The sequence below is a fragment of the Caulobacter sp. FG7 genome (assembly GCF_057808875.1).
The window spans coordinates 1-54,842 of sequence record NZ_JBMDIW010000030.1; the positions used below are offsets into that span (position 1 = coordinate 1).

Genomic DNA, 54,842 nt, shown 5'->3' on the forward strand with positions numbered 1-54,842 from the left:
CGGCGCGGGCCTGTTCACGACGCCGCTCCAGCTCTTCCAGGATGTGTTGCAAGGTCTTCGGCTCCAAGCAGGGACTGGACCCAAAGGCGTAAAGAGCCCCGGCGGGGCTGGCAAGGTGAAGCCGTCAGGCGGCCCGCGGGCCAAACAGGATGATCGCCGCGCCCGCCAGGCACACGGCCATGCCGATCAGGTCCCAGCGATCAGGGCGGACCTGCTCGACCGTCCGCATCCAGACGATGGACGACAGGATGTAGATGCCGCCGTAGGCCGCGAAGGCTCGCCCGGCCGCCTCGGCCTCGACGCGGGTGAGCAGCCAGGCGAAGGCGACCAGGGCCAGGACGCCGGGGATGGTCCACAGCGCCGAGCGGCCCTGCCGCAGCCAGGCCCAGAAGGCGAAGCAGCCGCCGATCTCGCAGACCGCCGCCAGGACGTAGACCAGCGCGCTCTTCACTCGCCGGGCCTCAGCGGCGAAGGGCGGCGAACCACCGCTCGAGCACGGCCGCCTCGATGGCCAGGTTGGCGGCGCGGGTGACGGCCTCGTGGTCGTCGCCCCACTGCTCGGCCTGGTAGATCTCGTCCAGGCGCGACAGGTCCAGCGCCTTCTGGCCGGTGACGCGGCCGGCGCGCAGGGCCAGCGCCAGGACCGTGGAGCCGAACAGGCCCGCGGCATAGGCCACGCCCGCCAGGCTGTAGTCGTCCAGCGTCAGGGCCAGGGCCTCGACCGCCGCCAGGGTGGCCGGCGGCTGCGGGGCGTGGATGATGCCGGTGACCGGCTCCAGCGCCACGCCATGCTCGGCCCTGGCCCAGTCCAGGATCGCGCCCCACTCGCGGTCCTGGCGCTCGACCAGGGGCGTGGGGCCATCGGCGCGGTAGCAGAGCAGGTCGGAACCGGCATAGGCGGCGACCTCGCGGGCTACTTCCGCCCTCGTCTCGGCGATGCGGTCGATGGCGGTGAAGGCCAGGCGCGTGGCCGGCATGGCCGTGGAGTCGATGACCTTTTCCTGGGCCTCCCATTCGTCGGCGACGACCTTCGCCAGCGCCAGGGTCGGCAGGGCCAGCGGCCTCTTCTGCGGCGACTTGGGCGTGCGGCCGTCCAGCAGCACCGGATAGAGGCCGTCCTTGGCGTCGCCGGCGGTCGCGGCCTTGTAGAAGCGGCGCGGCTTTTCGATCAGGTCAGGCTTGTCGGACACGGGAACGGCTCATTTTCACGGGAAGCTGGCGACGGACTTGCGCGCCACGTGCGTTGAATGGTCGATCGGACGCCATATCGCAAGGGAGAGCCCGGCTTGAGCCTGCCGTCCAAGGACATGATGGCCGCCATCGCCGCCACCCGCTTCGGCCTGGGCGCGCGGCCCGGCGAAATCGAGGCGGCGCGGAGCGATCCGCGCGGCTTCCTCGCAGACCAGGTCCGCCGCGAGGGCGCGGACATCCCAAAGGACGACGGCGAGAGCGCGCCCGTGCGCTACGCCGCCTTCGCCGATCTTCGGCAGGAGCGCCGCGCCGCCCGCCAGGAGGCCAGGATGGTCGCCGGCGACGACATGAAGCCGATCCCGCTGGTCGACGCCCCCGGCGCGAACGCCAAGTCCGAGGCGCAGAGGGACGTCCAGCGCTACATCCGCCAGAAGACCACCGGCGACTTCCTGGCCCGCGCCCAGCTGGCGGCCGATACCGAGGCGGCCTTCCGCGAGCGCTGGGCGCTGTTCTTCGCTAACCACTTCACGGTCTCGCAGACCAAGCAGGCCGCCTCGATCGTGATCGGCCCGTTCGAGCGCGAGGCCATCCGCCCGCACGCCTTCGGCCGTTTCGAGGACATGCTGCTGGCGGCCAGCACCCACGCGGCCATGCTGACCTATCTGGACCAGGCACAGTCGGTGGGGCCAGGCAGCCCCGCCGCCCGTTACCAGACGCGCAAGGGCCGGCGGACCGGGCTGAACGAGAACCTGGCGCGCGAGATCCTGGAGCTGCACACGGTCGGCGTCGACGCCGGCTACAGCCAGGCCGACGTCACCGAATTCGCCCGCGCCCTGACCGGCTTCAGCATCGGCCGCGCCCAGGATCCCGACATCGGCGCCTTCGTGTTCCGCGCCAACACCCACGAGCCGGGCGCCCGCTCGATCCTCGGCAAGGCCTACGCGCAGGGCGGCGAGGACCAGGGCCTGTCGGTGCTGAGGGCCCTGGCGGCCGATCCGCGCACGGCCCGTCATGTCTGCGGCAAGATCGCCCGCCACTTCGTCGCCGACGATCCGCCGCCGGCCCTGGTCAAGCGGCTGGAGACGCGCTGGATCGAGACCGGCGGCCAGCTCGGCGAGGTGGCCAAGGCGCTGATCGCCGCGCCGGAGGCCTGGGACCCGACCCCGGCCAAGATCAAGACGCCGTACGAGTTCGTGATCTCGACCTGGCGCGCCGTCGGCGGACGGCCCGCGTCCTTCGAGCGGCTGAACCCGATCCTGACCAGCCTCGGCCAGAAGCCGTTCTATCCGCCCTCGCCCAAGGGCTGGCCCGACGAGGCCGGCGCCTGGGCCTCGCCCGACGGCCTGGTCAAGCGCATGCAGTGGACGCAGGGGTTCGCCGCCGCCGTGGCCGACACCCGCGATCCCGACGACCTGGCCCGCTCCGCGCTGGGCGCTCGGCTCAGCGAGCCCACGGCCCGCGCCGTCGCCCGCGCCGAAACCCGCCGTGAAGCCTTCGCCCTCCTGGTGATGAGTCCGGAGTTCCAACGCCGATGACCGACCGCTCCCCCTCGCCTTCCCGCCGCTCGTTCCTGGCCGCCGCCGCCAGCCTGGGCGTGGCCGTCAGCTTCGTCGGCCGCCAGGCCCAAGCCGCCGACGGCGCCAAGAAACTGGTGGTCGTGGTCTGTCGCGGCGGCATGGACGGCCTGTCGGTGGCCCCGCCGATCGGCGACCCCGGCTACGCGGCCCTGCGCGGTGCCATCGCGATCAAGCCGGAAGAGGCGCTGAAGCTGGACGAAACCTTCGCCCTGCATCCGTCGCTGACCAGCGTCCACGCCCTTGCGAAACAGGGCCAGGCCCGGATCGCCCCGGCCATCGCCACCCCCGACCGCGCCCGCTCGCACTTCGAGGCCCAGGACGTGCTGGAGACCGGCGAGGCCAAGGTCTACGGCGCCGACAGCGGCTGGCTGAACCGCACGCTGGAAGTGATGGGACCCGGCAAGACCGAGGCCCTGTCGGTCGGGACCACCGCCCCGCTGATCCTGCGCGGCAAGGTCCAGGCCGCCAGCTGGTCGCCGGGCAAGGGGCTGGACGAGGCCGCGCGCCTGCCCACCCTGCTGCAGGACCTCTACAAGGGCGACCCGCTGCTGGGTCCGGCCTTCGCCCGCGGGCTGGAGACCGAGGCCATGGCTCAGGCGGCGATGACGGCCCTGTCGCCGGGGCCGGCGGCGCAGAGCGGCATGATGATGGCCTCGACGCCCGCCATGAACCAGCCCGGCGGCCGTCCCGCCGACAATCGCCAGGGCCGCGAGGCCGCCCGCAAGCTGGGTTCGACCCTGGCCGGCTTCATGCGCCAGGCCGACGGCCCACAGATCGCCGCCCTGTCGCTGGACGGCTTCGACACCCATGCCGGCCAGGTCGGCCAGATCGCCACGCGCCTGACCTATCTGGACGCCGTGCTGGGCGGCCTGCACGAGGGCCTGGGGCCGGAATGGAAGAATACGGTGGTCGTGGCCGTCACCGAGTTCGGCCGCACCGCCCGCGCCAACGGCACCGGCGGCACCGACCATGGCACCGGCTCGACCGCCCTGGTCCTGGGCGGCGCGCTCAAGCGCGGCGGGATCATCGGCGACTGGCCGACGTTGTCGGAAACGGCCCTGTTCGAGAACCGCGACCTGGCCCCCACGCTGGACATGCGCGGCCTGTTCAAGGGCGTGCTGATCGACCACCTGGGCGTGGATCGGGCGGACGTGGAGAAGAAGGTGTTCGTGGACAGCGCCGGGGCGAAAGCGGTGACGGGGTTGGTTTGACAAAACAACCGTAAAATCCCCGCGGAAGCGGGGACCCAGGAGTTTTATCGTCGAGCGCCGAGGGTTTCAGAAAAAGCCTGGGTCCCCGCTTTCGCGGGGATTTTACGGAAGAAGGAATCCGGGGATCACCCCGGAACCGCGTCGAAGGCCATGGTCAGGCGGCGCGTGTCGCCGGTGAACGGCACGGTGCCGTGCCACATGTAGGACGGGAACAGCACCAGCGTGCCCGGCGCGGGCTTGACGGCATGCTCGGCCGCCAGCTTCGGCGCGGTCGCGCAGCCGGGCTGGCCGAACTTGATCCAGCCTTCGCGCTTGCCTTCGTCGTCCACGCCCGACGGCAGGTCGATGTAGAAGGCCGACGACACCCAGCCCTGCGGATGGACGTGGTCGGTGTGGAAGCCGTTGGGCTTGAGGCTGACCGACCAGCCGCCCTGCACCACCGCCTTGCCGGTGCGGCGGATGCGCAAGGGATCGCTTCCCTCGCCGATCTCGGCGGCGTAGCGCTCGACGGTGGCGCGGGCGCTGGCGAAGAAGGCCTGGAAGATCGGCTCTCGCGAGGTGTGCAGCGACTGCACCTGGGCGCCGCCGCGCAGCGACTGCTGCAACGGGTGGGTCTCCAGGTCGTGCATCTGCCCCAGGCGCTTGCGCAGGTCCACCAGAAAGCTCGCCAGATCGCTCCACCCCTGCGGCGTCGGCAGGGTGTAGGGCCGCACGAAGGCGTCGTAGTCGTAGAGCGCGCCGTAGCGGGGATCGCCGAGGATCCGCCAGGCCAGCGCCTGCAGCGACAGGGCGTGCTGGTCGTACGGAAAAGCCTGCAGCACCGAGCCCGCCACCGACGAGGCCCCGGCCGCGTCGCCAGCGGCCAGCAGGGCCTCGGCCAGGCTCTTGAGCACGGGCGCGGCGCCCGGCGCCAGGCGCGCGGCGGCCTGGGCATGGGCCAGACCCTGCGCCGTATCGTCCAGTTCGGCGGCGGCGTGGGCCGCCGTGACCAGCAGGTGCAGGTCGTTCGGGTGACGACGCAGGCCAAGCCGCAGGGTGTCCAGCGCCTGGGGCAAGCGGCCGGCGAACTCCTCGACCAGGGCCTGCACGTGCAGCAGCCGCGGATCGGACTGCCGCGCCAGGGCCGCCTTCAGCGGCGAGAGCGCGTGATCGAGATCGGCGGTGCGCATCCAGCGCAGCTGGGCGAGATCCCGATGAGCGTCGACGAAGTTGGGACGACGGGCGATCGCATCCTGGAAGATCGCCTCGGCCTCGTCGTAGCGGTGCTGGAATTGCACGGCGCGGGCCAACACCAGCCGGGCTTCGGGCGCCTCGAGGCCCAGCGAGATGGCCTTGCGGACCGCCGCTTCGGCCTCGGCCTGGCGGCCAAGATCGCCGTTGGTGGCGGCCAGATTGTACCAGGCCAGCCGGTCTTGCGGAGCGCCCCGGGCGGCCCGCTCGTTGAACGGCAGGGCCTCGGCGTGACGGCCCACGCCCTTCAGCGCCGCCGCGTGGACGATCAGCAGGCCCGGCATGGCCGTCGGCCGCGCCGCGCCGGCCGCCGTCAGGACGACCGCCTGCTCGGCCTGGCCGCGGCCGAGCAGGTCCCAGGCTTGCTGGACCAGGCCTTGGTTCATCGCCGCTTGGTCTGGCGGCGGGCGAACGGATCCTGGTCGGCCTCGTCCTCGGTGAAGCCGAACTTGGCGAAGCCGGCCTTCATCTCGGTGCTGAGCGGCGCCTCGACGTGCAGCATGCCCGCGCTCGGGTGCGGCAGCAGGATCGAGCGGGCGTGCAGCTGCAGCTTCAGCCCTTCCGAAAGCTGGGCCGACTTCTCGTCGCCGTACTTGGGGTCGCCCAGGATCGGGTGGCCGATAGCCTTCATGTGGGCGCGCAGCTGGTGGGTGCGGCCGGTGTGCGGGCGCAGGGCCATCCAGGTGACGCGCGGGCCGGCGCGGCTGATGGTGACGAACTCGGTCTCGGCCGGCGAGGCGTCCTTGTCCTTGGGATCGGCGGGAACGACGATCTCGCGGTCGTTGAGGCCGCGCTTGGCCAGGTGCAGCTCGATGACGCCTTCCAGCGGGTGCGGGTTGCCCGCGACGATCGCCCAGTAGGTCTTCTGCGCCTTACGCTTGGCGAAGGCGCCCGACAGGCGCGCGGCGGCGCTGGGCGTCTTGCCCAGCAGCAGCACGCCGGAGGTGTCGCGGTCGAGGCGGTGGACCAGGCGCGGGCGGTCGACGCCCTCGCCCCAAGCGCTGAGCAGCTTGTCGATATGGTGGGTGGTCTTGGTGCCGCCCTGCACGGCCAGGCCCGCGGGCTTGTTCAGCGCCAGGACGTCCTCGTCCTCGTACAGCACCAGCGAGCGGGCGTAGGCGATGTCGCGCGCCGACAGCTTGCCCTTCTCGGAGGGATCGGGCGCGTCGGGCAGCGGCGGCACGCGGATCTGGCTGCCGGCCGCCAGCTTGGTGTCGGCCTTGGCGCGCGAGCCGTCGACCCGGACCTGGCCCGAGCGGAACAGCTTGTTGAGCTGGATATGGTTCAGGTGCGGCCAGCGGCGCTTGAACCAACGGTCGAGGCGAACCCCGTCCTCGCCGCCATCGACGTAGAGGGTGCGGACTTCCTTCATGCGGCGAACATCCTGCGGGCAAGCATAAGGCCCGCGAAAAGGGCCGACAGCGCCAGAAGCACGCTGACGGCGGTGTAGGTCAGGGCCGAGCCGTAGGCGCGCTTCTCGATCATCAGCGCGGTCTCCAGCGAAAAGGCCGAAAAGGTGGTGAAGCCCCCGAGCACGCCGGTGGCCAGCAGCACGCGGAAGGTCTCCTGCTGCCCGGCCGAACGGAACGCCAGCCAGCCCGTGACGACTCCCATCAGGAAACCGCCGACGATGTTGACGGTCAGCGTGCCCCAGGGCCAGCCCGGACCGATCCAGCGCAGCGCGGCCATGCCCACCAGATAGCGGGCGACGGAGCCGGCGGCGCCGCCCACGGCGACGAGAAGCACCTTGTTCATGGGCCCCTTATGCGCCGAGCGGCGCCGAACGCCAAGGCCGGGGCGAGCAAGGCGGTCGATGCGTCGCAAGGGTGATGCGCCCGCGCCCGTCCCCCGCGATCCCGCAGCGCACAAAATTAACGCCCCGAAACCAGAAAGAGCCTTTTCCGACAAGGTTTTGCCGAAAGGGTAAAGCTCACCTCAACCCTGTTCCTGCACGGCGGGTTAACGGCGGCGGGCGCAACCTAGGGGCTCCACTCGCGAATCCCACGGTCAGATGCCCGCCTCCCTGCCCCCCAAGGACGACACGACCGAACGCCTGGCCCTGCCGCCGGCGATGCTGAACCGCCTGGCCGGGTCGGACCTGGTCGGCCGCGGCGCGGTGAACGTCATCAGCATCAAGGCCGTCCGCCGCTGGGCCGGCGACTGGTGGGAGCAGAAGCGCACCGACGTCTGGACCTATGTCGAGCGCAAGCTGAACGAGCACCTGGATCGCGCCGACCTGCGCGGCCGGGTCAGCGAGGACGACTTCCTGATCGCTACGCACAACGACCAGGGCCTGTCGGCGCAGGCCGCCAGCGTTCGCATCCTCGAGGACGTGCTGTCCCACCTGCTGGGCGCGGCCGAGCTGCGCGACATCGGCGTGCGCTCGGTGATCGGCATTGAGGCCGGCGGCGTCGTCTGCCGCCCGATCGATCCGGCTGTGGTGCTGGCCGCCCGGGCTCGCCGCGACTCCGAACGCTCGCCGTTCCGCACCGATATCGACGTCAGCGACGAGATGCGCCGCACCCCGGTGGCCTTCACCACCAGCGGCGGCGCGGCCCTGCGCGTGGACTTCGCGCTCGAGCACGTCATCGGCCTGCGCCGCAACGTCACTACCGCCATCCGGGTCGAGCCGATCGTCACCCACCTGGGCACCGGCCGCTCGATCAGCGGCCGCGCGATCACCAAGCTGGCCGACAAGGACATCGCCTTCATCGACGAGGCGACGCTGCGCTACGGCGCGGCCTTCGCCAAGGCGGCCCAAGGCAACGAAAAGCCCGAACTGGTGCTGCCGGCCTCGTTCCGCACCCTGGGCACCCAGCGCGGCCGCGACCTCCTGACCGGCACCTCGGGCCTGTCGCTGGCCCTGCTGCGCGGCGGCGTGATGATCGAGCTGGTGGACGTCACCCGCGGCACGCCCGCCGGGCGCCTGCTGGAAGTGGTCGGCCTGCTGAAGGCCCTGACCCGCGGCGTCATCGCCCGCGTGCCGCCCGACAAGGAAGCCTTCAAGCACCTGCGCGACGCGCGCCTGGCCGGCCTGACGCTGGACGCCTGCGACCTGGGCGGCCCAGCCGAGAAGATCGCCATGGACATCATGGCCTTCGGCCGCGAGGCCCGGGGCCTGGCGCCGATGGTCAGCCTGCAGGGCCTGCCGGCGGAAGGTTACTTCGCCGCCGCCGAGACCGCCGGCCTGACCCACGCCTCGCTGCGGGCCACGCACCCCTACGCGGCGCGCAACGCGGCTTGATCACGGGCTGAGCGTGGTCCTCGTCCTTCGACAAGCTCAGGATGAGGACCAAGGTCAAACGCCTGGACGATAGAGAAACCTCACACTGAGCCTGTCGAAGGGCGAGGTTTCCGCCCCTTAGGTCTCAGACGCGGCCCATGCCCTTGCCGATGGTGTTGACGACGCTCTGGGCGTCGTAGGCCTCGCCCGGCGGGCGCGGTCCCTTGCCGAACACGACTTCCAGCGTGGTGCTGAGCGCGGGCTTGGGGCCGAGGTTGAAGCTCGTGCCCACGCCCAGGCCCACGGCCGAGCGACGGCCATAGCTGCCCGAACCGCCGCCGACCGAGAAGGTGGGGCCGCCCCCTCCCCCGGTCGACTGGGTGACGCGGTCGGCGACGCGGAACCAGGAATAGCCGTCGGCCAGGGCCAACTCGGCCGCCCGCAGCAGGGCGTAATCGGTCACCTGCCCCACCGGCGCGCCAGAGCCGCCGCGGAAGGTCACGCGATAGCGGCCGTCCTCCATCTTGTATTGGGTGAAGCCAACGTCGGTGGCGTTGGCCTGCGGGCGGTAGATGGTGGGCTGGGCGGTGGCGCAGGCCCCGAGGATGAGGGCGCAGGCGACAAGCGCGAGCGGAGTCTTCATGGCGTTTCTCCCTTGCCTCTCAAACGGCCCGGCCAAGTTCAGCGTTCCGGCAGCGCCAAGTCCAGCCTTTCCAGCACGGCCTTGAAGTCGTCGGGCAGCGGGGCCTCGATGCGCAGTTCGTCGCCTTCGGGATGAGGGAACACCAGCCGGGCGGCGTGCAGCATCAGGCGCGGCACGGGCGCGCCGGCCAGCATCAGCGTTCCGCCATAGCGGCTGTCGCCGGCGATCGGCCGGCCGATCGAGGCCATGTGGACGCGCAGCTGGTGCATGCGGCCGGTGTCGGGGCTCAGCTCCACGAGCGCGGCCTGGCCGTTGGCCGCCAGGGTGCGATAGCGGCTGCGGGCGGCCTCGGCGTCGGGATGGTCGGGTTCGCAGACCCGCATATAGGCCTCGCGGCCGATCGACTCGCGACGCAGCGGGCTGTCGATCCGGCCGCCGCGCGGCTCGGGCGCGCCGGGCGCGACGATGGCCAGGTAGGTCTTGCGGAAGCGCTTGCCCATCAGGGCCTTGCCCAGGAAGGTCGCCGCCGGCTTGGTGCGGGCCGTGAGGATCACGCCCGAGGTGTCACGGTCCAGGCGATGGATCAGGCGCGGACGCGGCCGGTCGCGCCGGGCCAGGGCCCACAGCAGGTCGTCCAGGGTGTGGGCCTTGATCCGGCCGCCCTGGCTGGACAGGCCAGCAGGCTTGTTCAGCACGAAGACGCTGTCGTCCTCGTGGATCACCAGCGAGCGCGTGAACGCGACCTCGTCGGGCGTCAGTTCGATCGGGGTGTCGGAAGCCTTGGGCTTGGGAGCGGCGGGCGGACGGCGGGGCGGCTTGGACATCGCCGTCACTTACCGCCCCGACGCAGCTGGCTCCAGTGGTCAAGACGCTCCTTGACCTTGGCTTCGGCGCCGATCGGCTTTGGCTCGTAGAATTTCGGACGGGCCATGCCGTCCGGAAAGTAGTTCTGGCCCGAGACGCCGCCTTCGACGTCGTGATCGTAGGCGTAGCCGTCGCCATAGCCGAGGGTCTTCATCAGCTTGGTCGGCGCGTTGAGGATGTGGGCCGGCGGCGTCAGGCTGCCGGTCTCCTTGGCGGCGCGGCGGGCGGCCTTGTAGGCGGTGTAGACGGCGTTGGACTTCGGCGCGCTGGCCATGTGCACCACGGCTTGGGCCAGGGCCAGCTCGCCTTCCGGGCTGCCCAGGAAGTCGTAGGCGTCCTTGGCGGCCGTGGTCAGCAGCAAGCTCAGCGGATCGGCCGCGCCGATATCTTCCGAGGCCATACGCACCAGGCGGCGGGCGATGAACAGCGGATCCTCGCCGCCCTCGAGCATCCGCGCCAGCCAGTAGAGGGCCGCGTCGGGATCGGAGCCGCGCACCGACTTATGCAGGGCCGAGATGAGGTTGTAGTGCTCCTCCCGGTCCTTGTCGTAGGCGGGGCGGCGCTTCTGGAGCAGCTGGCCCAGCTGGGTGGGATTGAGCGGCGTGTCCGTGCCGATCGACAGCAGGGTCTCGGTCAGGGTCAGCAGGTAGCGGCCGTCGCCGTCGGCCATGGCGATCAGCACCTGGCGAGCCTCTGCGTCGACGGGCAGCTTGCGGTTCTCGGCCGCTTCGGCCTTGGCCAGCAAGGCCTCCAGCGAAGCCTCGTCCAGGCGCTTGAGCACGAACACCTGACAGCGCGACAAGAGCGCGCCGTTGAGCTCGAAGGACGGGTTCTCGGTCGTGGCGCCGACGAGGGTGACGATCCCCTCCTCCACGAACGGCAGGAAGCCGTCCTGCTGGGCGCGGTTGAAGCGGTGGATCTCGTCGACGAACAGCAGCGTCGACTGCCCCGACTGGCGACGCATGCGGGCCTGCTCGAAGGCCTTCTTCAGGTCGGCGACGCCCGAAAAGACGGCCGAGATCTGCATGAACTCATAGCCGCCGGCCTTGGCCAGCAGTCGGGCGATGGTGGTCTTGCCGGTGCCGGGCGGGCCCCAGAGGATCATCGAGGCCAGGCGATGGGCGGCCGCCATGCGGCCGATCGGGCCGTCGGGGCCGAGCAGATGCTCCTGGCCCACGACCTCGTCGAGGCTTTGGGGACGCAGGCGGTCGGCCAGCGGCGCGGGCGCGTGGGGCGCGATGCCGGCGGCTTGGAAGAGATCGGACATGGGTGGAGATTTAGGGGGTTCCGCGCTCAGCGGAAACCCTCTCCCCGAAGGGAGAGGGTCGAAGGCGTCAGGTGCGGAAGCGCGCGGCGATGCGCTGGCCGTTGCGCTCGATGACGACGTTCCAGGTGGCTGCGTCGCCGCGGGTGGCGGCGGCCAGGTCGGCCGTGGTGTTGATGGCCTTGCCATTGACCTCGCGCACGAAGTCGCCGGGACGCAGGCCGGCGTTCAGGGCGAACCCCTGGCCGACCTTGGTGACCAGCACGCCCTTGCCGGCGAAGGCGTCGGCGCCGACGTCCTGGGCGGCTGCGGGCGACAGGTTCATCACCGTCGCCCCGTCGAAGGGGTTGCGGCCGCTGATCGTGCGCTCGTCCTTGGCCGGGACTTCAGGGGCGGCTTCGGCGCGGATGGTCAGGGTCTGCTCTCGGTCGCCGCGGCGGATCACCACCGGCACGCGGTCGCCGATCTTGTGGGTGCCGATGGCGAAGGCGCCGCCGCCCTCGTCGTTCACCGCCTGGCCGTCGATCGACAGGATGACATCGCCTTCCCTGATGCCGCCCTTGTCGGCCGAGGCGCCGGGATAGACGTCGGAGACCAGCACCCCGCGCGGGGTGGTCATGCCCAGGCTCTTGGCCAGGTCGCCGGTGACCGGCTGGCCGCGCACGCCCAGCCACGGCCGCACGACGCTGTGGGCGCCGCCGAGCGCAGTCGACACCACCTGCTTCACCACGGCCGCCGGGATGGCGAAGCCGACGCCGCTGGACGAGCCCGAACGCGAGATAATGAAGGTGTTCACCCCGATCAGATCACCGTCCATGTCGACCAGCGGACCACCCGAGTTGCCCGGATTGATGGCCGCGTCGGTCTGGATGTAGCTGCCGAACTCGGCCGCGCCGACGTCGGTGCGGGCCAGGGCCGAGACGATGCCGTTGGTCACGGTCTGGCCGACGCCGAACGGGTTGCCCATGGCCAGCACCAGATCGCCGACCTCCAGCTGTTCCTGGTCGTCGATGGCGATGGTCGGCAGGCGCTCGCCCTTGGTGTCGATCTTCAGGACCGCGAGGTCCGAGCGCGGGTCGTCGAGCAACACAGTGGCCGGGAACTCGCGCCGGTCGGCGAGCTGCACGGTGATGTCGCTCATGTTCTCGATGTTGTGGTGGTTGGTGATGATCACCCCGTCGGCGCGGACGATGGCGCCCGACCCCAGCGAGCCCTGCACCTGAGCGCGCGGCGTGCCGCCGCCGCCGCCCATGAAGAAGTCCCAGAACGGGTCGCGCGACTGCTGGCGCTGCACCACGCGGCGGCTGGCGACATTGACGATGGCCGGGGCCGTCTTCTTCACCACCGGGGCGAAGGACGACTTCATCGAGCCCGGATCTGTGGGCGCCTTGCGGGTGGGCTGGGCGAGTTCCGGGATGGACTGGGCCTGGCTGCGCGAGGCCGGATCCGAGCAGGCGGCCAGCAGGGCCAGGGTCGGAAGCAGGACGCGAAGGGCGGGCTTGGACAAGTCGATGGCTCCGTCAGATCTTGCGGCGCGCCCGGCCAGCGAGAGCCAGGCACGCGCTCTCGCCCCTTAAACAGCGAAGTTTTCGGGCGCAATCAAGGCGTTCAGCGCGCGGGATCAAGGCCCGGTTCCGCGACGGCCGCCGGACGGGCCCTGCGTGTGTTCAAGATCACCATCAGGCCGCCCAGGGCCAGCAGGCCGGCGATGACCAGCGGCAGGCCCGGCAGGTGCAGGGTCTGCTCGTGGCGCACGGCGAAGGCCAGCGACAGGCCGTAGAGCGCCGGACCGATGATCGCCGTCAGCCCCATGATCGCCGAGTTGGCCCCTTGCAGCTGTCCCTGCTCGCTGGGACCGACCCGCTTGGTCATCATGCCCATCAGGCCGGGCTGGATCAGGGCGGCGAAGGCGCTGACGGCAAGGCCCGAGGCGAAGATCCAGCCGTTGGGCGCGAAGGCGAACACCGCGAACGATACGACGAAGCAGACCAGGCCGACGATCACCGCGCCGCGCTCCTTCAGTCGGTCCACGATCGGCCCGATCAGCAGGGCCTGGACGATCACCCCCAGTATGCCCGACAGCATCATCAGCAGGCCGATCTGGGCGGTGTCCCAGCCGTAGCGATAGCCGGTGTAGAGCACGAAGACGCTGGGATAGGCGTTGTGGGCCAGCTGCATCAGGAAGCTGACCACCCCCAGGCGCGGCAGGTCGGGGTGCGAGCCCAGGAGCTTCAGCGAACCGACGGGGCTGGCCTTGGTCCAGTCGAAGCGGGCGATGCGCTTTTCGGGCGGCAGCGATTCCGGCAGCACCAGCAGGCCGTAGAGCCAGTTCAGCAGGGCCATGGCCGCCGCCACCCAGAACGGCAGGTGCAGGTCGATCTTGCCCAGCAGGCCGCCCAGGGCCGGGCCGGCGATGAAGCCGACGCTCCAGGCCGCCCCGATCAGGCCGAAAGCCTTGGCCCGCCCCTTCTCGGGCGTGACGTCGGCGATGTAGGCCCCCGCCGCCGAGAAGCTGGCCGCCGTGGCTCCGTGGATGATCCGGCCGACGAACAGCCACCAAAGCGTCGGGGCCAGAGCCATGAAGATGTAGTCGACGCCCAGGCCGAAGATCGAGATCAGGATCACCGGCCGTCGCCCGAAGCGATCGGACATCATGCCCAGGATCGGCGAACAGAAGAACTGCATCGTGCCCCAGACCATGCCGAACGCGGCGGTCCACTGCGCCGCCATGTCGGTCTGGCCGCCGGCCATCTGCTTCACCAGGCTGGGCAGGACCGGGATCATCAGCCCCAGCGACAGCACGTCCATCAAGGCGGTGACGAAGATGAAGCCCAGCGCCGCCTTGCGGGCCGGATGGGCGATAGGTTCGGACATGGGACCTCCCGGGGGCGGGATGTTTGACCGCCAGTCGGATAGTCGGCAAGGGGGGCCATCTAGCTCCTCCCCCGGGCAACGGGGGAGGTGGCGCGGCGCGGATACGCGCCGTGACGGAGGGGGCGAGGGAAAGAGCGCCGTGCGCGCGGCCGCCCCCCTCCACCGGCTTCGCCGGTCCCCCTCCCCCGTTTTACGGGGGAGAAGTTAGATGGCCGGCCAATCCCTCCAGAAGCGCCGTCCACCACTGGCCGTGGCGCAGGAGGAAGACCTGATCCGGGAAACCGTGCCGGGCCACGTGCTCGGCAGGAACGGTCTCCCAGCCACGATGCTGGACGGTGACCCGCGTCTCTGCTCCGACGGCCTCGAAGGTGACCTCGACCTCGGTGTCCATGCCCGGTGCGAAGGCGGCCTGACGCCAGCCGAACACCAGCCGTTCGCCGCGCGTCCAGACCCGTACGCGGCCGATCTCGAACGTCTTGCCCGAAGCCAGCCGCTCGACGAGGCGCGCGCCCTCCCCTTGCCCCTCGAAGGCCAGTACGCCCGGCGAGCGCGGGGTGAACGAGAACAAGGGGCTGGGCCGCCACCAGGCGCCGATCTCGCCGACGAAGGCGTCGAACACCCGCTCAGGCGCGGCCTTCATGCGCAGGGCCACGAGGATACGGGCGCTCACGTCTCTTCGACCTCGACATGGGCCTTCAGCGCCAGCAGCTGGTCGCTCCACAGCGCCTCGGCGGCGGCGGCCCAGGCCTTCAGTTCCGCCATAGGCTCGGGCCGCAGGGCGTAGACCCGCACCCGGGCGTCGAACGGCGGGTGGCTCTCCTCGACCAGCCGCGCCTCGCGCAGGGCTCGCAGGTGACGGCTCATGGCTGGCGGCGAGAGGCCGAGCGCCTCTGCAAGGTCGCCCGCCCGGCGCGGACCGTCGGCCAGCAACTCGACCGTCCGTCGGCGATGCGGTTCGGCCAGGGCCGCCAGCGTGCGGTCCAGGCTCATGCGCGGGCGTCCAGTTCCGCCAGGAGACGCTTGCCGGCCTTCAGCCGCCAGGCCTGCTCCAGGGCGCTCTTCAGGGTGGCCTCGTCGACGGCGTCGAGCACGACATTGGTCGCCCCCTTTAGGCCCCAGCCGCCCTTGACCGGAACGAAGGCGGTCGGTTCGGCGGCGACCAGCATCTCCTGCAGGTCGCGGGTCAGTTGGACCATGCCGAAGCGGATGTCGGGATAGCCCAGGGTGGCGAAGATCCGCCCGACCCGAAAGTCCGTCGTGCCCATGTGCGCGCCCTCGACCACGCCCGGCAGGGCCAGCGCCAGGCGGCGAAAGTCGTCGGGGCTCACGCCCAGCCCTGGATCTTCAGGCCGGTGGCGGCCTCGGCCTCCTCGCGGGTGACGGCCTTCACCGTCTGGCCGACCGTCCAGATGTGGCCCTCCAGGTCGCGGCAGCGATAGGTGCGGTCGCCGTAGAACTGGGTGGCCGGCTCCATCAGGATCTCGGCCCCGGCCGCGCGGGCCCGCTGGCAGTGGGCGTCGATGTCGTCCTCGATATGGATGTGCACGGTCTGGGTGTTCTTGCCGCCCAGCGAGGCGGGGCTGGCGTGGTCGGCGCTCCACTCGTTGCCGACCATCACATTGGCCTCGCCCAGCGTCATCTGCGAGTGGGCGAGATTGCCGTCGCCATCCTCGATCAGCAGCACCAGTTCGAAGCCGAACGCCGCCTCCAGCCATTTCAGGGCGGCCTTGGGATCCTTGTAGCAGAGCGCCGAAGTCAGGCGTGCCATGCGAACCTCCAATTTTCAGATACCGATAATATTTCACCCAAAACAAAACTAATTGCAACATTCACCACGAAAGCAACACAAGGTTGTTATGGCCTCAAATTTCGACTTGTGAGTTTGCACGCAAGCGCGGCCTATGTCCGCCGCGCCCCGCGCCTGGAGGGGGCCCGGCCGCGACGTCGGTCGGCGCGAGCGCCCTGTGACCCAGTCTGCTTCAGCGTTTTGCCCTGAAAGACGGAGAGCACGCGCATGCCTACGGTCAAGATCCTCATCGTCACCGACTCCTACAGCGGCGGGTACCGCCGCACCCTGCCCGCCAACGGCGCCGAGCAGTTCCACCTCGGCGAGTTCGTCCATGTGCTGGAGACCACCAGCTGGGACGGCTTCAACATCCAGATCACCAAGGCCCATCGGGACAACGTTCCGGGCACGGGGGCCGACCTGATCGACTTCGACTTCTCGACCCACGATCTCAACCAGTACGACGAGATCTTCATGTTCCCGATCACTCGCGACGGGGCGGCCAGCGCCAGCGCCGCCGAGGTGGCGGCGATCGCCAGGTTCATGGACCGGGGCGGCGGGGTGTTCGCCACCGGCGACCACGAAGACCTCGGCGCCAGCCTGTGCCGGCAGATCCCGCGCGTGCGCTCGATGCGGCGCTGGTACTGGCCCGGGACCGGGCCGCTGGGCGAACCGCCCGCCCCTGTCGGCACAGTCGGCGAAGATCACCTCGAACTGCGGCACGACACACTGCGCGAAGGTCCGGACGACGCCGACACCGAGTACGATTTCGACGACCAGTCCGACAACCGCGGCCAGGAGATCTATCCGCGCTGGTTCAGCTCGATCTCCGGGCGCTACTTCCGCCGCAACTACCCGCACCCGCTGCTGTGCTCGCCCGGCGGCGTGGTTCGCCGCCTTCCCGACCACGCGCACGAAGGACAGTGCGAGGTCCCGGCCAACCTGACCCACACGATCAGCATCCCTGTGCCCGGCCCCACGCCCGACTACAGCGAGGAGGAGTATCCCGTGGGCATCGGCACGACCCAGCGCATCGCGCCGGTGGTGGTGGCCCAGGGCAAGGTGATCGGCGGACACACCACCAACGATCCCGACAAGCCGGCGACCGCCGAGACCAAGCTGTTCGGCGTGATCGGCGCCTATGACGGCCATCTGGTCGAGCGGGCCGGCCGGCGCCTGGGCCGCGTGGCGGTGGACTCCACCTGGCACCACTTCTTCAACGTCAACCTGATCGGCGACAGCACCTCGCCCGAGCTCCGCAAGCGCCAGGGCTTCCTGGCCTCGCTGCTGCCCGGCCAGACCGACGACTACGAGCCGATCAAGGCCTACTTCCGCAACCTCGTCTATTGGCTGATCCCGCACGACCGCCAGATCCTGGTGGTCTACGAGGCCTTCCGGACCATGGCCCGGCGGCCGCAGATGATCGAGTTCCTGCCCAAGCTGGACCGCAAGATCCTGCCCGAGCTGCGGGTGCGCTGGCATCTGAAGCTGGCGGGCCTGGCCGACCACTACTTCGCCAGCGTGCGCGGCGGCTGCTTCACATTGCAGTTCCTGCCGATCGTGCTCTACCCGATCCAGCCGCTGCGCCCGCTGTGGGAGGTGCTGCAGGAGCAGGTCTATCCCTGGAACGCCGGCCTGCGGGTCAAGGAGCGCGGCGAGGTGCTGGATCCCAGGCTGGAGGTCGATCCCAAGATCTTCGCCGACGTGGTCGTGGGCGCGGCCGTGCTGGCGGCCGCCGCGCAGGAGGGCAAGGACGACCTGAAGGGCTGGCTGCGCGACGTGGAGGTGCTGGCCACGCGGGGCCTGCGCGAAGTTCGGGCGTCCCTGGCGGAGAGCCAGAAGCGCAGCAGCGCCGTGATCTCCAGGCTCGACGAGCGCGCCCTGCTCGCCGAACCGTCCCTGACCAAGGCCTGATGGAAAGGGTCCGGCCGGCCGCGACGACCGGCCGGACCGCTTCTGACTAGCGCAGCGCGCCGGCCACCGGGGCCAGCTGGCCGTCGACCTTCTCGGGGCGCACGCCCGTCACCTTGGCCAGCAGCGGATAGACGTCGACATTGTCGAACACCGGCAGGGTCTTGCCCGACTTGAAGGCCGGACCGCGGGCGACGAACACCGCCTGCATCAGGGGATCGGCGTTGTCGAAGCCGTGGGCGCCGCCGTCGCGCTCGGGGCTGGTGCGCTTGGCCTGGGACTCGGCGGTGGTGATGTACCAGCCGGTCTGGGCCGAGCAGACGATCGGGGCGATGCGGCGATTGCTGCCATAGTGCAGACGGGTCGGGATCCTGGCCTTCTCCCAGCAGGTCATGTGCGCCTGCGGCTTGGTCAGGGCGGCGGCGACGGCGGCCTCCTCGCCCTTGTTGGGATAGATGCCGGCGATGGCGCCCAGGCCCACATAGCGCAGCTTGGAGAGGTCGACCGCCTCGTCCAGCACCACGCGCTGCTTGCCCGGCAGCGGGGCCATGCCGTGGTCGGCGACGATGACGATGTTGGTGCGGTCATAGAGGCCGCGGGCTTTGAGGCCCTCGACCAGGCGGGCGATGGCGGTGTCGACGTCGGCGGCGGCCTTGCGCACCTCGGCCGAGTCCGGGCCGTAGCGGTGGCCGGCGCTGTCGACGACGTCGAAATAGAGCGTGGCCAGGCCCAGGGGGGCGTCCTCGGTCTCGTCGATCCACGACAACAGGGTGTCGACCCGGTCGTTGGACGGCTTCTTCTGGTCGAACACGGCCCACTTGGTCGGGCGCACGCCGTCGATCTGGGCTTCCGAGCCCGGCCAGAACATGGTGCCGGTCCTGACGCCCTGCTGCTCGGCGCTGACCCAGATCGGCTTGGCCATTTCCCACCAGCGGCTGTCGGTCACCGCGTCACGATTGCTGAGCGTGAAGGTCACGCCGGGGATCTCTGGATCCTCCATCGTGTTGCCGACGATGCCGTTGTGATCGGGACGCTTGCCGGTGACCAGGGTGTAGTGGTTGGGGAAGGTCAGCGACGGGAACGACGGACGCATGGCCGCCCGCACGCCGTCGTCGGCCAGGGCCTTCATGGCCGGGGTGTCGCCGCGGTCCAGATAGTCGGCGCGGAAGCCGTCGATCGAGATCAGGATGGTCAGCGGCGCCTTGGCCATGGAAGCCTCGGCCTTGGCGGCCTGGGCCAGCGGGCCTTCGGCCACGGGACGCGGCGCGGTCGCGCAGCCTGAGAGGACGGCGATCGCCATGAATGCGGCGAAGCGGGAAAGAGCGGTCATGGCCGGGCCCTGAAGCAAAGAGTCCCGCCCCTATAGGACAGCTCGGCGACAATTCGTATTGCAGTCGCCAAACAACTTGGCCGACCGGCGGTCCATCGCCCATAGTCGCGGCAAGTTCATAAGGGAGTCGTCCGATGTCGCCGCGCCAGGCCTGCGCCGCATGAGTTTCGCGCTCGAGGCCGAAGGGCTGACCAAGACCTACGGCGCCGTGAGGGCGCTGGACGACCTGACCTTGAGGATCCCCGCCGGCGGCGTGTTCGGCGTTCTGGGCCCAAATGGCGCGGGCAAGAGCACCCTCTTCCGCATCGCCATGGGCCTGGTGAGGCCGACCTCGGGCGTTGCGCGGTTGTCGGGCTCGCCGGCCGGCCACGCCTCGTCGCTGCGCCAGGTGGGCGCGATGATCGAGACGCCGCGCTATCCGCCCTACCTGACCGCGCGCGACGCGCTGAAGATGCTGGCCCTGCAAAGCGGCGCCCGCGATGTCGACATCGACGGCTGGCTGGACCGCGTGGGCCTGTCGGGCGCGGCCGACCGCAAGACCTCGACCTATTCGGTGGGCATGAAGCAGCGGCTGGGCCTGGCGGCGGTGTTCTTCACCCGCCCCACCCTGGCCATCCTGGACGAGCCGACCAGCGGCATGGACCCGGCCGGCATCCAGGAGATCCGCGAACTGATCCGCCGCCTGGCCGCCGAGGAAGGCGCAACCATCATCCTGGCCAGCCACCAGCTGGACGAGGTGCGGCGGGTCTGCGACCGCGTGGCGATCCTGGCCAAGGGCAAGCTGGTGGCCGAAGGCCCCGTGGAGACCCTGGCCGGCCGCAAGCCCGCCCTGCGCCTGGTCGCCAGTCCGACGGCCCAGGTGCTGGAGATCCTCGGCGAGCAGGGCGCGGCCGACGGTCCCGACGCCGTGCTGGCCCAGATCGAACGCCACGAGGCTCCCGCCCTGATCCGCGCCCTGGTCGGCGCCGGCGTCGACGTCCACGAGGCCCGCTGGCGCGAGGCCGACCTGGAAAGCGCCTATCTCGACATCCTGCAAGCCAAGGAGCCGGCCGATGCTCGCTGACGCCATCTCCGCCGAACGCTTCCGCCTGCTCAAGGACCGGGGCACGCTGTTCTGGGGCGTGCTGTTCGCCCCGATCGCGGGCCTGGCCCTCAACATCGGCGGTGAACTCTTCGCCCGCAGTCTGATGACGGGCGCCCCGCCCATTCCGGTCGACCTGGTCGGGCGGATGGTCAAGGCGCTGGCCGGCGGCGCCTCGCCGGTCGTGGGACTGTTCGTGCTGATCCTGTCGACCGCGGTGCTGGCCGGCGACTACCGCTGGGAGACCTGGCGGCTGCTGACCCCGCGCAACGGCCGCGTGAACCTGCTGCTGGCCAAGCTGGCGACGGTGGCCGGCGCGGTGGCGATCAGCCTCGTGCTCTACGCCCTGGCCGCGGCCCTGGGCGGGTTGTTCAGCGCTGCGACCAGCGGCGGGGCCCTGGTGGCCTATCGCGGCTCGGCGGGCGTCGACCTCTTGGGGACCTTCGCGATCAGCTGGTTGCAGCTGATGGTGCTGGTGGCCCTGTCGGCCGTGGTGGGCGTCGTCACCCGCTCGACCATGGGCGCGCTGATCGTCGGGCTGGTGTTCGCCGCCATCCAGTCGATCGTCGCCAGCCAGATGCACGAGCCCAGCCTCAAGGCCCTGGCCATCCCGGCCTTCTCGGGCGACCTCCTGAAGACCGTGCTCCTGACGTCGCGCAGCGTCGTCGACGAGCCGGCGCCATGGGCCCTGGCTCTCGGCTTCCTCGCCGCCTGGCTGGCTGGCCTTTCGGCCGCCGCCCTGGCCCTGTTCCAGCGGCAGGACCTGACGCGGGAATGACGAAATCGGTTTCCTTCCCCGCCGCCCGGCTTTCGTGGGCGGCGGCCTTCATGGCGATCGCCGGCGCCGCCTGCGCCGCCCAGCCGGACTTCACGCTCTCGCCCGAGCAGCAGGCGACCATCGAGAAGGCCGCCATCGCCCGCGAGGCGGCCCTGGCCGAGGCGCGCAGATTGCCTGCGCCGACGCCCGCGCCCTCCCCCACCGATCGCAAGCCCGCCGCCTGCCGGATGACCTCCATCGCCGACGTCGCCTTGTGCCGCGAGAAGGTGCGGCTGCAAGGCAAGTGGATCGAACGCGACGCCCGCTACGTACGCGGCGCGGGCGGCGTGGGCTGGCTGGACTTCCAGGGGACCTACGAGATCGTCGCCGGCCGCTACCGCCTGGCCTCCGACGCGCGCGGCGAGGCCCTGCGCCTGTGCTGGGAGCGTGACACCCTGACCTGCGAAACAGTGCTGGGCCCGCGTATCGACCAGTACGGCGGCGACGAGCGATACGTCGTCATCGCCCGACGCGACCTCCCCGACGAGACGCCGCTGTTCTTCTACGTCGAGGTCGAACCCGACGGCCCAGGAAGGATGCACGGCCCGCTGACGGCGGGCGCGTTCGCGCGCGAGAAGCTGAAGCTGGCTCTGCCCGAGTTCGACGGGATCATCGTCAGCCGGTGACGGTCTGCTCCCTCAAGTAGAGAGGGCTCGGAAAAGCCGCCCTCTCCCCCGCCAATACTCCAGAACAGCAAAAAGGCCCCGGATCGCTCCGGGGCCTTCTCGTTTCAGCCTGGGCTGAAGATTAGTCTTCGGCTTCGTTGGCGTAGACCGGACCCGAGTCCTTGCCCTTCTCCGAGACGTCGCGGTCGACGAACTCGATCACGGCCATCGGGGCGTTGTCGCCGTAGCGGAAGCCGGCCTTCAGGACGCGGATGTAGCCGCCCTGACGGTCCTTGTAGCGCGGGCCGAGCACGGCGAAGAGCTTGCCGACTTGCTCGACGTCGCGGACCGAGCTGATGGCCTGACGACGAGCGTGCAGGTCGCCGCGCTTGGCCAGGGTGACCAGCTTCTCGACGATCGGACGCAGTTCCTTGGCCTTCGGCAGGGTGGTGACGATCTGCTCGTGCTTGATCAGCGAGGCCGACATGTTGGCGAACATGGCGGTGCGGTGAGCCGAGGTGCGGCCGAGTTTGCGGTGGGCGTAACCGTGACGCATTTTGTATCTCCTGGGCTCTTGGCCCGAGCGGCGCGAAAGAAGCGCCTGTTGTCACCAGTCCCAGCTCGCTTCCCGGCCGGGTCAGAACGAAGCGCCGGGGCCCTCCACCGCTAGGCGGCTTCAAAAGGCCCAGGCCGCCCTCCGATCCCGAAGGATCGAAAGACGGCCCGGATTCAGCGCGATAGTCGTCTTAGATCTGGTCGTCGAACTTCTTGGCCAGGTCTTCGATGTTTTCCGGCGGCCAGTTCGGCACGTCCATGCCGAGGTGCAGGCCCATGCCGGCGAGCACTTCCTTGATTTCGTTCAGCGACTTGCGACCGAAGTTCGGGGTGCGGAGCATCTCGGCTTCGGTCTTCTGGATCAGGTCGCCGATGTAGACGATGTTGTCGTTCTTCAGGCAGTTGGCCGAACGGACCGACAGTTCCAGCTCGTCGACCTTCTTGAGCAGGGCCGGGTTGAACGGCAGCTCGGGCTTCGTTTCGTCCGCGGCCTTGGCCTTGGGCTCTTCGAAGGTGATGAAGATCTGCAGCTGGTCTTGCAGGATGCGAGCGGCGTAGGCCACGGCGTCCACCGGGGTGACGGCGCCGTTGGTCTCGACTTCCAGGGTCAGCTTGTCACGGTCCAGACGCTGGCCTTCGCGGGTCGGCTCGACCTTGTAGGCCACGCGCTTCACCGGCGAATACAGGGCGTCGACGGCGATCAGGCCGATCGGCGCGTCTTCCGGACGGTTCTGGTCGGCCGGGACGTAGCCCTTGCCGGTGTTGACCGTGAATTCCATGCGCACCGAGCCGCCCTCGTCCAGCGTGCAGAGCACGTGGTCGGGGTTCAGGATTTCGATGTCGGCCGGGGTTTCGATCTGGCCAGCGGTGACCGGACCGGCGCCCGAGGCGCGCAGGGTCATGCGCTTGGGGCCCTCGGCGTGCATGCGCACGGCGAGTTGCTTGATATTCAGAACGATGTCGACGACGTCTTCACGAACGCCCTCGAGCGACGAGAACTCGTGCACCACGCCATCGATCTGGATGGCGGTGACGGCGGCGCCTTGCAGCGACGAGAGGAGAACGCGACGCAGGGCGTTGCCGAGCGTCACACCGAAACCACGCTCGAGCGGTTCAGCGACGATGCGAGCCTTGCGGGTCGCGTCGGCGCCGGTTTCGATCTGCGGCTTCTCAGGACGGATCAGCTCGTTCCAGTTTCTTTCGATCACGTGGTGTCCCTTGAACGCGACTCGCCGGCCGCGTTTGACGCAGCCGGCGAAGGAGAATTGGATCTAAAAAATACTAGACGCGACGGCGCTTGGGCGGACGGCAGCCGTTGTGCGGGATCGGCGTGACGTCGCGGATCGTCGTGATGGTCATGCCGACGGCCTGCAGGGCGCGCAGGGCCGATTCACGACCCGAACCCGGACCCGAAACGTTGACTTCCAGGGTCTTCACGCCGTGTTCCGCAGCCTTCTTGCCCGCGTCTTCGGCGGCCATCTGAGCGGCATACGGGGTCGACTTGCGCGAGCCCTTGAAGCCCATCATGCCGGCGCTCGACCAGGAGATGGTGTTCCCCTGAGCGTCCGTGATGGTGATCATGGTGTTGTTGAACGAGGCGTTCACGTGCGCCACGCCCGAGGTGATGTTCTTGCGTTCGCGCTTTTTAACGCGACCCGGTTCCTTGGCCATCGGTCAGGCTACCTTACTTCTTCTTGCCGGCGATCGGCTTGGCCGGACCCTTGCGGGTACGAGCGTTCGTGTGGGTGCGCTGGCCGCGGACCGGCAGGCCCTTGCGGTGACGCAGGCCGCGGTAGCAGGCCAGGTCCATCAGACGCTTGATGTTCATCGAGTTTTCGCGACGCAGGTCGCCTTCCACGGTGAAATCACGGTCGATCGTTTCACGGATCTGAAGGACTTCCGCGTCGGTCAGTTGATTGACGCGACGGGCGTCCTCGATGCCCACCTTCGTGACGATGTCACGAGCGGACTTCGGGCCGATGCCGTGAATATACTGAAGCGCGATGACAACGCGCTTGTTCGTCGGGATGTTGACGCCTGCGATACGGGCCACGTCTAATGTTCTCCTAGTCACGCACCAAAGACGCGAACGGCGCGCTCGGCCCGATCCGAAGACCCAGACCGACGCGCACAGATCGCGCCCTTTCGCGGAAGCGCCCCGTTATAGGGATCGTTGCGCATCCGTCAATGGCGGAATCCGTTCTGGGAACGGATTCCATTAAAACTTACGCCACGACCGTGAGGGTCGCGTCGATCGAAGCGGCGACGGCTTCCACCGCCCCCATGCCGTCCACTTCCACCAGCTTGCCTTGCTCGCGATAGTACGGGAGCAGCGGCGCGGTGTCGGCGTTGTAGCGGGCCAGACGGTTCACGAAGGTCTCGGGGTTGTCGTCCGACCGCCCCTGCTCCGCGTATCGCTTGGTGATCCGCTCGATCAAGGCGGGCTCGTCTACTTCGAGTCGCACGACGGAGTCGATCTTCTGGCCGCGCTTGGCCAGCATGACGTCCAGCGCCTGCGCTTGCGCCACGGTGCGGGGGAAGCCGTCGAAGATGGCGCCGCCGGCCGCCTCGGCCTCGGGCAGGCGCTCCTCGATGAGGGCGATGACGATTTCGTCGGTGACCAGGTCGCCGCGATCCAGCACGCCCTTGACCTTCTGCCCGAGCTCGGAGCCCGAGGCGATCGCCGCGCGCAGCATGTCGCCGGTCGACAGCTGGACCATGCCGCGTTGCTCGACCAGTCGCTTGGCCTGGGTGCCCTTGCCCGCCCCGGGAGGGCCAAACAGGATCAAGTTCATAAAAGCCCCTTCACGCGTTTCCCAGGGTCTGACGCCCCTCACCGAGGGCAGACCTAGAATGCGTTCAAAGAAAACGGAAGCCGGATTGTGACAATCCGGCTTCCGGGTGGTTTCACGCTTGCGTCAGCGACCGCCGCGGCCGCCGCGCAACTTCGACTTCTTGATCAGGCCCTCGTACTGGTGCGCCAGCAGGTGGGACTGGATCTGCGCCACGGTGTCCATGGTCACCGTCACCACGATCAGGATCGAGGTGCCGCCGAGGGCGAAGTTCTTGTTGCCAAGAGCGCCCATCAACAATTCCGGGAAAAGACAGACGGCGGTGATGTAGGCCGCGCCAATCACCGTCAGGCGGGTAAGCACATAGTCGAGGTACTCGGCCGTGCGCTTGCCCGGACGGATGCCCGGCAGGAAGCCGCCGTACTTGCGAAGGTTCTCGGCCGTCTCGTCCGGATTGAACACCACCGAGGTGTAGAAGAACGAGAAGAAGATGATCAGGCCGGCATAGCTGAGCATGAACAGCGGCTGGCCGTGCTGCATGGCGCCGACCACGGGCGGCAGCCACTGGGCCCAGTTGGGCAGGTTGGCCGGGTTCAGGAACTGCATGGCGGTCGTCGGCAGCAGCAGCAGCGACGAGGCGAAGATCGGCGGGATGACGCCCGCGGTGTTGATCTTCAGCGGCAGGAACGAGCTGTCGCCGCCGACCATGCGGTTGCCTTGCTGGCGCTTGGGATAGTGCACCAGCAGGCGGCGCTGCGAGCGCTCCATGAACACGATGGCGAAGATCACCGCCACGGCGAGCACGAAGATCACCATCAGCGGGAAGTAGTTGCCGGTGTTCTGGGCGGTGACGAACAGCTGGCCAAGACCGCGCGGCAGGGCCGCTACGATGCCGGCGAAGATGATCAGGGACACGCCGTTGCCCACGCCGCGGCTGGTGATCTGCTCGCCCAGCCACATCAGGAACAGGGTGCCGCCGGTCAGCGAGACCACGGTCGACAGGACGAAGAACCAGCCCGGCAGTTCCGAATAGACCAGGTTCGGCTGGCTCTGCAGGCCGACGGCGATCGAGAACGACTGCACCAGGGCCAGGATGACGGCCAGGTAGCGGGTATACTGGTTGAGGGTCTTGCGGCCGGCTTCGCCGCCTTCCTTCTTCAGCTTCTCCCACGGCGGATACACCGAGCCCATCAGCTGCACGATGATCGATGCGCTGATGTAGGGCATCACGTTCAGCGAGAAGATGGCCATACGCTCGACGGCGCCGCCCGAGAACATGTTGAACATGCCCAGGATGCCCTTCGACTGGCCGGCGAAGGCGCTGGCGAAGGCTTCCGGGTTGATGCCCGGGATCGGCACGTAGGTGCCCAGGCGGAACACCACCAGGGCGATGAGCGTAAACCAGATGCGCTTGTGAAGTTCGGTGGCCTTCTGGAAGGACCCGAAGTTCATGTTGGCTGCGAGCTGTTCGGCGGCCGAGGCCATTCAATTCCCCACGACGAGAGCGCGGCCGGATCGTCGAAGGCGACGACGCGGAGCGCGCTCCAAGTATTGTACGGGGCCTGGCCGAAGCGTCGGCGGAATCGCCAATCGCTGGGCGTAGGCCCCAGTGCGGAGCCACACATAGGTGAGGCTCGCCGTGATGTCACGGCGAGCCTCGAAAGAACGTCATCCCGATGGGGCTTTATGGCGGGCTGGTGCGCAAAGGCCCCTACCCCGCCCGGCTCCCGGGCCGCCCGCCAGGACCACCTGGCTGGACGGCTCGGGATGACTCTGTGGTCTTAGGCTTCGGCTTGCGCCTTGGCCTTCTTGGTCACGGTGACCGAACCACCGGCGGCCTCGACGGCCTTGATGGCGGCTTCGGTGGCCGAGTAGACGGTCAGCTTCAGGGCCGACTTGATTTCGCCCTTGCCCAGCAGCTTCACGCCGTCGAGTTCACGACGGATGACGCCAGCGGCGACCAGGTCGGCGACCGAGACGTCAGCGCCGGCCTTCAGCTTGCCGGCTTCGACGGCTTGTTCCAGGCGCCACAGGTTCACTTCAGCGAACTCGAGGCGGAAGGGGTTGTTGAAGCCGCGCTTCGGCATGCGCATGTGCAGCGGCATTTGACCGCCTTCGAAGCCGTTGATGGCGACGCCCGAGCGCGCCTTCTGCCCCTTCACACCGCGACCGGCGGTCTTGCCCTTGCCCGAGCCCGGGCCGCGGCCGACGCGCATGCGGCCCTTGGTGGAGCCGGGAGCCGGAGCCAGTTCGTTCAGCTTGGTCATATGTGCCTCTCCTTGGAGATCTGCGCCCGGCCACGAGGCCGGACTCGGCTGCCCTTTCGGGCGGTTTCTTCAAACGAAAACCACCCCGGCTTTCACCGGGGTGGCGATCTTGGGTCGTCGTGTAACAGACTTACTCGACGATTTCCAGCAGGTGCGCGACCTTGCGGATCATGCCGCGGACCGACGGGGTGTCTTCCAGCGTGGACACGCGGCCCAGCTTGTTGAGACCCAGACCGGCGAGCGTAGCGCGCTGGTCCTTTTCGCGACGGATCGGGCTGCCGGTTTGGCGGACCGTGACTTGCTTAGCTTCAGCCATGACTTAGCCCTCGATGGCTTCCGGCGACGAAGCGCCGTCGGCGCGACGGCCGAGGATGTCGCCAACCTTCTTGCCGCGCTTGGCGGCGATCTGGCGGGGCGACGACTGGACCTTCAGGGCTTCGAACGTGGCGCGGACCATGTTGTACGGGTTCGAGGAACCCGTCGACTTGGCCACGACGTCCTGGACGCCCAGGGTTTCGAGAACCGCACGCATCGGACCACCGGCGATGACGCCCGTGCCGGGAGGGGCAGCGCGCATCATGACCTTGCCAGCGCCCCAACGGCCAGCGCCGTCGTGGTGCAGGGTACGCGACTCGCGGAGCGGGACGCGGATCATGGTCTTCTTGGCTTCTTCGGTCGCCTTGCGGATGGCTTCCGGCACTTCACGCGCCTTGCCATGACCGAAGCCGACGCGGCCCTTTTGGTCGCCAACGACCATCAGAGCGGCGAAGCTGAAGCGACGGCCGCCCTTCACGGTGGCGGCGACGCGGTTGATGTGGACGAGCTTTTCGACGATGTCGCTGTCGACCCGCTCTTCGGGGGCGTTGCGGTCGCGACGGTCACGGCGTTGACCGCCTTCACCGCGCTGTTGGTCACCACGAGCCATTGTGTTTCCCTTAGAAGTTCAGGCCGGCTTCGCGCGCGGCGTCGGCCAGGGCTTTCACCCGTCCGTGGAAGATGTAGCCGCCACGATCGAAGACGACGTCCTTGACGCCCTTTTCGATCGCGCGCTCGGCGACGAGCTTGCCGACGGCGGCCGCAGCGTCCTTATCCGCGCCCTTGCCTTCGGCTTCCAGGGTGGAAGCCGACGCCAGGGTCACGCCGCGTTCATCATCGATGACCTGGGCGTAGATGTTCTTGGACGAGCGGAAGACCGACAGGCGCGGACGGCCGTTGGCCAGCGACTTGAGGCGGGTCCGGTTGCGCTGAGCGCGCTTGGCCGCCGATTCACGAGGAGAGAGCGCCATGGCTTACTTCTTCTTGCCTTCCTTGCGGCGAACCTTCTCGCCAGCATAGCGCACGCCCTTGCCCTTGTACGGCTCAGGCGGACGAATGCGGCGGATCTTCGCGGCAATCTCGCCGACCGCCTGCTTGTCGATGCCGGCGATCTTGATTTCGGTTTGCTTCGGCACAGCGAAGGTGACGCCGGCCGGAGCCTCAACGTCCACGTCGTGGCTGAAACCGAGTTGGAGGCTCAGGGCGGTGCCCTTCATGGCGGCGCGGTAACCGACGCCGACCAGCTCGAGGCTTTCCTCGAAGCCGGCGGTGACGCCGTGCACCATGTTGGCCACCAGAGTGCGGGACAGACCCCACATGCCCTTGGCGCGCTTCGTGTCGACGCGCGGAGTCAGCAGGAGCTCAGCGCCCTCTTGCTTGACTTCGACTTCGTCGGCGATCGTCCACGACAGCTGACCCTTCGGGCCCTTCACCGTGACCGTCTGACCCGCGAGCGTGACTTGCACGCCCGAGGGGATTGCGACGGCTTTCTTACCGATACGTGACATGCTCTTTCCCTCCCGCGCCTAGTAGACGCGGCAGAGGACTTCGCCGCCGACGTTAGCGTCGCGTGCAGCGGTGTCCGACATGACGCCCTTCGGCGTCGACAGGATCGAGATGCCCAGGCCGTTCTTGATCGGCTTGAGGTCCTTGATCGACGAATAGACGCGACGGCCAGGCTTGGACACGCGGCTGATCTCGGCGATCACGGGCTCACCGTCGAAGTACTTGAGCTCGATCTCGAATTCGGGGAACGCACCGGGCTTCTCGACCAGCGAGTAGCCGCGGATGTAGCCCTCGTCGGCCAGCACGTCGAGGACGCGGGCGCGCAGCTTGGAAGCCGGCGTCGAGACCTTGTTGCGCTTGCGCAGGGCGGCGTTCTTGATGCGAGCGATCATGTCGCTCAGGGGGTCGTTCATCGACATCTGATCGTCCTCACCAGCTCGACTTGACGAGGCCGGGGATCAGGCCTTGCGAACCAAGTTCGCGAAGGGCCACACGGCTCATCTTAAGCTTGCGGTAATAGGCGCGCGGACGGCCCGTGACTTCGCAGCGGTTGCGGATGCGGATCGGCGAGCTGCTGCGGGGCAGCTTCGCCAGCTTGAGGCGAGCCTCGAAGCGTTCCTCGAGCGGCAGGGTCTCGTCGTTGGCGATCGCCTTCAGCGCGGCGCGCTTTTCGGCGTATTGCTTGACGAGAGCCTTGACGGCTTCGTTGCGGTTGACGGCGCTTTTCTTGGCCATGGTTTCTTTCCCTTCCCGCTCTCTTAGTTGACGAACGGGAACTGGAATTCCTTCAGGAGAGCCTTGGCTTCCTGGTCGGACTTCGCAGTGGTGCAGACGATGATGTCCATGCCCCAGATCTGCTCGATCTGGTCATAGTTGATTTCCGGGAACACCAGGTGCTCCTTCAGGCCCATGGCGTAGTTGCCACGGCCGTCGAAGCTCTTGCCGTTCAGACCACGGAAGTCCTTCACGCGCGGCAGCGCGATCGTGACCAGGCGGTCGAGGAATTCAAACATCCGGTCCTTGCGAAGGGTGACCTTCGCGCCGACCACCATGCCTTCGCGCAGCTTGAAGCCGGCGATCGACTTGCGGGCGCGGGTCGCGACGGGCTTTTGGCCGGCGATCGCTTCCAGTTCCTTCAGAGCCAGCTGGGCCTTCTTGGAGTCGGCCACGGCTTCGCCGATACCCATGTTCAGGACGATCTTGTCCAGCTTGGGGATCTGCATCTCGTTGGTGTAGCCGAACTGCTCCTTCATCGCGGCGCGGATGCGCTCGCGATAGACGGTCTTCAGCCGGGGCTCGTAAGCTTGATCAGCCATTGATCACCTCGCCGGTCGTCTTGGCGACGCGCACCTTCTTGTCGCCTTCGATCTTGAAGCCGACGCGGGTGGGCTTGCCATTGGAGTCCACGACGGCGACGTTCGAGACGTGCAGCGCGGCTTCCTTGTGCTTGATGCCGCCCTGGGGGTCGGCTTGGGTCGGCTTGGTGTGGCGGGCGACCATGTTCACGCCCTCCACGACAACCCGGTTATCCTTCGGCAGGACTTGGGTCACAGCGCCTTGCTTGCCCTTGTCCTTGCCGGCGAGAACGACGACGCGGTCGCCCTTCTTGATCTTAGCAGCCATTACAGCACCTCCGGCGCGAGGGAGATGATCTTCATGTGGTTCTTGGCGCGCAGTTCACGGGGAACCGGGCCGAAGATCCGCGTGCCGACCGGCTCGCTCTGCTTGTTGACGATGACGGCCGCGTTCTTGTCGAAGCGGATCATCGAACCGTCTTTGCGCTTCAGGCCTTGGTTCACGCGAACCACGACGGCGCGCAGAACGTCACCCTTCTTCACGCGACCGCGCGGGATGGCTTCCTTCACGGAGACGACGATGACGTCGCCAACGCTGGCGTAGCGACGGCCTGCGCCGCCCAACACCTTGATGCACATGACCCGGCGAGCGCCAGAGTTGTCGGCGACGTCCAGGTTAGTTTGCATCTGGATCATGGTTTAGACCTTCCAGACTTAGGCCGAAGCCTTGGGAAGGGCTTCCCAGGTCTTCAGCTTGGACTTCGGAGCGCACTCGACGATGCGAATGGTTTCGCCCGTCTTGTACACATTGGCTTCGTCGTGCGCGTGGTACTTCTTAGAGCGGCGCACGATCTTCTTGAGAAGGGGGTGAACGATGGTGCGTTCCACCTTCACCACAACGGTCTTGTCACCCTTATCGGAGACGACGACCCCTTCGAGGATACGCTTGGGCATATCGTTCTCCTTACGCCGCGGCCTTGGCGCGCAGCACGGTCTTGATCCGCGCGATATCCTTGCGGATTTCGTTCACGCGGTGGGTCTTCTCGACCTGACCCGTGGCGGCCTGGAAGCGCAGGTTGAACTGCTCTTTCTTCAGGTTGATCAGGGTTTCGGCGAGTTGATCGGGGGTCAGGCCCCGGATGTCGGCGATCTTCATGAGCCTCAAGCCTCCACGGCCACGCCCGCGTCGAGGCGGGTGACCACACGAGTGCGGATCGGCAGCTTCGCCGCGCCGAGGCGCAGCGCTTCACGCGCGACATCGTCCGGCACGCCGTCGATTTCGAACATGATGCGGCCGGGGGCCACGCGAGCGGCCCAGTAATCGACGGCGCCCTTGCCCTTACCCATCCGGACTTCGGCCGGCTTGCCGGTGACCGGCACGTCGGGGAAGATACGGATCCAGACGCGGCCTTGACGCTTCATCTGGCGGGTGATGGCGCGACGAGCAGCTTCGATCTGGCGAGCCGTGATGCGCTCCGGCTCAACGGCCTTGAGGCCGTAGGAGCCGAAGTTCAGCAGGGTGCCGCCCTTCGAGGCGCCGTGGATGCGGCCCTTGAACTGCTTGCGGAACTTGGTTTTCTTCGGTGACAGCATAGCGCTCTATCCTTAGTCCCGATTGCGGCGGCCGCGGTCGCCGCGGTCCGGGCGATCGCCGCGCTCACGTCCACCGCCTTCACCGGCCGGGCCGGATTCGGAAGCGAGACGCTTGTCCAGCGCCATCGGGTCATGCTCCAGCACTTCGCCTTTGAAGATCCAGGTCTTCACGCCGATGATGCCGTAGGTGGTCTTGGCTTCAGCGAAACCGTAGTCGATGTCCGCGCGCAGGGTGTGCAGCGGAACGCGACCTTCGCGGTACCATTCCATGCGGGCGATTTCGGCGCCGCCGAGGCGGCCCGAGACGTTGATCCGGACGCCCTTGGCGCCGAGACGCACGGCCGACTGGATCGAACGCTTCATCGCACGACGGAAGGCGATCCGGCGCTCGAGTTGCTGAGCGATGGACTCGGCGACCAGCTGAGCGTCGGTTTCCGGCTTGCGGATCTCGACGATGTTCAGGTGGACTTCGCCTTCGGTCATCACCGAGAGGTCCTTGCGGAGCTTCTCGATGTCAGCGCCCTTCTTGCCGATGATGACGCCCGGACGAGCGGCATAGATCGTGATGCGGCACTTCTTGTGCGGGCGCTCGATGATGATGCGCGAGACGCCAGCTTGGTACAGGCGCTTCTTCAGGGCGGCGCGGATGGCCAGGTCCTGGTGCAGCATCTTGCCGTACTGGTCGCCGTCGGAGAACCAACGGCTGTCCCAGGTGCGGTTCACGCCGAGCCGCAGCCCGACCGGATTGACTTTCTGACCCATTAGGCGGCCTCACCCAGTTCGCGGACCACGATCGTGATCTCGGAGAACGGCTTTTCCACGCGCGTCGCACGACCGCGGGCGCGGGGCGAGAAGCGCTTCATCACCAGGTTCTTGCCCACATAGGCCTCGGACACGACCAGAGAGTCGATGTCGAGGTTGTGGTTGTTCTCGGCGTTCGAGATCGCCGAGTACAGCGCCTTGCGGACGTCTTGGGCGATGCGCTTGTGGCTGAATTCGAGCTCGTTCAGAGCGCGCTGGACGTTCAGGCCACGGATGGACTGAGCGACCAGGTTCAGCTTGCGGGCGCTGGTGCGCAGGGTGCGCACCTTGGCCATCGCCTCAACGCCTTCAAGGCGGCGAGCTTGCTTTTGCTTGGCCATGATTACTTCCTCTTGGCCTTCTTGTCGGCAGCGTGGCCCGGGAAGTTACGCGTGGGAGCGAACTCGCCGAACTTCATGCCGACCATGTCTTCCGACACGGAGACCGGGACGTGCTTCTGGCCGTTGTGCACGCCGAACACCAGGCCGACGAACTGCGGCATGATGGTCGAACGACGCGACCAGGTCTTGATGACGTCCTTGCGGCCCGACGACAGAGCGGCGTCGGCCTTCTTCAGGAGGTACCCGTCGACAAACGGGCCTTTCCAGACGGAGCGGGTCATGGCTTAGCGGCCCTTCTTCGCTTTGTGGCGCGAACGGATGATGAACTTGTCCGTGGCCTTGTTGACGCGGGTCTTGGCGCCCTTGGTCGGCTTACCAGCCGGGGTCACCGGGTGGCGGCCGCCCGAGGTGCGGCCTTCACCACCACCGTGGGGGTGGTCGACCGGGTTCATGGCGACGCCGCGGACGTGCGGGCGACGCCCCATGTGACGAACACGACCGGCCTTGCCGAGGTTTTCGTTCATGTGGTCGGGGTTCGAAACCGCGCCGACGGTGGCCATGCACGTGTCGAGGACCATGCGCAGCTCGCCCGAGTTCAGGCGGATCTGGGCGTAGCCGGCGTCACGACCGACCAGCTGGGCGTAGGCGCCAGCCGAACGGGCGATCTGGCCGCCCTTGGCGGGCTTCAGTTCGACGTTGTGGATGATCGTGCCGATCGGCAGCGTGCGCAGCGGCGAGGCGTTGCCCGGCTTCACGTCGACCTTCTCGGCGGTGACGACTTCGTCGCCGGCCTTGAGGCGTTGCGGGGCCAGGATGTAGGCCAGCTCGCCGTCCTGATACTTGATCAGGGCGATGAACGCGGTGCGGTTCGGATCGTACTCGAGGCGAACGACCGTGGCCGTGCCTTGCTTACGACGCTTGAAGTCCACCAGACGGTAGAGGCGCTTGGCGCCGCCGCCGCGGAAGCGAACGGCGATACGACCGTTGCCGCCACGACCGCCCGACTTCGAGAGGCCCTCAACGAGCTTCTTTTCCGGGCGACCCTTGTGGAGTTCGCTGCGATCGATCAGCACCAGGCCGCGCTGGCCGGGGCTGGTCGGGTTAAAGTGCTTCAAGGCCATGTCTTAGAGCCCCGTCGTGATGTCGATCGACTGGCCTTCGGCCAGGGTCACGATCGCTTTCTTGACGTCGGTGCGGCGACCGACGATGCCACGGAAGCGCTTGGTCTTGCCCTTGGCGACCAGGGTGTTGACCTTGGTGACCTTGACCTTGAACAGCTCTTCGACTGCGGCGGCGATTTCGTCCTTCGACGCATCGGCGGCCACCTTGAAGACAACCTTGTTCTGCTCGCTGAGCAGGGTCGTCTTTTCGGTGATCACCGGCGACAGGATCGTGTCGTAGTGGCGGGCGGTAGCGGCCATTACGCGGCTTCCTTCTCAGCGAAACGAGCCGAGATCGCTTCCACCGCGTCCTTGGTCAGGACCAGGGTGTGGCGACGCAGCACGTCGTAGACGTTCAGGCCGGCGTTCGGCAGCACGTCCACGTTCGGAATGTTGCGGGCGGCGAGCTTGAAGTTCGCGTCCACTTCCGGACCAGCGATGACCAGGGCGTTCTTCAGACCGATCTTGTCGAAGTTGGCGCGCAGGGCGGCCGTCTTGGCTTCGGTCAGAACGGCGCTGTCGAGAACCAGCAGCGAGCCGGCCTTGGCCTTCGAGGACAGGGCGTGGCGCAGAGCCAGAGCCCGGATCTTCTTCGGCAGGTCGAAAGCGTGGCTGCGGACGACCGGGCCGTGAGCCTTGGCGCCGCCGACGAACTGAGCCGCACGACGCGAGCCGTGACGAGCGCCGCCGGTGCCCTTCTGCTTGTACATCTTCTTGCCCGTACGAGAGACCTCGTTGCGGACTTGAATCTTGTGGTTGCCCGAGCGGCGCTTGGCCAGCTGCCAGGTGACGACGCGCTGCAGGATGTCGCCGCGGATGTCTTCGATGCCGAAGATGGCGTCGTCGAGATCCACGGAACCGGCCTTGCCGCCGTCAAGTTTGATGACGTCGAGTTTCATTAGCCTTCGCCCTCTTCGGTCGTCGCCGCGGGGGCCTCTTCAGCGGGGGTTTCAGCAGCCGGAGCAGCCTCGCCAGCCTTACGGAAGGCGCCCGGACGCGGCAGGTCGGCCGGAGCGGCCTTCTTCACGGCGTCGCGGATCTTCACGTAGCTGCCTTCGTGGCCCGGGACGGCGCCCTTGACCAGGATCAGGCCGCGCTCGACGTCGACCTTCCAGACGGTGACGTTGAGGGTGGTGACGGTTTCTTGACCCAGGTGACCAGCCATCTTCTTGCCCGGGAACGTACGACCCGGATCCTGGCGGTTACCCGTCGAACCGTGCGAACGGTGCGAGACCGAGACACCGTGGGTGGCGCGAAGACCACCGAAGTTCCAGCGCTTCATGGCGCCGGCGAAACCCTTACCGACGGTGACGCCCTGGATGTCGACCTTCTGGCCGGCGACGTAGTGGTCGGCGGTGAATTCCGCGCCCACTTCGATCAGAGCAGCTTCATCGACGCGGAATTCGGCGACGATCCGCTTGGGCTCGACCGAGTTCTTGCCGAAGTGACCGCGCTCGGCCTTCGAGGTGTTCTTGGGCTTCTTGGCGCCGGCGCCGAGCTGCAGGGCGGTGTAACCGTCCTTCTCGACGGTGCGCTGAGCCACGACCTGGCAACCGTCGAGCGACAGGACGGTGACCGGCACGTGCTGACCGGCTTCGTCGAAGAAGCGGGTCATGCCGAGCTTCTTGGCGATCAGGCCGGTGCGGTTAGCGGGGAGAGTCATCAGTTCGGCCCTCCTTACAGCTTGATTTCGACGTCAACGCCGGCCGACAGGTCGAGCTTCATCAGCGCGTCCACGGTCTGCGGAGTCGGGTCAACGATGTCGAGGACGCGCTTGTGCGTACGGATCTCGAACTGCTCGCGCGACTTCTTGTCGACGTGCGGCGAACGGTTGACGGTGAATTTTTCGATAAGCGTGGGCAGGGGGATGGGGCCCCGCACCGTCGCACCCGTGCGCTTGGCCGTGTTCACGATCTCGCGCGTGGAATGATCCAACACGCGGTGATCGAAGGCCTTGAGCCGGATGCGGATGTTCTGACGATCCATATCGCTCGGTTTCCTAGTGGGCTGCGCCCGCGTCTCGAACCATTTCAAAGACCAACCCGGACTCCTCTTTCGAGAACTCCGAACGCAGCGTCCGCAAAACAAATTGGCCCGCGCAATCGCTTGCGAGGGCCGGTGATCCGCAACCACGCCGTCCTCCGAGGAGAACCCTCCTCTGGATGAGAAGGACGCCTGGTTACGGGTCGCTTGCGAACCGCGTTTGAGCCCTAGAGCTCACAGCCGGTCCAACAGAGGGGCGCTTTTACGTGCCTGAATCGGTTTCGTCAAGCGGTCCCGGCGGGCTTTCGCGACGGCTTGTTTAACAAGACGTAAAGCCGCCGATCCCAGCACGATCGCTTAACACTTGTGACCAAAACACGGCTGACCAAAAAGCAATGTTCACCGACTTGGGCCCGATACACACAATCTTTGTGCGCGACACGCGCGTATAGAAACTCAATTCGTTCCTGCAAGTGTAGTATTTGCGCACCATAACGCCTCGAACGGTCCGACAGAGCCTTGCGGCCGTCATCGAACCTTCATAGATCCGCCCCGCTCGACGGTAGGGAGGCCCTCCCCAAAACGACCGCCCGCCGTCGAGACCACATGAGTAAGGGGATTACCCACTATGAAGACCCAACTGTTCGCCGCCGCCGCCGTGCTGGCCGTCGCCGTCTCGGCTCCCGCTTTCGCCCAGAACATCGGTTCGGTCGGCGCCGCCGTTGACTACAACAACATCGACACCCGCGCCGGCGACGCCGACGGCACCTCGGTCGTCATCGACGGCTCGGTCGCCATCCCGACCGGTTCGTGGACGATCACCGGCGCTGCCGACGTCTCGATCGCCGACAGCGACGTCTCGCAACGCACCGTCGCCACCGGCGCCGTGCACGCCACGACCGTCGTCGGCAACGGCCTGCGCATCGGCGGCTTCACCGCCCTGTCGCGTCCGTCGAACGACACCCTGTGGGCCGTCGGTGGCGAAGCCCAGAAGTACCTCGGCAACGTGACCCTGACGGGTCTCGCCGCCTACGGTCAGTCGAACGACCTGGACGCCGACCTGTGGACCGTCCGCGCCGGCGCCAACTACTTCGTTTCGGACGACTTCCGTCTGGACGCCGGCCTCGGCTGGTCGAACGTTGACGGCCTCGTCGACGCCGACATCTGGGACATCAACGTCGGTGGCGAATACAAGTTCGCCAACACCGGCTGGTCGACCTTCGCCAAGTATACCCACAGCGAAGCCGATGACCTGGCCGACCTGAAGTCGGACGCCGTGAAGGTTGGCCTGCGCTACACCTTCGGCGGCAGCCTGAAGGCCCGCAACGCCGCCGGCGCCGACCTGGCCACCGGCAGCGACCTGTTCGGCTTCCTGGTCCGCTAAGCCGGAAGCTTCGTGATCTTCCGGCGCCCACCGGAAGATCACGGACAGCGCTTCAAAGGGACCTGCCCTCCCCTCCTATCCGGGGCGGGTTCCGACGAAAAGCAAGACGCCCCCGAAGCGAAAGCTCCGGGGGCGTTCTCTTTATATATGTGCGTACCGATGTGCGCCGAACGGCGCCCAGGCTCACCGGCTTGTCAGCTCACTGGCCGATATAGATGTTGCCCGAGCCCATGGCCGACTTCTTGACCGAGCCGTTGACCTTGGCCACGCGGATATCGCCCGAGCCGGCCACCGACAACGACACCCGGTCGGCCTCGCCGCCGAAGGTCACGTCGCCCGAGCCCATGATGCTGACGTCGATGTCGCGGGCCCGGCCGCCGGCGACCTTGACCCCGCCCGATCCGGCGATGCTGACGTCGAGGTCGCCGCCGCGCAGCGCCGCGGCCTTCACGTCGCCCGAACCGGCGATCGACACTTCCAGGTCCGACACTTCCTGCAGGCTGATGTCGCCCGCGCCGGCCAGGTTGATCTCGGCCTTGGCGGCGCTGCCGGCCTTGGTGTCGCCCGAGCCGGCCAGGCTGATCTCCAGCTTGCCGCGGGTGTTGGCGACGGTCCAATCCCCACAGCCGGCATTGGCCAGTTCGACGCTGTCGCTGCGGCCGACGCTGCCGTAGACAGCGCCCGAGGCGGCGACCGACACGTTCATCGGCACGCGGATGGCCACCTGCGGAATGTCCTTCCACTGCACCTCGCCCAGGTCGCGGACCCGCACTGCGGAGCCCTCGCCCCGGCTGTTGCAGCTCTGGATGCGCTTGAGGCGCAGGTTGCCGTCGATGATCGTCTGGCCGCCGACCTTGCGCACCTCCAGCGGCAGGCCGCCATTGGTGGTCAGGAACTCGACCTTCACGTCGCTACGGGCTTCGGGAATGATGGTGACGCGGGCGACGGCGTCCTTGATCTTCACCGTCGGCTCGGCGGCGGCCGCGCCGGCCAGGGCGACAACGGCCGCGCCGGCGGCCAGGCTGATGAGTGCGCGCATCTTTTTAGTCCCCTCGGATGGCTTGCGTTGAGGGAACGCTAGTCGGCGAGGCCGCGTCGCACGACTTAATTCGAGGTCATGACGCTGTTGTCACGAACCGCGTCAGGCCGCCTTCTGGGCGTCACCGATCTCGAAGCTGCGCTCGAGGCCCTTGATCCTGTCCTCGACCAGCCGCAGGCGCTTGAGGCCCAGCGAGGCCGCCCAGAGGCCGGCGCGCGCCGCCATCGGCGTCTTGTCCATGGCCGCGATGGGCAGGCCCCAACGCCGCAGCACGCCGTTGGCGAAGTGCGCGCCGTTGGTCAGGCGCGAGCCCCAGGTCTGATAGTCGATCGACAGCGAGACGTTGAAGGTGCCGAGGTTCTCGATCCGGTGCGGCGCATGCAGCGGCCAGCTGGCGGCCATCCCCGGCTCCAGGTCGAACACCGCCGCGGCCGCGTCCATGTCGCGACGATAAGGCAGGTCCTCGGTCTGCTGCTTGAGCATGATGTTTTCCATACCCTGCTGGGGCATGTGGTCCTCGTCGACCGGATAGATCCAGATCCGCTTGCGGCCGCGCAGGTGGAACAGGATGACGCCCGGCGCGTCGGCGTGGAACGGCACCTTAGCGCCCGGAGCCGACATGATCAGCTGGCCGTTCAGCTGGACCGGCGAAAAGCCCCTCGCCTGCCCGCCGATCTCGTCGAAGGCCTGCTTCATCAGCGGGGTCAGGGCCGGGTACCAGGCCTCGGCCCGGCGCAGTTGCACCCAGATGCGGCCCTGCTTGACGCCTTCCAGCACCTCGCGCCCCGGCAGGCGCCCGCGCGCGCCGGTGCGCATCGTGGACTGCCCCTCGGCGTCGAAGTCGAACAGGTTGATGTCGTAGAGCTCGGCCGGATAGGCGTCGAGCAGGCGCGCCAGGGCGTCGTCGTCGAACAGTCCGGTTTCCGCCAGGTTGTGGCGGAAGGTGATCGGGCTCTTGCGGAAGCTTCCAACCTGGTCGTCCGACCAGGGCGCGACGAGACGGGTCATAAGCCTTGCATCTCCCTCAGTCGGCCAGCAGGCCGAGACTCAAGCCAAGGCCGATGCCGACGCCGATCCCCGCGCCGACGGCCGGGTGACGCCGGCCAAGGCCGGTGACGAAGCTGGCGCCGCCCTTGACCTGGCCGATCAGGCCGGGCTCGCAGGCGGCGATGCGGTCGAGACGGCGGGCCAGCCGCTTGCCGACCTCGTCGATGCGGTCGGCGCCGGGCGCGCCGCGCAGGTGGGCCATCAGTGACGGCCGCATGGCCACCGCGCCCTCGAGCACCGGCTCCATCGGCACGGCGAAGTCTTCCTTGTAGGCTTCCTCGCTGGGCCCGAAGTCGACGCGGGCGATCCCCCGCGCGGCCGCGACCCGCAAGGTCTCCAGCGTCATCAGCGCGCCCGGCGAATAGCGCGCGAAGGCGGGGTCGTAGATCGGGAACCACAGGTGATGGCGGTCGCCGGCGGTCAGGCCAAGCTCGGCCGCCACGATCGTCCCGCCGGCGCGCAGCACGGCCAGGCGCAGGCCAAAGTCGGGCGCGTCGCTTTCGGCCAGGCGGTTGAGGAGATCGATGGTCCAGCCGCAGGCGAAGATGTCGTGCTGGTGGGTGCGACGGATCTGGGCCCGCTTCTGGGCGACCAGCCAGGCCAGCAGGTCCAGCGCCGGCCGCTCGAAGGTGAAGACCATCTGGCCGTGGTCGCGCTCCAGGGCGCGGGCGCGGCGGCGCTTGTCCTTCAGGAAAGTCGAGCTGCGTGTCGCCTGGTAGGCCTCGAAACCGCCCGACAGGTCGGCGGCCATGGCGTAGCGCACCGAAAGCTCAGGCAAGGGTACGGGCGAGATCAGGCCGCTGACCCGCATGCGCTCGACGCCCAGCAGGGCCAGGACGGCGGGCAAGCAGAGGTCGGGCTCGGCAATCAGGCCGTGGAAGTCGCTCATCGGTGCGCCGAGCGGCTGGATCGACGAGCCACGCCGTTGGAAAGGCAGGAAGCCGACGATGCGGCCGCCGCGCTCCAGCACGGCGACCCGCGAGCCGGGCGCGCAGGCCGCGGCCGCCTCGACATAGCGGAGATCAAAGTACGGACCGCCCAGCACCGGCTCGGCGGCGCGCAGGGCGTTCCAGCGCGCGCGCTCGGCGGCGTTGAGGTCGGCGACCTCGATGACCCGCGCCTGCAATCCCGTGTCCAGCACCCTGCTCCCCGTCCTTGCGGACTACGCCGGGCGTGGATCAGCGGCCCTCCGTCAACCGCCGTGCAGGGTTAACCGCACAGGCGCCGACTTGTAGGCCGGCGTACCACTACGCCGGTCGTGATCCTCAAGTGCTACTAGAGCATTGGTTTCCGGATAGTATGCGGCCACGCACCCACGCGGAATTTTTCGCGCCACGGCCGTGAAGCCACGCACGACTCGCGCACCGGTTTCATCGAAGGCGGCCGCCAGGTCGATGCGTTGGCCCTCCGCCACGCCCAGCGCCGCCAGGTCTTCCGGATTGACGAAGACCACGTCGCGCCGGCCGAAGACCCCCCGATAGCGGTCGTTCTCGCCATAGATGGTGGTGTTGTATTGGTCGTGGCTGCGCAGGGTGGTCAGCAACATCACCGAGGCGTCGCCCCGGCGCGGATCGTCCAGCCCCGTGTGCGGCAGGAAGTTGGCCTTGCCCGACGGCGTGGTCCACTTGCGCTCGGCCGGCGGCACCGGCAGGCGGAAGCCGCCCGGCTGGCGGACGCGCGCGTTGTAGTCGGTGAACTGGGTCGGGAAGACCTGCTCGATCAGGTCGCGGATCCGGTCGTAGTCAGCCGTCAGCCCCTCCCAATCGGTGGCGTCATCGGCGCCCAGGGCCGCGCGGGCGATGCCGGCGACGATGGCCGGCTCGGACATCAGGTGCTCGGAGGCGGGAGGGTTGAGGCCGCGCGAGGCGTGGACCATCGACATCGAGTCCTCGACGGTCACCGACTGGCGCACCCCGCCCTGCAGGTCCATTTCCGTACGCCCCAGACAGGGCAGCAGCAGCGCCTCGCGGCCGACCAGCAGGTGGGTGCGGTTGGGCTTGGTGGCGATGTGGGCCGCGAAATCGACCATCCGCATGGCCGCATGGGTGCGCACGGGATCGGGCGCGGCGACGGCGAAATTGCCGCCCAGGCCGACGAACACCTTGGTCTCGCCGGCGCCCATGGCCTCGATGGCCTCGACGACAGTGTGGCCATGCTCGCGCGGCGGGGTAAAGCCGAACACCTTGGCCAGGGAGTCGAGCAGGGCCGCCGACGGCTTCTCCCAGATGCCGACCGTGCGGTCGCCCTGGACGTTGGAGTGGCCCCGCAGCGGACAGATCCCCGCCCCCGCCCGACCGATGTTGCCGCGCAGCAGCAGCAGGTTCACCAGCTGCTGCACCGTGCTGGACGAGTTGCGATGCTGGGTCAGGCCCATGCCGTAGCACAGGATCGCGGCGCTGGACCGGGCGTAGATGGCGGCGGCCTCCTCGATCTCGGCCCGCGACAGGCCGCCGACGCCGACGATCTCGTCCCAGGACAGCGCGTCGAGATGCGCCGCCAGGTCATCGAAGCCCGCCGTGTGTTCGGCGATGAAGTCGTCGTCGAGGACGGCCGGCTCGTCGGCGCCCCGCGCGGCGCGGTCGAAGGCCAGGACGGCCTTCATCAGCCCCTGCACCACGGCTGCGTCGCCGCCGACATTCACCTGATAATAGCGCGAGGCGATCGGGGTCGACGACAGGGTCGCCATCTCGACCGGATCCTGCGGCGAGGCGAACCGCTCCAGCGCCCGCTCGACCAGCGGGTTGAAGGCCATGATCGTCGCGCCTCTGCGCGAGGCTTCACGCAGGGTCGCCATCATCCGCGGGTGGTTGGTGCCCGGGTTGTGGCCGAAGCACAGGATCAGGTCGGCGTGGTCGAAGTCCTCCAGGCTGACCGAGCCCTTGCCCATGCCGATCGAGTCCGGCAGGCCGACGCTGGTCGGCTCGTGGCACATGTTCGAGCAGTCGGGGAAATTGTTGGTGCCGACCTTGCGGCCCAGCAACTGGAACAGGAAGGCCGCCTCGTTGCTGGCCCGGCCCGAGGCGTAGAACTCGGCCTGGTGCGGGCTCTCCAGCGCCTGGATCGCCGCGCCGGTGCGGGCGAAGGCCTCGCTCCAGTCGATGGGCAGGTAGCGGTCGCTCTTGGCGTCATAGGCCATGGGGTGGGTCAGGCGCCCCAGGTCCTCGATGGCGTGGTCGCTCCAGGTAAGCATCTCGCTGACGGTGTGGGCGGCGAACACCTCGGGCGTGGCGCGCTTGGCCGTCGCCTCCCAGGCCACGGCCTTGGCGCCGTTCTCGCAGAACTCGAACGACGAGGTGTGCTTGGGATCGGGCCAGGCGCAGCCGGGGCAGTCGAAGCCCTCGGGCTGGTTGGCCCGCATCAGGGTCTTGCCGCCCTCGACGATGGTCTCCTGGTCGGCCAGGGCGCCGGCCACGGCCTTCAGCGCGCCCCAGCCGCCGGCCGGCGCGTCATAGGGCTTCACGCCCGGGATCTTGCCCCCGACCGGATTGGAATCATCCGCCATCACGCAACCTCCAGCGCCGCCTCGACCAGCCGGTCGGGACGGGAAAACACCATGTGGCCGTCGGGCCGGGCCAGGGCGACCAGGGTCAGGCCCGCCTCCTCGGCCCGGCGCACGGCCAGGTCGGTCGGCGCCGACACCGCCACGATCATGCCGGCGCCCATGCGCACGGCCTTCTCGACCATCTCGAACGAGCAGCGGCTGGTGACCAGAACGAAACCGCCCCCGGCGTCGCGGCCCTCGCGGGCCATGGCCCCGGCCAGCTTGTCCAGGGCGTTGTGACGACCGACGTCCTCGGCCAGCAGCCGAACCCGGCCGTCGACATCGCAGAAGGCGGCCGCGTGCGTGGCGCGGGTGCTGCGCCCTAGGGCCTGGACAGCCTCGAGATCGGCCAGGGCGGCCGGCACCGCCGCATGGGCGATAGAAATGCCGGCGGCCGCCGGCGGCAGGGGCCGCACCGCGTCGGCCAGGCGCTGCACGCCGCACAGACCGCAGCTCGACCGCCCCTCAAGCTTGCGCGGCCTGGCCTTCCTACGGGCCGCCCCCTCGACGAGGCGCACATCGACCAGCAGGCCAAGCTCTTCCTCGCGGACCGCGACGGAGGCGATCTCCTCGGGCGCAGCGACGCCTTCGGTGATGGTGAAGCCCCGAGCCAGGTCGGCCACGTCGCGCGGCGTCGCCATCAGCACGGTGTGCGGCCGACCGTCGAAGGACAGCCCCACGGCGACCTCGGTGGGGGCCCAGCGCTCGATCGGCGCGGCGCGCCCGGGCGCACGCCATTCCAAGGCAGGGCGAAGGCGGGCGGAAGCATCGGACATGGTCGAAAGACTACAGTTTGGGCGCCTGCGCCGCCATGGCGAAAGACGAACACGGGGTGTGGCTGCCGGGCCACGCGGCCAGTTTGCGTCAAGCACAACACAAAACGGCGGTTTGCTTCAAAGATCACGCCATAGGTTTCCGACAGATATCCGATCTGACCGAAAGCCTGCGGTATACGATTGGCGACAAACCACATTCCGACGTTCTGGTAATTCACCCGAACGTTACAGAACTTTCACCTCACAATCGCGAAACAAACCCCGCCCATCCCTGCCCCACGGCGAAATTTTATTCCGCCACCATGGCCTTGGCCGCGAAGCCTTGGCGAATACTGGGGACTATGAATGGCTAGAAATACCTATCTGCTGGGCGCTTCCGCGCTCGTCATCGCCATGACGACCGCGCCGATGCTGGCGCAGGCCCAGACGACCGACGACGCCTCCGCCGTCGAAGAAGTGGTGGTCACCGGCTCGCGCATCGCGCGCCGCGACTACGTCTCCAACAGCCCGATCGTGACCATGGGCCAGGAAGCGATCGAGAAGACCGGTTCGGTCACGGTCGACACCCTGCTCAACCAGATGCCGCAGTTCGTGCCGGCCGTGTCGTCGACCTCGAACAACCCGTCGAACGGCGGCCAGGCCAACATCGACCTGCGCGGCCTGGGGACGCAGCGCACGATGGTGCTGATCGACGGCCACCGCGTGGTTCCGTCGAACTCGGACGGCACCGTCGACGTCAACATCATCCCCTCGGCCCTGATCCAGAACATCGAGGTGATCTCGGGCGGCGCCTCGGCGACCTACGGCTCGGACGCCCTGTCGGGCGTGGTGAACTTCAAGCTCAACAAGAACTTCACCGGCCTGCAGATGGACGCCCAGTACGGCGTCACCGAGCAGGGCGACGGCAAGGAAAGCTCGCTGAGCCTGACCGCCGGCGGCAAGTACGCCGAGGACAAGGGCCACGCCGTGTTCTCGGTCAGCTACTCGCAGCGCGGCGAGGTCTACAACGCCGCCCGCGACTTCGCGAAGGTCTCCGGCGCCTCGTCGACCACCCCGTACGGCCGCTATGACGCCACCGGCACGAACCTGCCCAGCCAGGCCGCCATCGACGCCGTGTTCGCCAAGTACGGCTACGCCGCCGGCTCGGTCGGCCGCTCGGCCAACCTCGGCTTCAACGACGACGGCACGCTGTTCTACAACGGTGTCAACTACACCGGCTCGGACGCGATCGACTATTCGACGATCCCGGTGAACGGCACCTACAACACCGGCGCCCTGAACCTGCTGCAGCTGCCGCTGACCCGCTACTCGGCCTATGCGGCCACCGAGTACGAGGTCAACGAGCACGCCGAGGTCTACGGCTCGTTCAACTTCACCCACTACGACTCGCGCACCATCCTGGCCCCGTCGCCGGCCGCCGGTTCGACGGGCTTCTCGGTGCCGGTCACCAACCCCTTCATCCCGACCGACCTGTCGACCATCCTGGCCAGCCGCGCCGACCCGACGGCCGACTTCCTGCTGCGCAAGCGCTTCACCGACGTCGGCTCGCGGATCTCGGAAACCACCTTCAACGTCTTCCAGCTGGCCGGCGGCGTCCGCGGCGCGACCGGCTTCAAGGACTGGACCTACGACCTCTACGCCTCGTTCGGCCGTTCGGAGCAGAACGAAACCCAGTCGGGCAACGTCAGCCACTCGGCCGTGCAGACCCTGCTCGACGCGGCCGACGGCGGCGCCAGCATCTGCACCGGCGGCTATGACCCGTTCGGCAACAACGCCCTGTCGGATTCGTGCCGCTCGTACATCTCGCGCACGACCAAGAACTGGACGGCCGCCGAACAGCGCATGGTCGAACTGAACTTCCAGGGCGGCCTGTTCAACCTGCCGGCCGGTGAAGTGCGCGGCGCCTGGGGCGCGGACTACAAGTTCGACAGCTTCCAGTACGTGCCCGACAGCCTGCTCTCGACCGGCGACGTGGTCGGCTTCAACGCCGCCGACGCCATCGACGCCTCGACCGACGTCTATGAACTGTACGGCGAAATCCTGGTGCCGGTCCTTAAGGACCTGCCGTTCATCAAGTCGCTGAACCTCGACGCCGGCTACCGGATGTCGGACTACCAGACCATCGGCACCGTCGGCGCCTACAAGGTCGACGGCGACTGGGAGGTCGTCGACGGCTTCCGCATCCGCGGCGGCTACCAGCGCGCCGTCCGCGCCCCGTCGATCGGCGAACTCTACTCGCCGCAGAACCAGGACTACCCGTCGATCAGCGAAGACCCCTGCGCCTACAACAGCAGCTACCGGACCGGCGCCAGCGCCGCCAACGTCCGCACGCTCTGCCTGTCGCAAGGCGTGCCGTCGGCGATCATCGACAGCTACACCTACGCCAACAGCCAGGTGAACGCCCTGACCGGCGGCAACCCGGACCTGAAGGAAGAAACCGCCAACACCTACAATGTCGGCTTCGTCTGGTCGCCGCGCTTCGACAACCCGCTGTTCGAACGCCTGTCGCTGTCGGTCGACTACTATTCGATCGACATCAAGGACGCGATCGGCACCATCGACGCCTCGACCGTGCTGGACAAGTGCTACAACGGCGACGCCAACAGCGCCTATTATTGCAGCCTGTTCTCGCGCAACAGCTCGACGGGCGAGATCGACACCCTCACCCTGACCAACCTGAACCTGGCCCGCTACAAGACCACCGGCGTCGACTTCCAGGCGGACTGGGCCTTCGGCCTGGGCGCGGTCGGCCTCGACGACAAGTACGGCATGCTGAAGTTCAACGTGGTGGGCAACTACCTCGACAGCTTCAAGGTCCAGAGCCTGGCCGGCGAGGAATTCCAGGAGCTGAAGGGCACGATCGGCAACACCTCGATCAGCTCGGTGGCCGTCTCCCACCCCGAGTGGAAGTTCGCGGCCTCGACCAGCTGGGTCGTGGGTCCGGTGGACGTCGGCGTGCGCTGGCGCCACATCGGCAAGATGGTCGACGCGGCCGACTCCTCGGAGAAGATCGACGCCGTCGACTACTTCGATCTGAACGGCAGCTGGCAGATCAACGACACCTACTCGATCCGGGGCGGCGTCACGAACCTGACCGACAAGCAGCCGCCGTACTTCACCTCGTACGTGCAGGCCAACACCGATCCGTCGACCTACGACGTGCTCGGCCGTCGCTTCTACGTGGCGGTGAAGGCCAAGTTCTAAGCCTTCGGGTCTAGAGCAAGATCAGGCGGCGGGGTCGAAAGGCCCCGCCGCTTTTTCTTTGGGGCGCAAGATGCTCCCCCTGAAGGGGGAGCTGTCGCGAAGCGACTGAGGGGGAAGTGAACGCCGCCATCTGCGGCCGCTTCAACTTCACCAGGAACTTCCCCCTCCGGCCCTCCGGGCCACCTCCCCCTTCAGGGGGAGGATCATTACTTCGGCGGCGACTGGAACTTCTCGAACCAGGCCAGGATCGCCGAAGCCTTGGCCGCCGATTGCGAGGGCCGCACGGCCAGGCCGCCGTGGCTGGCGCCGGGCACCTTGACCAGGGCCGTGGGCACGCCGCGCAGCTGCAGGGCCTGGTAATACTGCTCGGACTCGGCCACCGGCGTGCGCAGGTCCTGGTCGCCGACCACCACGAGGGTCGGGGTCTTGACGTTGCCGACCAGCGACAGCGGCGAGCGCGCCCAGTAGCCTTGCGGGTCCTCCCACGGCATCTTTCCGAACCAGTACGAGGCCATGAAGCTGTACGCATCCGTGGTCAGCACCTGGCTCGACCAGTTGATCACCGGCTTCTGGGTGGCGGCCGCGGCGAAGCGGTTGGTCTTGCCGACGATCCACGCCGTCAGGGCGCCGCCGCCCGAGCCGCCGGTCACATAGAGCCGGTCGCTGTCGACGAAGCCCTTGGCGACGGCCGCGTCGACCGCGCTCATCAGGTCGTCGTAGTCGTGGCTGGGATAGTTGCGGTCGATCTCGTTGGCGAAGGCCTCGCCGTACGACGTCGAGCCGCGCGGGTTGGCGTAGACCACCACATAGCCGGCCGCCGCATAGAGCTGGTTGTCGGTCGAGAAGCTGGGGCCATAGGCCGAGAACGGCCCGCCGTGGATCTCGAGGATCAACGGATACTTCTTGGCCGGATCGAAGTTGGGCGGAGTGACGATCCAGGCGCCGATGTCCTTGCCGTCGAAGGACGATTTCACCGGCAGCGGCTCGACCTTGCCCAAGGTCTTGGAACCCAGAAGGTCGGCGTTGAGGGCTGTCAGGCGCTTGGCCTCGCCGCCCTTGCGGGCGATGGCGATATCGGACGGACGGCTGGTAGAGCCTTGGGTGAAGGCCACTGTCCCGTCCCTGGCCACGCTGAACGCGCCGCCGCTGTAGGGACGATCGAGGCCTGCGCCGGTCAAGCCGGCGACCACCGTCTCGACCTTGCCCGACAGGTCCGCCCGGGCGACGCGAACCGAGCCGTTCTCGTCATAGGAAACGTAAAGGCTGCGACCGTCGGCCGACCAGACCGGGTTGTCGATCGAGCGGTCGAGGTCGCCGGTCAGCACGCGGCTGTTCCCGCCGTCGATGTCCATCACATAGAGGCGGGTGTTCTCGTAGCCCCGGCGCCGGGCGTCGTCATAGCCGACATAGGCCACCTGGCGGCCGTCGGGCGAGACCACCGGATTTGCGTCGGGGCCGACGCGGGTGGTCAGGGCCTTCAGCGAGCCGTCGGCCAGGGTCAGGCGCCAGATCTCCGCCTCGGCGGGATTGCGCTCCCAGCCCTCGGCGCGGTTGGCCGAGAACAGCAGATAGCGGCCGTCCTTGGTGAAGGACAGCGGGCCCCGGTCGTCGAACTTGCCGAAGGTCAGCTGGCGCGGCGCGCCGCCCTCGGCCGACACGGTGTAGATCTTGGAGAAGCCGGTCTTCAGCGTCCCCTCGCCGTCGCCGCGGAAGGTGACGCGGGTCTCGACGGTCAGCGGCGGGGCCCACTTGGCGTGCTCGGGCTTGCCGTCCGGGGCCGAACCGAGCTTGGCGCCCTCGTCGGCGGTCAGCATGGTGAAGGCGATGGTCTTGCCGTCGGGCGACCAGGTCAGGTCGCTGGGGGCCTCGACCAGGGTGGCCAGGCGCGCGGTGCGGCCGGTGGCGACCCATTGCACATAGAGCTGGGCGCCGGCGTCGGGCGTCACCTGCACATAGGCCAGCCTCTGGCCGTCGGGCGACCAGCGGGGCGACATCGCAGAGCCCTGCCCCGCCACCAGCGGCGTCTGGGCGCCGGTCTTGGTGTCGACCAGCCAGATCGAGCGCACGGCGCGATCGACCATGATGTCGTTGGAGGCCCGGACATAGGCGATCAGGTCGCCGTCGGGACGGATCTGCGGGTCGGACGCAACTTCCAGGCCAAACAGGTCGCGGCCGGTGAACAGCGCCTGGGGCGCCTCGCGTACGGCGGCGACGCCGGCCATCGGGCTCGCCGCCGCCAGGGCCAGCAGCGAAACGAGCAGCAGTTTGGTCGGGCGGCGCATGGGCGATCCTGGCGAAGCTTGCGAAAGAAGGGGTGGATACTGCCGCGCTAGCGCCCAGCGTCCACCCCTAATTCCGCGCCTCGCGCAAGGATCTTGCGCCTTACCGGCCTGAGTTGCCCGCGCGTGGTCCTCGTCCTTCGACAAGCTCAGGATGAGGACCAGATTGCAGGCCTTGCAGTAGAAATCCTCCCCCTGAGCCCGTCGAAGGGCGAGGGTTTCGTTCTCGCCTCAGCCCGCCTTAAGCGCCAGCGAGGCCGGCTTCAGGCCGGGAGCCGAGGCCAGCACCCGCACTTCGCCGGCCTGGCCGCGCTTGGTGCGGACGATCACCTGGGCCAGGCCGTTGAAGACCTTGCGCTGGCTGGCGACGTCGCTCTCGTGGCTGGTCGGGTTGCCGTTGCCGACGCCGATCACCTCGCCCGGGCCGGTCACCGCGAAGCTGACCAGGTCCTCGGCCTTCGGCACGACGCGGCCCTTGGCGTCGACCACCTCGACCTTGAGGATGCCGACGTCCTGGCCGTCAGCGGCGAGCGTGGAACGGTCGGTGGTCAGGCGCACGGCGGCGGCGGGACCGGCCGTCTCGCGGCGCTGGCGCAGGATCACCTTGCCGTCCTTGTAGCCGTGGGCCTCGATCACGCCCGGCGCGTAGGGGACCGACCATTCGACGTGGTGATTGGCCTTCACCTCGCGCACGCCCTGGCTCTTGCCATTCAGGAACAGCTCGACCTTGTCGCAGTTGCTGTGAACCCAGACCGGAACCGGCTTGCCTTCCTGGCCTTCCCAGTTCCAGTGCGGGAAGAGGTGCAGCAGCGGCTCCTTCCGCCACCAGGCGCGGTAGTAGTAATAGTTGTCCTTCGGGAAACCGCAGGTGTCGAGCGCGCCGAAGTGCGAGCTGATGCTGGGCCAGCGGTTGAAGGGCGTCGGCTCGCCGCGATAGTCGAAGCCGGTCCAGATGAAGCCGCCGGCCATCCACGGACGGTCGGCCGCGTGGCTCCACCACTTCTCGGCCGTGGTCGCCCACCAGGGGTGGTCGGTGTCGTAGGCGGGGACGTAGCTCTTGGCGTCGCTGCGCAGGTACTCGCCGCGCGTCGTGACAGTGCTGCCGCTCTCGCTGCCGATGATCGGAAGGTTCGGGAAGCGGGCGTGGAAGTCGTCCATCTTCTCGTGGCGATAGTTGAAGCCGATGACGTCGAGCTCGGCGGTGATGCCGTCGCCGAAGCCCGAGTCCATGGCCGCCGTGACGCCGCGGGTCGGGTCGAGGCGGTTGACCAGACGCTTCATGGTCTTGGCCACCTTGCGGCCGCGCGCCGTGCCCTGCTGGGGCTCCTCGTTGCCGATCGACCACAGGATGATGCAGGGGTGGTTGCGGTCACGGCGGATCAGCCGCTCCATCTCGTCCAGCGAGGTCGGGTCGCTGGACATGCGCCGGGTCTCGGCGATGAACAGCATGCCCAGGCGATCGCAGGCGTCCATCAGCTCGGGCGTGGCCGGGTTGTGCGAGGCGCGATAGGCGTTGCAGCCCATCGACTGCAGCTGCTCGATCCGCCAGGTCTGAAGGGCGTCAGGAATGCCCGCGCCGACGCCGGCGTGGTCCTGGTGGTTGCAGGTCCCCTGCAGCTTGACGTGCTTGTCGTTGAGGAACAGGCCCTCCTTCGGGTCGAAGCGCACCGAGCGCACGCCGAAGGGGGTGGCGTAGCGGTCGACCACCGCGTCGCCCAGCTTCACTTCGGTGACCAGAGTGTAGAGGTGCGGGTTCTCCAGCGACCACAGCACCGGATTGGCCAGGGTCACGGTCTGCGACAGCGACTGGCGCTGCCAGCCCGGAAGGCGGCCGGCGGCCGGCGCCACGGCCAGGGCCGGCTTGCCCGCCCCGTCCAGCACCGTGTGGACCAGGCTGAACTCTACGGCCTCGTCGCCCTCGTTGATCAGGTCGGTCTCGATCTCCAGCGTGCCGTCGACCTTGGCCTTCACGAAGACGCCCCACTGGGGCACGTGCACCGGGGCGGTCTTGACCAGCCAGACATGGCGATAGATGCCCGCGCCTTCGTAGAACCAGCCTTCGCCCAGGCTGGCGTCGACGCGGACGGTGATCAGGTTCTCACCGCCGACATTGGCGATGTCGGTGATGTCGACGCGGAAGCTGGCGTAGCCGCTTTCCTCGCTCTCGAGGACGTAGCCGTTCACCATCACCACGGCGTCGCGCATCACGCCGTCGAACTCGATCGACAGGCGCGTGCCGGTCTCGACGGCCGGCAGGGTGAACTTCTTGCGGTACCAGCCGATGCTGTTCTGGGGGAACTCGCGGCCGATGGCCTTGTAGCCGTGGGCGGCGCGCAGGTCCTCGTCGTCAGGCTTGCCGCTGGGCTTGTAGTCGGGATTGTTCTCGAACGGCAGGGTGACGGCCCAGTCGTGCGGCACGGTCACCGGGGTCCAGGCGCTGTCGTCGAAGTCCTTCTGGGCGGCGGCGGCCACCCACCAGTTGGGCGCGTCGGCGCCGGCCTTGGCGTAGGTGCGCTGGTTGGCGCCATAGCCGAAGTCGCGAGCCGGATCGTGGGCGTGGCCGAGGTGGAACTTCCAGTCGAAGTCCAGGCTGGTGCGCTCGCGCGGGCCAAGATCGACGACGACCGGGGCCGCCTTCCTGGCGGGTGCGGCGGCGGGCTTGGCGGCGCGGGCGGAAGACGCGGCGGCGAAAGCGGCGACGCCAGCAGTGGCGGCCAGGGCTTGCCGGCGGCTGAACTCGACCATCGGGGACCTCTCATAAGCAAAAGAAAGGGGAGGAAGCGACGAGGCTCCCTCCCCTAGCAAAGGATCGTCGGGGAGGAGTGACGTCCTGGAAAGAGTGCGAAATCCCGATCCTTCGACGAGCTCGGGACGAGGATTTCGAATGCCGAAGCGATGCAATGGACCTCACCCTGAGCTTGTCGAAGGGCGAGGTCCACGCAAGGCCTCTGAGCGTCTTAGAACTTCACCGTGACGTCCATCAGGAAGCGACGACCATAGATGTCGTAGCGGCCCAGACGGTTCTCGTCGCCGTCGCGGTAGGTGCGCATGGCGCGGTTGGTCAGGTTGTTGGCCTGGAAGCGCACGCCGACCATGTCGTTGATCTGGTACGAGGTGCTGAAGTCCAGGGTCTTTTCAGTGCCCAGGGTCTGCAGTTCCGAGCCGTTCCAGCCGTAAATCACGGTCATCGGGCTGTGGTACTTGTAACCCAGGCGGGCTTCGATCGGACCGTTGGAGTACCAGAGGTCGACCGTGGCGGTGTGCTTGGCCAGGCCGGTCAGCGACAGCGGCTTGGTCGACGGCGTCATCTCGTTCAGGTCGGAGTCGACATAAGCGTAGTTCGAGTAGATGCCGAACTTGTCCAGGCCCGACGGCAGGAAGAAGAACGGCGTCTGGAAGGTCGCCTCGACGCCCTGGATGTAACCGCCGCCGCCGTTGACCGGGGTCGCCACCGCATAGGTGGTGCCGTTGTAGGTCTCGGGCGTCTGGGTCCAGCCGATGTAGGTGTCGACGTCCTTATAGTAGTAGGCCAGGGCCACCAGGGCTTCCGGACGGAAGTACCACTCGCCCGACAGGTCGAACTGGACGGCCTTGAAGGGCTTCAGGTCCGGGTTGCCGCCCGAGCCCGTGTAAGGAGCCCAGGTGCTGAGGGTCTTGCTGGCGCGCAGTTCGTCCAGCGGCGGACGGGCCACGACCTGGGCCAGGCCCACGCGCACCACCTTGCCTTCGCCGAAGTCGAACTTGGCGTTCGCCGACGGCAGGACGTCGGTGTAGTCGTTGTCGACCGTCACCGCGCTGAAGGTGCTGGCGCCGGCGTTCTGGCGGTAGCCGTCGCTGCTGGTCTTGGTGGTGACCACGCGCACGCCGACGTTACCCGTCAGCCACGAACCGGCGAAGCTGTCGGCGGCGAAGTTCAGCTTGGCGTAGGCCTCGCCGACCTTCTCGTTGACCTTCCAGCGCTGGGCCAGGTTGTCGCGAGCGTTGGCGTAGTTGAAGGCGTTGTCGCCGTAGATCGCGCGGGCGACGGCGTCCAGGTCGCCGGTGATGACGCCCGGAACGTTGAAGCCGCCGATGTTGTACGAGCTCAGCAGGCTGGCCGGCACGGTGGTCGACTGCAGGCAGTTGCCCCACTCGTCCTGCAGGCTGGCGTCGTAGATGTTGCTCAGGTTCGACGGGTTCGCGCAGACGAACCACTGGCCTTGGCTGTGGTCCTTGGTGCGATCCGACACGCGGAAGCCGAACTGCAGGCTCTTGAACGTGCCGCTCAGGTCGCGGGTGAAGTCCAGGGCGCCGGCGACGAGTTCGTCGTTCAGGTGCTCCAGGCCGTCGTTCTGGCCGCCGTTGTTGCCGGCCGAGCCGCTCTGGACCGTCTGGGCCAGCGAGATCGGATCCTGCGAAGCGGTCACGAACGGCTTGGCGCCGGCGCGGACGTCATAGCTCAGCGACGAGGGCCAGCTGTCCATGCGGACGGCGCGCCAGTTGTTCTCGCGCTCGGCCTTCGAGTACGAGATGTCGCCGGCGACGGTCCACAGGTCCTTGGTCCACTTGCCGTTCAGGCCGGTGGCGAACAGGGTCTTGTCTTCGGTGTAGCGGGCCAGGATCGAGGTGATCGAGCCGAACGGCAGGGTCGCGGCGACGACGGTGTTGTTCACCAGCGTGTAGGACGCGCCGGCGCCGTTGTAGTCGCCCCAGTTGCCGTTGTCCCAGTTGCCGCGGTTGCGGGCATAGACGGCCTGGTCCTGGTCTTCGCGGATCTTGATGTTCGAGTAGAGCGCGTCGAACTTCAGTTCGAAGTTGTCGGTCGGCTTCCACTGCAGGCCGGTCGAGACGCCGTCACGCTTCTGCTCGAGCTTCTTGACCTCGAGTTGCAGGCCCCACGGGGTGGCGTCGGTCTTGCCGTCGCCGTTCAGGTCGCCGCTGAAGTCGCTGGCGCCGACGGGGGTGCGGATGTTGGAGTCGTTCCAGCCCCAGCCTTGGAACGACACGTAGCCGTTCTTCTGCTTCTGCGAGGTCAGGCCCAGCACCATGGCCAGGTCGTCGTTGAACTTGTGCACGAACGAGCCGCTGGCGCGATAGCCGGTCTGGCCGTAGTCCGGGATGTCCTTGCCGCCGTCGTAGTAGACGGGGCCGGCGCGCAGCACGACCGACGGACCGCGGTAGTCCAGCGGGTCGATCGTCTGGATGTTGATGGTGGCCGCGACGCCGCCGGCGATCAGGTCGGCCGACTGCGACTTGTAGACCTGCACGCCCTGGACGACTTCCGAGGGATAGACTTCCCAGCGGACGTTGCGATCGGGCTCGGACGAGGCGACTTCACGGTTGTTGATGGTGCCCAGCACGAGGCGGGCGCCCAGGCC

The 54,842-nt window shown here is 68.0% G+C and carries 59 protein-coding genes (1 of these 59 running past the window's edge); 9 read left to right on the forward strand and 50 right to left on the reverse strand.

The window, feature by feature from the left end; genetic code table 11:
- Positions 1-124: 124 nt before the first annotated feature.
- Both ACODR1_RS20380 and ACODR1_RS20385 read right to left on the reverse strand, forming a co-directional pair.
- Positions 125-451, reverse strand: coding sequence for a YnfA family protein (locus tag ACODR1_RS20380; protein WP_488882086.1), 327 nt, complete (start codon positions 449-451; stop codon positions 125-127).
- Positions 452-461: 10 nt separating this feature from the next.
- Complete coding sequence (locus ACODR1_RS20385) at positions 462-1,190, reverse strand: ATP12 family chaperone protein (RefSeq protein WP_488882087.1); 729 nt, start codon at positions 1,188-1,190, stop codon at positions 462-464.
- 96 nt (positions 1,191-1,286) lie between these two features.
- On the opposite strand from ACODR1_RS20385, the gene ACODR1_RS20390 reads away from it, so the two are divergent.
- On the forward strand, positions 1,287-2,726 hold the full coding sequence (locus ACODR1_RS20390; RefSeq protein ID WP_488882088.1) for a DUF1800 domain-containing protein: 1,440 nt from the start codon (positions 1,287-1,289) through the stop codon (positions 2,724-2,726).
- A complete protein-coding gene (locus tag ACODR1_RS20395; RefSeq protein WP_488882089.1) occupies positions 2,723-3,979 on the forward strand; it encodes a DUF1501 domain-containing protein in 1,257 nt (418 codons plus the stop codon). Before ACODR1_RS20390 ends, ACODR1_RS20395 begins: the two co-directional genes overlap by 4 nt.
- A gap of 125 nt (positions 3,980-4,104) precedes the next feature.
- Here ACODR1_RS20395 and ACODR1_RS20400 read toward each other — a convergent pair whose 3' ends face one another.
- The 3 genes from ACODR1_RS20400 to crcB are packed head-to-tail and all read right to left on the reverse strand — an operon-like array spanning position 4,105 to position 6,964.
- Entirely contained in the window at positions 4,105-5,595 is a 1,491-nt protein-coding gene (locus ACODR1_RS20400) for a 2OG-Fe(II) oxygenase family protein (protein ID WP_488882090.1), read from the reverse strand.
- Positions 5,592-6,581, reverse strand: a complete 990-nt coding sequence (locus ACODR1_RS20405) for an RluA family pseudouridine synthase (RefSeq protein ID WP_101719263.1) — start codon at positions 6,579-6,581, stop codon at positions 5,592-5,594. Before ACODR1_RS20405 ends, ACODR1_RS20400 begins: the two co-directional genes overlap by 4 nt.
- The gene (gene crcB / locus ACODR1_RS20410) at positions 6,578-6,964 is read right to left on the reverse strand and encodes a fluoride efflux transporter CrcB (protein ID WP_488882091.1); all 387 of its coding nucleotides are present in this window, start codon (positions 6,962-6,964) and stop codon (positions 6,578-6,580) included. The genes ACODR1_RS20405 and crcB overlap by 4 nt, the downstream gene beginning before the upstream one ends.
- Before the next feature lie 256 nt (positions 6,965-7,220).
- Between crcB and ACODR1_RS20415 the strand changes: the two genes are divergently transcribed.
- The gene (locus ACODR1_RS20415) at positions 7,221-8,453 is read left to right on the forward strand and encodes a hypothetical protein (RefSeq protein WP_488882092.1); all 1,233 of its coding nucleotides are present in this window, start codon (positions 7,221-7,223) and stop codon (positions 8,451-8,453) included.
- Positions 8,454-8,577: 124 nt separating this feature from the next.
- Here ACODR1_RS20415 and ACODR1_RS20420 read toward each other — a convergent pair whose 3' ends face one another.
- The 9 genes from ACODR1_RS20420 to ACODR1_RS20460 all read right to left on the reverse strand — a co-directional run bounded on the left by ACODR1_RS20420 (position 8,578) and on the right by ACODR1_RS20460 (position 15,845).
- On the reverse strand, positions 8,578-9,075 hold the full coding sequence (locus ACODR1_RS20420) for a CC0125/CC1285 family lipoprotein (RefSeq protein ID WP_488882093.1): 498 nt from the start codon (positions 9,073-9,075) through the stop codon (positions 8,578-8,580).
- A gap of 38 nt (positions 9,076-9,113) precedes the next feature.
- Positions 9,114-9,899, reverse strand: coding sequence for an RluA family pseudouridine synthase (locus tag ACODR1_RS20425; RefSeq protein ID WP_101719259.1), 786 nt, complete (start codon positions 9,897-9,899; stop codon positions 9,114-9,116).
- A 5-nt stretch (positions 9,900-9,904) separates the two neighbouring features.
- Entirely contained in the window at positions 9,905-11,206 is a 1,302-nt protein-coding gene (locus tag ACODR1_RS20430) for a replication-associated recombination protein A (protein ID WP_488882094.1), read from the reverse strand.
- A gap of 67 nt (positions 11,207-11,273) precedes the next feature.
- On the reverse strand, positions 11,274-12,710 hold the full coding sequence (locus ACODR1_RS20435) for a Do family serine endopeptidase (protein WP_488882095.1): 1,437 nt from the start codon (positions 12,708-12,710) through the stop codon (positions 11,274-11,276).
- 101 nt (positions 12,711-12,811) lie between these two features.
- The gene (locus tag ACODR1_RS20440; RefSeq protein ID WP_488882096.1) at positions 12,812-14,077 is read right to left on the reverse strand and encodes a TCR/Tet family MFS transporter; all 1,266 of its coding nucleotides are present in this window, start codon (positions 14,075-14,077) and stop codon (positions 12,812-12,814) included.
- Positions 14,078-14,267: 190 nt separating this feature from the next.
- Positions 14,268-14,747, reverse strand: a complete 480-nt coding sequence (locus tag ACODR1_RS20445; RefSeq protein ID WP_488882097.1) for an SRPBCC domain-containing protein — start codon at positions 14,745-14,747, stop codon at positions 14,268-14,270.
- Entirely contained in the window at positions 14,744-15,067 is a 324-nt protein-coding gene (locus ACODR1_RS20450) for an ArsR/SmtB family transcription factor (protein WP_488882098.1), read from the reverse strand. The genes ACODR1_RS20445 and ACODR1_RS20450 overlap by 4 nt, the downstream gene beginning before the upstream one ends.
- The gene (locus ACODR1_RS20455; protein WP_488882099.1) at positions 15,064-15,405 is read right to left on the reverse strand and encodes an MmcQ/YjbR family DNA-binding protein; all 342 of its coding nucleotides are present in this window, start codon (positions 15,403-15,405) and stop codon (positions 15,064-15,066) included. The genes ACODR1_RS20450 and ACODR1_RS20455 overlap by 4 nt, the downstream gene beginning before the upstream one ends.
- The gene (locus ACODR1_RS20460; RefSeq protein WP_488882100.1) at positions 15,402-15,845 is read right to left on the reverse strand and encodes a VOC family protein; all 444 of its coding nucleotides are present in this window, start codon (positions 15,843-15,845) and stop codon (positions 15,402-15,404) included. Before ACODR1_RS20460 ends, ACODR1_RS20455 begins: the two co-directional genes overlap by 4 nt.
- A gap of 246 nt (positions 15,846-16,091) precedes the next feature.
- Between ACODR1_RS20460 and ACODR1_RS20465 the strand changes: the two genes are divergently transcribed.
- The gene (locus tag ACODR1_RS20465) at positions 16,092-17,777 is read left to right on the forward strand and encodes a hypothetical protein (RefSeq protein WP_488882101.1); all 1,686 of its coding nucleotides are present in this window, start codon (positions 16,092-16,094) and stop codon (positions 17,775-17,777) included.
- A 46-nt stretch (positions 17,778-17,823) separates the two neighbouring features.
- Here the strand turns inward: ACODR1_RS20465 and ACODR1_RS20470 are convergent, their stop codons facing one another.
- Positions 17,824-19,104: an alkaline phosphatase family protein gene (locus ACODR1_RS20470; protein ID WP_488882102.1), complete on the reverse strand. Its 1,281-nt coding sequence runs from the start codon at positions 19,102-19,104 to the stop codon at positions 17,824-17,826.
- 160 nt (positions 19,105-19,264) lie between these two features.
- On the opposite strand from ACODR1_RS20470, the gene ACODR1_RS20475 reads away from it, so the two are divergent.
- From ACODR1_RS20475 to ACODR1_RS20485, 3 genes are read left to right on the forward strand one after another with little or no spacing between them, the layout of a single operon-like run.
- Entirely contained in the window at positions 19,265-20,167 is a 903-nt protein-coding gene (locus ACODR1_RS20475) for an ABC transporter ATP-binding protein (RefSeq protein ID WP_488882103.1), read from the forward strand.
- Positions 20,157-20,963, forward strand: coding sequence for a DUF2705 family protein (locus tag ACODR1_RS20480; protein ID WP_488882104.1), 807 nt, complete (start codon positions 20,157-20,159; stop codon positions 20,961-20,963). The genes ACODR1_RS20475 and ACODR1_RS20480 overlap by 11 nt, the downstream gene beginning before the upstream one ends.
- Positions 20,960-21,628, forward strand: coding sequence for a hypothetical protein (locus ACODR1_RS20485; protein WP_488882105.1), 669 nt, complete (start codon positions 20,960-20,962; stop codon positions 21,626-21,628). Before ACODR1_RS20480 ends, ACODR1_RS20485 begins: the two co-directional genes overlap by 4 nt.
- 121 nt (positions 21,629-21,749) lie before the next feature.
- On the opposite strand, the gene rplQ is transcribed toward ACODR1_RS20485, so the two are convergent.
- From rplQ to rpsJ, 27 genes are all read right to left on the reverse strand, one after another.
- Complete coding sequence (gene rplQ / locus ACODR1_RS20490) at positions 21,750-22,163, reverse strand: 50S ribosomal protein L17 (protein ID WP_101715823.1); 414 nt, start codon at positions 22,161-22,163, stop codon at positions 21,750-21,752.
- A gap of 190 nt (positions 22,164-22,353) precedes the next feature.
- Positions 22,354-23,370, reverse strand: coding sequence for a DNA-directed RNA polymerase subunit alpha (locus ACODR1_RS20495; protein WP_101719247.1), 1,017 nt, complete (start codon positions 23,368-23,370; stop codon positions 22,354-22,356).
- A 73-nt stretch (positions 23,371-23,443) separates the two neighbouring features.
- Positions 23,444-23,833, reverse strand: coding sequence for a 30S ribosomal protein S11 (gene rpsK, locus ACODR1_RS20500; protein WP_058348453.1), 390 nt, complete (start codon positions 23,831-23,833; stop codon positions 23,444-23,446).
- 13 nt (positions 23,834-23,846) lie between these two features.
- On the reverse strand, positions 23,847-24,215 hold the full coding sequence (rpsM, locus tag ACODR1_RS20505) for a 30S ribosomal protein S13 (RefSeq protein ID WP_165262858.1): 369 nt from the start codon (positions 24,213-24,215) through the stop codon (positions 23,847-23,849).
- 172 nt (positions 24,216-24,387) lie between these two features.
- Positions 24,388-24,957: an adenylate kinase gene (locus ACODR1_RS20510; protein ID WP_058348451.1), complete on the reverse strand. Its 570-nt coding sequence runs from the start codon at positions 24,955-24,957 to the stop codon at positions 24,388-24,390.
- Positions 24,958-25,080: 123 nt separating this feature from the next.
- Positions 25,081-26,439, reverse strand: a complete 1,359-nt coding sequence (secY, locus tag ACODR1_RS20515; RefSeq protein ID WP_277794721.1) for a preprotein translocase subunit SecY — start codon at positions 26,437-26,439, stop codon at positions 25,081-25,083.
- A 296-nt stretch (positions 26,440-26,735) separates the two neighbouring features.
- Positions 26,736-27,221, reverse strand: coding sequence for a 50S ribosomal protein L15 (rplO, locus tag ACODR1_RS20520; protein ID WP_101719244.1), 486 nt, complete (start codon positions 27,219-27,221; stop codon positions 26,736-26,738).
- Positions 27,222-27,351: 130 nt separating this feature from the next.
- Positions 27,352-27,537, reverse strand: coding sequence for a 50S ribosomal protein L30 (gene rpmD, locus ACODR1_RS20525; RefSeq protein WP_058348448.1), 186 nt, complete (start codon positions 27,535-27,537; stop codon positions 27,352-27,354).
- Positions 27,538-27,540: 3 nt separating this feature from the next.
- On the reverse strand, positions 27,541-28,146 hold the full coding sequence (gene rpsE / locus ACODR1_RS20530) for a 30S ribosomal protein S5 (protein WP_058348447.1): 606 nt from the start codon (positions 28,144-28,146) through the stop codon (positions 27,541-27,543).
- Between the two features lie 10 nt (positions 28,147-28,156).
- On the reverse strand, positions 28,157-28,507 hold the full coding sequence (gene rplR / locus ACODR1_RS20535; protein WP_058348446.1) for a 50S ribosomal protein L18: 351 nt from the start codon (positions 28,505-28,507) through the stop codon (positions 28,157-28,159).
- A gap of 3 nt (positions 28,508-28,510) precedes the next feature.
- Positions 28,511-29,044 carry a 50S ribosomal protein L6 gene (gene rplF, locus ACODR1_RS20540; RefSeq protein ID WP_101719243.1) on the reverse strand — a complete coding sequence of 178 codons (534 nt, stop codon included), beginning with the start codon at positions 29,042-29,044 and terminating at the stop codon, positions 28,511-28,513.
- Between the two features lie 18 nt (positions 29,045-29,062).
- The gene (gene rpsH, locus ACODR1_RS20545; protein WP_058348444.1) at positions 29,063-29,461 is read right to left on the reverse strand and encodes a 30S ribosomal protein S8; all 399 of its coding nucleotides are present in this window, start codon (positions 29,459-29,461) and stop codon (positions 29,063-29,065) included.
- 10 nt (positions 29,462-29,471) lie between these two features.
- A complete protein-coding gene (gene rpsN / locus ACODR1_RS20550) occupies positions 29,472-29,777 on the reverse strand; it encodes a 30S ribosomal protein S14 (RefSeq protein WP_058348443.1) in 306 nt (101 codons plus the stop codon).
- Positions 29,778-29,800: 23 nt separating this feature from the next.
- Positions 29,801-30,358, reverse strand: coding sequence for a 50S ribosomal protein L5 (gene rplE, locus ACODR1_RS20555; protein ID WP_109455089.1), 558 nt, complete (start codon positions 30,356-30,358; stop codon positions 29,801-29,803).
- Positions 30,351-30,665: a 50S ribosomal protein L24 gene (rplX, locus tag ACODR1_RS20560; protein WP_488882106.1), complete on the reverse strand. Its 315-nt coding sequence runs from the start codon at positions 30,663-30,665 to the stop codon at positions 30,351-30,353. Before rplX ends, rplE begins: the two co-directional genes overlap by 8 nt.
- Positions 30,665-31,033: a 50S ribosomal protein L14 gene (gene rplN, locus ACODR1_RS20565; RefSeq protein ID WP_058348440.1), complete on the reverse strand. Its 369-nt coding sequence runs from the start codon at positions 31,031-31,033 to the stop codon at positions 30,665-30,667. The genes rplX and rplN overlap by 1 nt, the downstream gene beginning before the upstream one ends.
- An 18-nt stretch (positions 31,034-31,051) precedes the next feature.
- Complete coding sequence (rpsQ, locus tag ACODR1_RS20570; protein WP_058348439.1) at positions 31,052-31,291, reverse strand: 30S ribosomal protein S17; 240 nt, start codon at positions 31,289-31,291, stop codon at positions 31,052-31,054.
- 10 nt (positions 31,292-31,301) lie between these two features.
- Positions 31,302-31,493, reverse strand: a complete 192-nt coding sequence (gene rpmC / locus ACODR1_RS20575) for a 50S ribosomal protein L29 (RefSeq protein WP_101715812.1) — start codon at positions 31,491-31,493, stop codon at positions 31,302-31,304.
- A 5-nt stretch (positions 31,494-31,498) separates the two neighbouring features.
- Positions 31,499-31,930, reverse strand: a complete 432-nt coding sequence (gene rplP / locus ACODR1_RS20580; RefSeq protein WP_109455088.1) for a 50S ribosomal protein L16 — start codon at positions 31,928-31,930, stop codon at positions 31,499-31,501.
- Positions 31,931-31,942: 12 nt separating this feature from the next.
- Positions 31,943-32,692 (reverse strand): 30S ribosomal protein S3, encoded by a 750-nt coding sequence (rpsC, locus tag ACODR1_RS20585; protein WP_058348436.1) that lies wholly within the window; start codon positions 32,690-32,692, stop codon positions 31,943-31,945.
- On the reverse strand, positions 32,692-33,072 hold the full coding sequence (gene rplV / locus ACODR1_RS20590) for a 50S ribosomal protein L22 (RefSeq protein ID WP_058348435.1): 381 nt from the start codon (positions 33,070-33,072) through the stop codon (positions 32,692-32,694). The genes rpsC and rplV overlap by 1 nt, the downstream gene beginning before the upstream one ends.
- Before the next feature lie 2 nt (positions 33,073-33,074).
- The gene (rpsS, locus tag ACODR1_RS20595) at positions 33,075-33,353 is read right to left on the reverse strand and encodes a 30S ribosomal protein S19 (RefSeq protein WP_035049354.1); all 279 of its coding nucleotides are present in this window, start codon (positions 33,351-33,353) and stop codon (positions 33,075-33,077) included.
- Positions 33,354-33,356: 3 nt separating this feature from the next.
- Positions 33,357-34,193: a 50S ribosomal protein L2 gene (gene rplB / locus ACODR1_RS20600; RefSeq protein WP_058348434.1), complete on the reverse strand. Its 837-nt coding sequence runs from the start codon at positions 34,191-34,193 to the stop codon at positions 33,357-33,359.
- A gap of 3 nt (positions 34,194-34,196) precedes the next feature.
- The gene (locus ACODR1_RS20605; protein WP_058348433.1) at positions 34,197-34,493 is read right to left on the reverse strand and encodes a 50S ribosomal protein L23; all 297 of its coding nucleotides are present in this window, start codon (positions 34,491-34,493) and stop codon (positions 34,197-34,199) included.
- Positions 34,493-35,131 (reverse strand): 50S ribosomal protein L4, encoded by a 639-nt coding sequence (rplD, locus tag ACODR1_RS20610; protein ID WP_101719240.1) that lies wholly within the window; start codon positions 35,129-35,131, stop codon positions 34,493-34,495. Before rplD ends, ACODR1_RS20605 begins: the two co-directional genes overlap by 1 nt.
- Complete coding sequence (rplC, locus tag ACODR1_RS20615; protein ID WP_101719239.1) at positions 35,131-35,895, reverse strand: 50S ribosomal protein L3; 765 nt, start codon at positions 35,893-35,895, stop codon at positions 35,131-35,133. Before rplC ends, rplD begins: the two co-directional genes overlap by 1 nt.
- Positions 35,896-35,909: 14 nt before the next feature.
- A complete protein-coding gene (rpsJ, locus tag ACODR1_RS20620) occupies positions 35,910-36,218 on the reverse strand; it encodes a 30S ribosomal protein S10 (protein ID WP_004616952.1) in 309 nt (102 codons plus the stop codon).
- A gap of 625 nt (positions 36,219-36,843) precedes the next feature.
- Between rpsJ and ACODR1_RS20625 the strand changes: the two genes are divergently transcribed.
- On the forward strand, positions 36,844-37,599 hold the full coding sequence (locus ACODR1_RS20625) for a hypothetical protein (protein WP_116489700.1): 756 nt from the start codon (positions 36,844-36,846) through the stop codon (positions 37,597-37,599).
- Positions 37,600-37,798: 199 nt separating this feature from the next.
- Here the strand turns inward: ACODR1_RS20625 and ACODR1_RS20630 are convergent, their stop codons facing one another.
- The 5 genes from ACODR1_RS20630 to fdhD form a co-directional block, all read right to left on the reverse strand.
- Positions 37,799-38,638, reverse strand: a complete 840-nt coding sequence (locus ACODR1_RS20630; RefSeq protein ID WP_488882107.1) for a GIN domain-containing protein — start codon at positions 38,636-38,638, stop codon at positions 37,799-37,801.
- A gap of 102 nt (positions 38,639-38,740) precedes the next feature.
- Positions 38,741-39,646 carry a transcriptional regulator gene (locus ACODR1_RS20635; protein WP_488882108.1) on the reverse strand — a complete coding sequence of 302 codons (906 nt, stop codon included), beginning with the start codon at positions 39,644-39,646 and terminating at the stop codon, positions 38,741-38,743.
- A gap of 16 nt (positions 39,647-39,662) precedes the next feature.
- Positions 39,663-40,826: a GNAT family N-acetyltransferase gene (locus ACODR1_RS20640; RefSeq protein WP_488882109.1), complete on the reverse strand. Its 1,164-nt coding sequence runs from the start codon at positions 40,824-40,826 to the stop codon at positions 39,663-39,665.
- Positions 40,827-40,877: 51 nt separating this feature from the next.
- Entirely contained in the window at positions 40,878-43,187 is a 2,310-nt protein-coding gene (locus ACODR1_RS20645) for an FdhF/YdeP family oxidoreductase (protein ID WP_488882110.1), read from the reverse strand.
- A complete protein-coding gene (fdhD, locus tag ACODR1_RS20650) occupies positions 43,187-44,002 on the reverse strand; it encodes a formate dehydrogenase accessory sulfurtransferase FdhD (protein ID WP_488882111.1) in 816 nt (271 codons plus the stop codon). Before fdhD ends, ACODR1_RS20645 begins: the two co-directional genes overlap by 1 nt.
- A gap of 345 nt (positions 44,003-44,347) precedes the next feature.
- Between fdhD and ACODR1_RS20655 the strand changes: the two genes are divergently transcribed.
- Positions 44,348-47,206, forward strand: a complete 2,859-nt coding sequence (locus ACODR1_RS20655) for a TonB-dependent receptor domain-containing protein (protein WP_488882112.1) — start codon at positions 44,348-44,350, stop codon at positions 47,204-47,206.
- Positions 47,207-47,412: 206 nt separating this feature from the next.
- On the opposite strand, the gene ACODR1_RS20660 is transcribed toward ACODR1_RS20655, so the two are convergent.
- The 3 genes from ACODR1_RS20660 to ACODR1_RS20670 form a co-directional block, all read right to left on the reverse strand.
- Positions 47,413-49,488: a S9 family peptidase gene (locus ACODR1_RS20660; protein ID WP_488882113.1), complete on the reverse strand. Its 2,076-nt coding sequence runs from the start codon at positions 49,486-49,488 to the stop codon at positions 47,413-47,415.
- A 228-nt stretch (positions 49,489-49,716) separates the two neighbouring features.
- Positions 49,717-52,230, reverse strand: a complete 2,514-nt coding sequence (galA, locus tag ACODR1_RS20665) for a beta-galactosidase GalA (protein ID WP_488882114.1) — start codon at positions 52,228-52,230, stop codon at positions 49,717-49,719.
- A gap of 212 nt (positions 52,231-52,442) precedes the next feature.
- Positions 52,443-54,842: the 3' portion of a TonB-dependent receptor gene (locus tag ACODR1_RS20670; protein WP_488882115.1), read on the reverse strand. It continues 309 nt past the right edge of the window; only the last 2,400 of its 2,709 coding nucleotides appear in the window; the start codon falls outside the window, past its right edge — the gene reads right to left on this strand; its stop codon occupies positions 52,443-52,445.

Bases quoted from the DNA above. Each gene is read 5' to 3' on its own strand.
- rplO (WP_101719244.1), bottom strand. From the start codon at position 27,221: ATGACCAAGCTGAACGAACTGGCTCCGGCTCCCGGCTCCACCAAGGGC.
- rplR (WP_058348446.1), bottom strand. From the start codon at position 28,507: ATGGCGCTCTCTCCTCGTGAATCGGCGGCCAAGCGCGCTCAGCGCAAC.
- rpsN (WP_058348443.1), bottom strand. From the start codon at position 29,777: ATGGCCAAGAAAAGCGCCGTCAACCGCAACGAAGCCGTCAAGGCTCTC.
- rpsE (WP_058348447.1), bottom strand. From the start codon at position 28,146: ATGGCTCGTGGTGACCAACAGCGCGGTGAAGGCGGTCAACGCCGTGAC.
- ACODR1_RS20635 (WP_488882108.1), bottom strand. From the start codon at position 39,646: ATGACCCGTCTCGTCGCGCCCTGGTCGGACGACCAGGTTGGAAGCTTC.
- rplX (WP_488882106.1), bottom strand. From the start codon at position 30,665: ATGGCTGCTAAGATCAAGAAGGGCGACCGCGTCGTCGTTCTCGCCGGC.
- ACODR1_RS20440 (WP_488882096.1), bottom strand. From the start codon at position 14,077: ATGTCCGAACCTATCGCCCATCCGGCCCGCAAGGCGGCGCTGGGCTTC.
- rpsJ (WP_004616952.1), bottom strand. From the start codon at position 36,218: ATGGATCGTCAGAACATCCGCATCCGGCTCAAGGCCTTCGATCACCGC.
- ACODR1_RS20630 (WP_488882107.1), bottom strand. From the start codon at position 38,638: ATGCGCGCACTCATCAGCCTGGCCGCCGGCGCGGCCGTTGTCGCCCTG.
- rpsH (WP_058348444.1), bottom strand. From the start codon at position 29,461: ATGTCGATGAACGACCCCCTGAGCGACATGATCGCTCGCATCAAGAAC.
- rplE (WP_109455089.1), bottom strand. From the start codon at position 30,358: ATGGCTGATCAAGCTTACGAGCCCCGGCTGAAGACCGTCTATCGCGAG.
- rplB (WP_058348434.1), bottom strand. From the start codon at position 34,193: ATGGCCTTGAAGCACTTTAACCCGACCAGCCCCGGCCAGCGCGGCCTG.
- secY (WP_277794721.1), bottom strand. From the start codon at position 26,439: ATGGCCTCGGCCGCCGAACAGCTCGCAGCCAACATGAACTTCGGGTCC.
- rpmD (WP_058348448.1), bottom strand. From the start codon at position 27,537: ATGGCTGAAGCTAAGCAAGTCACGGTCCGCCAAACCGGCAGCCCGATC.
- rpmC (WP_101715812.1), bottom strand. From the start codon at position 31,493: ATGAAGATCGCCGACATCCGGGGCCTGACCCCCGATCAACTCGCCGAA.
- ACODR1_RS20405 (WP_101719263.1), bottom strand. From the start codon at position 6,581: ATGAAGGAAGTCCGCACCCTCTACGTCGATGGCGGCGAGGACGGGGTT.
- ACODR1_RS20475 (WP_488882103.1), top strand. From the start codon at position 19,265: ATGAGTTTCGCGCTCGAGGCCGAAGGGCTGACCAAGACCTACGGCGCC.
- ACODR1_RS20420 (WP_488882093.1), bottom strand. From the start codon at position 9,075: ATGAAGACTCCGCTCGCGCTTGTCGCCTGCGCCCTCATCCTCGGGGCC.
- ACODR1_RS20480 (WP_488882104.1), top strand. From the start codon at position 20,157: ATGCTCGCTGACGCCATCTCCGCCGAACGCTTCCGCCTGCTCAAGGAC.
- rplF (WP_101719243.1), bottom strand. From the start codon at position 29,044: ATGTCACGTATCGGTAAGAAAGCCGTCGCAATCCCCTCGGGCGTGCAA.
- rpsK (WP_058348453.1), bottom strand. From the start codon at position 23,833: ATGGCCAAGGAACCGGGTCGCGTTAAAAAGCGCGAACGCAAGAACATC.
- crcB (WP_488882091.1), bottom strand. From the start codon at position 6,964: ATGAACAAGGTGCTTCTCGTCGCCGTGGGCGGCGCCGCCGGCTCCGTC.
- ACODR1_RS20485 (WP_488882105.1), top strand. From the start codon at position 20,960: ATGACGAAATCGGTTTCCTTCCCCGCCGCCCGGCTTTCGTGGGCGGCG.
- ACODR1_RS20450 (WP_488882098.1), bottom strand. From the start codon at position 15,067: ATGAGCCTGGACCGCACGCTGGCGGCCCTGGCCGAACCGCATCGCCGA.
- galA (WP_488882114.1), bottom strand. From the start codon at position 52,230: ATGGTCGAGTTCAGCCGCCGGCAAGCCCTGGCCGCCACTGCTGGCGTC.
- ACODR1_RS20400 (WP_488882090.1), bottom strand. From the start codon at position 5,595: ATGAACCAAGGCCTGGTCCAGCAAGCCTGGGACCTGCTCGGCCGCGGC.
- ACODR1_RS20395 (WP_488882089.1), top strand. From the start codon at position 2,723: ATGACCGACCGCTCCCCCTCGCCTTCCCGCCGCTCGTTCCTGGCCGCC.
- ACODR1_RS20430 (WP_488882094.1), bottom strand. From the start codon at position 11,206: ATGTCCGATCTCTTCCAAGCCGCCGGCATCGCGCCCCACGCGCCCGCG.
- rplD (WP_101719240.1), bottom strand. From the start codon at position 35,131: ATGAAACTCGACGTCATCAAACTTGACGGCGGCAAGGCCGGTTCCGTG.
- rplP (WP_109455088.1), bottom strand. From the start codon at position 31,930: ATGCTGTCACCGAAGAAAACCAAGTTCCGCAAGCAGTTCAAGGGCCGC.
- rpsC (WP_058348436.1), bottom strand. From the start codon at position 32,692: ATGGGTCAGAAAGTCAATCCGGTCGGGCTGCGGCTCGGCGTGAACCGC.
- ACODR1_RS20625 (WP_116489700.1), top strand. From the start codon at position 36,844: ATGAAGACCCAACTGTTCGCCGCCGCCGCCGTGCTGGCCGTCGCCGTC.
- fdhD (WP_488882111.1), bottom strand. From the start codon at position 44,002: ATGTCCGATGCTTCCGCCCGCCTTCGCCCTGCCTTGGAATGGCGTGCG.
- ACODR1_RS20460 (WP_488882100.1), bottom strand. From the start codon at position 15,845: ATGGCACGCCTGACTTCGGCGCTCTGCTACAAGGATCCCAAGGCCGCC.
- rpsS (WP_035049354.1), bottom strand. From the start codon at position 33,353: ATGACCCGCTCCGTCTGGAAAGGCCCGTTTGTCGACGGGTACCTCCTG.
- ACODR1_RS20510 (WP_058348451.1), bottom strand. From the start codon at position 24,957: ATGAACTTGATCCTGTTTGGCCCTCCCGGGGCGGGCAAGGGCACCCAG.
- ACODR1_RS20470 (WP_488882102.1), bottom strand. From the start codon at position 19,104: ATGACCGCTCTTTCCCGCTTCGCCGCATTCATGGCGATCGCCGTCCTC.
- ACODR1_RS20425 (WP_101719259.1), bottom strand. From the start codon at position 9,899: ATGTCCAAGCCGCCCCGCCGTCCGCCCGCCGCTCCCAAGCCCAAGGCT.
- ACODR1_RS20605 (WP_058348433.1), bottom strand. From the start codon at position 34,493: ATGGCCGCTACCGCCCGCCACTACGACACGATCCTGTCGCCGGTGATC.
- ACODR1_RS20415 (WP_488882092.1), top strand. From the start codon at position 7,221: ATGCCCGCCTCCCTGCCCCCCAAGGACGACACGACCGAACGCCTGGCC.
- rplC (WP_101719239.1), bottom strand. From the start codon at position 35,895: ATGACTCTCCCCGCTAACCGCACCGGCCTGATCGCCAAGAAGCTCGGC.
- ACODR1_RS20655 (WP_488882112.1), top strand. From the start codon at position 44,348: ATGGCTAGAAATACCTATCTGCTGGGCGCTTCCGCGCTCGTCATCGCC.
- ACODR1_RS20660 (WP_488882113.1), bottom strand. From the start codon at position 49,488: ATGCGCCGCCCGACCAAACTGCTGCTCGTTTCGCTGCTGGCCCTGGCG.
- rplV (WP_058348435.1), bottom strand. From the start codon at position 33,072: ATGGCCAAGCAAAAGCAAGCTCGCCGCCTTGAAGGCGTTGAGGCGATG.
- ACODR1_RS20465 (WP_488882101.1), top strand. From the start codon at position 16,092: ATGCCTACGGTCAAGATCCTCATCGTCACCGACTCCTACAGCGGCGGG.
- rplN (WP_058348440.1), bottom strand. From the start codon at position 31,033: ATGATCCAGATGCAAACTAACCTGGACGTCGCCGACAACTCTGGCGCT.
- rplQ (WP_101715823.1), bottom strand. From the start codon at position 22,163: ATGCGTCACGGTTACGCCCACCGCAAACTCGGCCGCACCTCGGCTCAC.
- rpsQ (WP_058348439.1), bottom strand. From the start codon at position 31,291: ATGCCCAAGCGTATCCTCGAAGGGGTCGTCGTCTCCGATAAGGGTGAC.
- ACODR1_RS20645 (WP_488882110.1), bottom strand. From the start codon at position 43,187: ATGGCGGATGATTCCAATCCGGTCGGGGGCAAGATCCCGGGCGTGAAG.